Source organism: Pseudoxanthomonas sp. LH2527 (assembly GCF_022539275.1).
Lineage (GTDB): Bacteria > Pseudomonadota > Gammaproteobacteria > Xanthomonadales > Xanthomonadaceae > Pseudoxanthomonas_A.
In genome coordinates this window covers 1-55502 of sequence record NZ_JAKZBW010000008.1, presented here as the reverse complement: position 1 = coordinate 55502, position 55502 = coordinate 1, and the positions used below count along the sequence as shown (strand labels likewise).

At 67.7% G+C, this 55502-nt stretch carries 52 protein-coding genes; 26 read left to right on the top strand and 26 right to left on the bottom strand.

Going from position 1 to position 55502, the window contains the following annotated elements; translation table 11 throughout:
- Window positions 1-73: 73 nt before the first annotated feature.
- Window positions 74-1513 (bottom strand): Fe-S cluster assembly protein SufB, encoded by a 1440-nt coding sequence (sufB, locus tag MMG85_RS06470; RefSeq protein WP_241045294.1) that lies wholly within the window; start codon window positions 1511-1513, stop codon window positions 74-76.
- 15 nt (window positions 1514-1528) lie between these two features.
- Window positions 1529-1990 (bottom strand): SUF system Fe-S cluster assembly regulator, encoded by a 462-nt coding sequence (locus MMG85_RS06465; protein WP_241045293.1) that lies wholly within the window; start codon window positions 1988-1990, stop codon window positions 1529-1531.
- Between the two features lie 209 nt (window positions 1991-2199).
- On the opposite strand from MMG85_RS06465, the gene MMG85_RS06460 reads away from it, so the two are divergent.
- A complete protein-coding gene (locus MMG85_RS06460; protein ID WP_241045292.1) occupies window positions 2200-2406 on the top strand; it encodes a hypothetical protein in 207 nt (68 codons plus the stop codon).
- Between the two features lie 16 nt (window positions 2407-2422).
- On the opposite strand, the gene MMG85_RS06455 is transcribed toward MMG85_RS06460, so the two are convergent.
- Window positions 2423-2953: a cytochrome C gene (locus MMG85_RS06455; RefSeq protein ID WP_241045291.1), complete on the bottom strand. Its 531-nt coding sequence runs from the start codon at window positions 2951-2953 to the stop codon at window positions 2423-2425.
- Between the two features lie 151 nt (window positions 2954-3104).
- Here MMG85_RS06455 and MMG85_RS06450 point away from each other — a divergent pair, with 151 nt between their 5' ends.
- Window positions 3105-3578: an SET domain-containing protein-lysine N-methyltransferase gene (locus MMG85_RS06450; RefSeq protein WP_055936275.1), complete on the top strand. Its 474-nt coding sequence runs from the start codon at window positions 3105-3107 to the stop codon at window positions 3576-3578.
- A 121-nt stretch (window positions 3579-3699) separates the two neighbouring features.
- Window positions 3700-5910: a DUF5916 domain-containing protein gene (locus tag MMG85_RS06445; protein ID WP_241045290.1), complete on the top strand. Its 2211-nt coding sequence runs from the start codon at window positions 3700-3702 to the stop codon at window positions 5908-5910.
- Between the two features lie 45 nt (window positions 5911-5955).
- Here MMG85_RS06445 and MMG85_RS06440 read toward each other — a convergent pair whose 3' ends face one another.
- The 8 genes from MMG85_RS06440 to fusA all read right to left on the bottom strand — a co-directional run bounded on the left by MMG85_RS06440 (window position 5956) and on the right by fusA (window position 12067).
- The gene (locus tag MMG85_RS06440; RefSeq protein ID WP_241045289.1) at window positions 5956-6513 is read right to left on the bottom strand and encodes a DUF1439 domain-containing protein; all 558 of its coding nucleotides are present in this window, start codon (window positions 6511-6513) and stop codon (window positions 5956-5958) included.
- Window positions 6514-6522: 9 nt separating this feature from the next.
- On the bottom strand, window positions 6523-7092 hold the full coding sequence (locus MMG85_RS06435; protein WP_241045288.1) for a DUF1439 domain-containing protein: 570 nt from the start codon (window positions 7090-7092) through the stop codon (window positions 6523-6525).
- 53 nt (window positions 7093-7145) lie between these two features.
- Window positions 7146-7439, bottom strand: a complete 294-nt coding sequence (locus tag MMG85_RS06430) for a helix-hairpin-helix domain-containing protein (RefSeq protein WP_241045287.1) — start codon at window positions 7437-7439, stop codon at window positions 7146-7148.
- Between the two features lie 32 nt (window positions 7440-7471).
- Window positions 7472-7783 (bottom strand): DUF3861 domain-containing protein, encoded by a 312-nt coding sequence (locus tag MMG85_RS06425; protein WP_241045286.1) that lies wholly within the window; start codon window positions 7781-7783, stop codon window positions 7472-7474.
- A 110-nt stretch (window positions 7784-7893) separates the two neighbouring features.
- Complete coding sequence (locus tag MMG85_RS06420; RefSeq protein ID WP_241045285.1) at window positions 7894-8457, bottom strand: M23 family metallopeptidase; 564 nt, start codon at window positions 8455-8457, stop codon at window positions 7894-7896.
- Window positions 8458-8462: 5 nt separating this feature from the next.
- Window positions 8463-9104, bottom strand: a complete 642-nt coding sequence (locus MMG85_RS06415) for a tellurite resistance TerB family protein (RefSeq protein ID WP_241045284.1) — start codon at window positions 9102-9104, stop codon at window positions 8463-8465.
- Window positions 9105-9371: 267 nt separating this feature from the next.
- Window positions 9372-9770: an HU family DNA-binding protein gene (locus MMG85_RS06410; RefSeq protein WP_055936258.1), complete on the bottom strand. Its 399-nt coding sequence runs from the start codon at window positions 9768-9770 to the stop codon at window positions 9372-9374.
- Window positions 9771-10021: 251 nt separating this feature from the next.
- Window positions 10022-12067, bottom strand: a complete 2046-nt coding sequence (fusA, locus tag MMG85_RS06405; protein WP_241045283.1) for an elongation factor G — start codon at window positions 12065-12067, stop codon at window positions 10022-10024.
- Window positions 12068-12273: 206 nt separating this feature from the next.
- Between fusA and MMG85_RS06400 the strand changes: the two genes are divergently transcribed.
- From MMG85_RS06400 to MMG85_RS06385, 4 genes are all read left to right on the top strand, one after another.
- Entirely contained in the window at window positions 12274-12708 is a 435-nt protein-coding gene (locus tag MMG85_RS06400; protein ID WP_055936252.1) for an OsmC family protein, read from the top strand.
- A complete protein-coding gene (locus MMG85_RS06395; RefSeq protein ID WP_241045282.1) occupies window positions 12705-13400 on the top strand; it encodes an alpha/beta fold hydrolase in 696 nt (231 codons plus the stop codon). Before MMG85_RS06400 ends, MMG85_RS06395 begins: the two co-directional genes overlap by 4 nt.
- 69 nt (window positions 13401-13469) lie before the next feature.
- Window positions 13470-14174 carry a glycine zipper 2TM domain-containing protein gene (locus MMG85_RS06390; RefSeq protein WP_241045281.1) on the top strand — a complete coding sequence of 235 codons (705 nt, stop codon included), beginning with the start codon at window positions 13470-13472 and terminating at the stop codon, window positions 14172-14174.
- A 147-nt stretch (window positions 14175-14321) separates the two neighbouring features.
- Window positions 14322-15986, top strand: a complete 1665-nt coding sequence (locus MMG85_RS06385) for an amidohydrolase family protein (RefSeq protein WP_241045280.1) — start codon at window positions 14322-14324, stop codon at window positions 15984-15986.
- Window positions 15987-16103: 117 nt separating this feature from the next.
- Here the strand turns inward: MMG85_RS06385 and MMG85_RS06380 are convergent, their stop codons facing one another.
- A complete protein-coding gene (locus tag MMG85_RS06380) occupies window positions 16104-16982 on the bottom strand; it encodes a PhzF family phenazine biosynthesis protein (protein WP_241045279.1) in 879 nt (292 codons plus the stop codon).
- A gap of 31 nt (window positions 16983-17013) precedes the next feature.
- Window positions 17014-17892 carry a PhzF family phenazine biosynthesis protein gene (locus MMG85_RS06375; RefSeq protein ID WP_241045278.1) on the bottom strand — a complete coding sequence of 293 codons (879 nt, stop codon included), beginning with the start codon at window positions 17890-17892 and terminating at the stop codon, window positions 17014-17016.
- An 87-nt stretch (window positions 17893-17979) separates the two neighbouring features.
- Between MMG85_RS06375 and MMG85_RS06370 the strand changes: the two genes are divergently transcribed.
- The 5 genes from MMG85_RS06370 (at window position 17980) to MMG85_RS06350 (ending at window position 24674) form a co-directional block, all read left to right on the top strand.
- A complete protein-coding gene (locus MMG85_RS06370) occupies window positions 17980-20610 on the top strand; it encodes a bifunctional aspartate kinase/diaminopimelate decarboxylase (RefSeq protein WP_241045277.1) in 2631 nt (876 codons plus the stop codon).
- The gene (locus MMG85_RS06365) at window positions 20594-21088 is read left to right on the top strand and encodes a hypothetical protein (protein ID WP_241045276.1); all 495 of its coding nucleotides are present in this window, start codon (window positions 20594-20596) and stop codon (window positions 21086-21088) included. Before MMG85_RS06370 ends, MMG85_RS06365 begins: the two co-directional genes overlap by 17 nt.
- Window positions 21085-22440, top strand: a complete 1356-nt coding sequence (murL, locus tag MMG85_RS06360) for a UDP-N-acetyl-alpha-D-muramoyl-L-alanyl-L-glutamate epimerase (protein ID WP_241045275.1) — start codon at window positions 21085-21087, stop codon at window positions 22438-22440. Before MMG85_RS06365 ends, murL begins: the two co-directional genes overlap by 4 nt.
- Entirely contained in the window at window positions 22421-23824 is a 1404-nt protein-coding gene (gene murD, locus MMG85_RS06355; protein ID WP_241045274.1) for a UDP-N-acetylmuramoyl-L-alanine--D-glutamate ligase, read from the top strand. Before murL ends, murD begins: the two co-directional genes overlap by 20 nt.
- 70 nt (window positions 23825-23894) lie before the next feature.
- Window positions 23895-24674, top strand: a complete 780-nt coding sequence (locus tag MMG85_RS06350) for a dienelactone hydrolase family protein (RefSeq protein ID WP_241045273.1) — start codon at window positions 23895-23897, stop codon at window positions 24672-24674.
- A 13-nt stretch (window positions 24675-24687) separates the two neighbouring features.
- On the opposite strand, the gene MMG85_RS06345 is transcribed toward MMG85_RS06350, so the two are convergent.
- Window positions 24688-25686 carry a polyprenyl synthetase family protein gene (locus MMG85_RS06345; protein ID WP_241045272.1) on the bottom strand — a complete coding sequence of 333 codons (999 nt, stop codon included), beginning with the start codon at window positions 25684-25686 and terminating at the stop codon, window positions 24688-24690.
- Window positions 25687-25839: 153 nt separating this feature from the next.
- Between MMG85_RS06345 and MMG85_RS06340 the strand changes: the two genes are divergently transcribed.
- The 6 genes from MMG85_RS06340 to MMG85_RS06315 all read left to right on the top strand — a co-directional run bounded on the left by MMG85_RS06340 (window position 25840) and on the right by MMG85_RS06315 (window position 31873).
- Window positions 25840-26340, top strand: coding sequence for a single-stranded DNA-binding protein (locus MMG85_RS06340; protein ID WP_241045271.1), 501 nt, complete (start codon window positions 25840-25842; stop codon window positions 26338-26340).
- 63 nt (window positions 26341-26403) lie between these two features.
- Window positions 26404-27459, top strand: coding sequence for a dTDP-glucose 4,6-dehydratase (gene rfbB / locus MMG85_RS06335; RefSeq protein ID WP_241045270.1), 1056 nt, complete (start codon window positions 26404-26406; stop codon window positions 27457-27459).
- Window positions 27460-27472: 13 nt separating this feature from the next.
- Complete coding sequence (rfbA, locus tag MMG85_RS06330; protein ID WP_241045269.1) at window positions 27473-28360, top strand: glucose-1-phosphate thymidylyltransferase RfbA; 888 nt, start codon at window positions 27473-27475, stop codon at window positions 28358-28360.
- Entirely contained in the window at window positions 28357-28914 is a 558-nt protein-coding gene (gene rfbC / locus MMG85_RS06325) for a dTDP-4-dehydrorhamnose 3,5-epimerase (RefSeq protein ID WP_241045268.1), read from the top strand. The genes rfbA and rfbC overlap by 4 nt, the downstream gene beginning before the upstream one ends.
- A complete protein-coding gene (gene rfbD / locus MMG85_RS06320; RefSeq protein ID WP_241045267.1) occupies window positions 28911-29810 on the top strand; it encodes a dTDP-4-dehydrorhamnose reductase in 900 nt (299 codons plus the stop codon). The genes rfbC and rfbD overlap by 4 nt, the downstream gene beginning before the upstream one ends.
- Window positions 29811-29911: 101 nt before the next feature.
- Window positions 29912-31873, top strand: a complete 1962-nt coding sequence (locus MMG85_RS06315; protein WP_241045266.1) for a S9 family peptidase — start codon at window positions 29912-29914, stop codon at window positions 31871-31873.
- A gap of 52 nt (window positions 31874-31925) precedes the next feature.
- On the opposite strand, the gene MMG85_RS06310 is transcribed toward MMG85_RS06315, so the two are convergent.
- Entirely contained in the window at window positions 31926-33734 is a 1809-nt protein-coding gene (locus tag MMG85_RS06310; protein WP_241045265.1) for a peptide MFS transporter, read from the bottom strand.
- A gap of 124 nt (window positions 33735-33858) precedes the next feature.
- Here MMG85_RS06310 and MMG85_RS06305 point away from each other — a divergent pair, with 124 nt between their 5' ends.
- From MMG85_RS06305 to MMG85_RS06295, 3 genes are all read left to right on the top strand, one after another.
- Complete coding sequence (locus tag MMG85_RS06305; protein ID WP_241045264.1) at window positions 33859-35847, top strand: oligopeptide transporter, OPT family; 1989 nt, start codon at window positions 33859-33861, stop codon at window positions 35845-35847.
- Between the two features lie 93 nt (window positions 35848-35940).
- The gene (locus MMG85_RS06300; protein WP_241045263.1) at window positions 35941-38007 is read left to right on the top strand and encodes a S9 family peptidase; all 2067 of its coding nucleotides are present in this window, start codon (window positions 35941-35943) and stop codon (window positions 38005-38007) included.
- A gap of 68 nt (window positions 38008-38075) precedes the next feature.
- Complete coding sequence (locus MMG85_RS06295; RefSeq protein ID WP_241045262.1) at window positions 38076-39335, top strand: DUF819 family protein; 1260 nt, start codon at window positions 38076-38078, stop codon at window positions 39333-39335.
- Window positions 39336-39479: 144 nt separating this feature from the next.
- Here MMG85_RS06295 and MMG85_RS06290 read toward each other — a convergent pair whose 3' ends face one another.
- The 10 genes from MMG85_RS06290 to MMG85_RS06245 form a co-directional block, all read right to left on the bottom strand.
- Window positions 39480-39704, bottom strand: a complete 225-nt coding sequence (locus MMG85_RS06290) for a CstA-like transporter-associated (seleno)protein (protein ID WP_055936189.1) — start codon at window positions 39702-39704, stop codon at window positions 39480-39482.
- A gap of 4 nt (window positions 39705-39708) precedes the next feature.
- Complete coding sequence (locus tag MMG85_RS06285) at window positions 39709-41796, bottom strand: carbon starvation CstA family protein (protein ID WP_241045261.1); 2088 nt, start codon at window positions 41794-41796, stop codon at window positions 39709-39711.
- 108 nt (window positions 41797-41904) lie between these two features.
- Window positions 41905-42918, bottom strand: coding sequence for a magnesium/cobalt transporter CorA (gene corA / locus MMG85_RS06280; protein ID WP_241045260.1), 1014 nt, complete (start codon window positions 42916-42918; stop codon window positions 41905-41907).
- A gap of 136 nt (window positions 42919-43054) precedes the next feature.
- Window positions 43055-45082 (bottom strand): glycoside hydrolase family 97 protein, encoded by a 2028-nt coding sequence (locus MMG85_RS06275; RefSeq protein WP_241045259.1) that lies wholly within the window; start codon window positions 45080-45082, stop codon window positions 43055-43057.
- Between the two features lie 45 nt (window positions 45083-45127).
- A complete protein-coding gene (locus MMG85_RS06270) occupies window positions 45128-46306 on the bottom strand; it encodes a DUF4105 domain-containing protein (RefSeq protein ID WP_241045258.1) in 1179 nt (392 codons plus the stop codon).
- On the bottom strand, window positions 46299-47174 hold the full coding sequence (locus MMG85_RS06265) for a transporter associated domain-containing protein (protein ID WP_241045257.1): 876 nt from the start codon (window positions 47172-47174) through the stop codon (window positions 46299-46301). The genes MMG85_RS06270 and MMG85_RS06265 overlap by 8 nt, the downstream gene beginning before the upstream one ends.
- A 40-nt stretch (window positions 47175-47214) precedes the next feature.
- The gene (locus MMG85_RS06260) at window positions 47215-47787 is read right to left on the bottom strand and encodes a hypothetical protein (RefSeq protein ID WP_241045256.1); all 573 of its coding nucleotides are present in this window, start codon (window positions 47785-47787) and stop codon (window positions 47215-47217) included.
- Window positions 47788-47791: 4 nt separating this feature from the next.
- Window positions 47792-48280: an rRNA maturation RNase YbeY gene (gene ybeY, locus MMG85_RS06255; RefSeq protein WP_241045255.1), complete on the bottom strand. Its 489-nt coding sequence runs from the start codon at window positions 48278-48280 to the stop codon at window positions 47792-47794.
- Window positions 48281-48427: 147 nt separating this feature from the next.
- Window positions 48428-49414 (bottom strand): PhoH family protein, encoded by a 987-nt coding sequence (locus MMG85_RS06250; RefSeq protein ID WP_241045254.1) that lies wholly within the window; start codon window positions 49412-49414, stop codon window positions 48428-48430.
- A gap of 29 nt (window positions 49415-49443) precedes the next feature.
- Entirely contained in the window at window positions 49444-49788 is a 345-nt protein-coding gene (locus tag MMG85_RS06245; RefSeq protein WP_241045253.1) for a hypothetical protein, read from the bottom strand.
- Between the two features lie 100 nt (window positions 49789-49888).
- Here MMG85_RS06245 and MMG85_RS06240 point away from each other — a divergent pair, with 100 nt between their 5' ends.
- The 5 genes from MMG85_RS06240 to MMG85_RS06220 are packed head-to-tail and all read left to right on the top strand — an operon-like array spanning window position 49889 to window position 54035.
- Window positions 49889-50596: a TetR/AcrR family transcriptional regulator gene (locus MMG85_RS06240; protein WP_241045252.1), complete on the top strand. Its 708-nt coding sequence runs from the start codon at window positions 49889-49891 to the stop codon at window positions 50594-50596.
- Complete coding sequence (locus tag MMG85_RS06235; protein WP_241045251.1) at window positions 50586-51545, top strand: HlyD family efflux transporter periplasmic adaptor subunit; 960 nt, start codon at window positions 50586-50588, stop codon at window positions 51543-51545. The genes MMG85_RS06240 and MMG85_RS06235 overlap by 11 nt, the downstream gene beginning before the upstream one ends.
- A 13-nt stretch (window positions 51546-51558) precedes the next feature.
- Complete coding sequence (locus MMG85_RS06230; RefSeq protein WP_241045377.1) at window positions 51559-52485, top strand: ABC transporter ATP-binding protein; 927 nt, start codon at window positions 51559-51561, stop codon at window positions 52483-52485.
- Window positions 52482-53567, top strand: coding sequence for an ABC transporter permease (locus MMG85_RS06225; RefSeq protein WP_241045250.1), 1086 nt, complete (start codon window positions 52482-52484; stop codon window positions 53565-53567). The genes MMG85_RS06230 and MMG85_RS06225 overlap by 4 nt, the downstream gene beginning before the upstream one ends.
- A 36-nt stretch (window positions 53568-53603) precedes the next feature.
- On the top strand, window positions 53604-54035 hold the full coding sequence (locus MMG85_RS06220; protein ID WP_241045249.1) for a nuclear transport factor 2 family protein: 432 nt from the start codon (window positions 53604-53606) through the stop codon (window positions 54033-54035).
- A gap of 11 nt (window positions 54036-54046) precedes the next feature.
- Here the strand turns inward: MMG85_RS06220 and miaB are convergent, their stop codons facing one another.
- Complete coding sequence (miaB, locus tag MMG85_RS06215; protein WP_241045376.1) at window positions 54047-55453, bottom strand: tRNA (N6-isopentenyl adenosine(37)-C2)-methylthiotransferase MiaB; 1407 nt, start codon at window positions 55451-55453, stop codon at window positions 54047-54049.
- Window positions 55454-55502 lie beyond the last annotated feature (49 nt).

The following is a 55502-nucleotide window of genomic DNA, read 5'->3' as shown; positions in this document are numbered from 1 at the left end:
ACCATCCCGATTCCGCCGCACCCTCATCCGGCGCTTCGCGCCACCTTCTCCCGGCGGGAGAAGGGAAAGCCTGTTACCCGACGCTGCCTTCCAGCGACACTTCCAGCAGCTTCTTCGCTTCCACTGCGAACTCCATCGGCAGCTCGCGGAAGACTTGCTTGCAGAAGCCGTCGACGATCATCGATACCGCGTCTTCCTGGCTGATCCCGCGGGCGCGGCAGTAGAACATCTGGTCGTCGCTGATCTTGGAGGTGGTGGCCTCGTGCTCCAGCGTCGCCGTCGGGTTCTTCACCTCGATGTAGGGGAAGGTGTGCGCGCCACACTGCTTGCCGATCAGCAGGCTGTCGCACTGGGTGTGGTTGCGCGCGCCGTCGGCGTTGCGGTCCACTTTCACCAGGCCGCGGTAAGTGTTCTGGCCGCGGCCGGCGCTGATGCCCTTGCTGACGATCTTGGACTTGGTGCGCTTGCCCACGTGGATCATCTTGGTGCCGGTATCGGCCTGCTGGCGGTGATGGGTCAGCGCGACCGAGTGGAACTCGCCGGTCGAGTCGTCGCCCAGCAGCACGCAGCTCGGATACTTCCAGGTGATCGCCGAGCCGGTTTCCACCTGCGTCCACGTCACCTTGCTGCGGTCGCCGCGGCACTCGGCGCGCTTGGTGACGAAGTTGTAGATGCCGCCACGGCCTTCCTCGTCGCCCGGGTACCAGTTCTGCACCGTGCTGTACTTGATCTCGGCGTCTTCCAGCGCGACCAGTTCGACCACCGCCGCGTGCAGCTGGTTCTCGTCGCGCATCGGCGCGGTGCAGCCTTCCAGGTACGAGACGTAGGCCTTGTCCTCGCAGATGATCAGCGTGCGCTCGAACTGGCCGGTGTGGCCGGCGTTGATGCGGAAGTAAGTGCTCAGTTCCATCGGGCAGCGCACGCCCTTGGGGATGAACACGAAGCTGCCATCCGAGAACACCGCCGAGTTCAGCGCGGCGAAGTAGTTGTCGCCGACCGGCACCACGCTGCCCAGGTACTGCTTGACCAGTTCGGGATGTTCCTTGATGGCTTCGCTCATCGAGCAGAAGATCACGCCCTTCTCGGCCAGTTCCTTGCGGAACGTGGTGCCGACGGACACGGAGTCGAACACCGCGTCCACCGCCACACCGGCCAGCCTGGCGCGCTCGTGCAGCGGCACGCCCAGCTTGTCGTACGTGTCCAGCAGTTCCTGCGGCACGTCGTCGAGCGAGGCGTACTTGGCCTTCGGCGCGGAGTAATAGCTGATCGCCTGGAAGTCGATCGGCGCGATCTTCAGCTTGGCCCAATGCGGCACCGGCATGGTCAGCCAGTGGCGGTAGGCCGCCAGGCGCCATTCGGTCATCCATTCGGGCTCTTCCTTCTTCGCCGACAGGGCGCGCACGACGTCCTCGCCGAGGCCGGGCGGCAGCGAATCGGATTCGATGTCGGTGATGAAGCCGGCGTCGTAGCGACGTCCCAGCTGTTCCAGGATTTCAGCGTTTTCGGTGGCCATCGGGCTGCCTGCGGTTCAGCGGGTCGCGACCTGCACGGCGATGGGTCGCCTGCGCACGTCGTCGGAAGAGGAGGGGGGCGGCGCGATCATCTGGGCGAGGGTGAAGCCGCGCAGGGCGTCGGCCACCACGTCGTTGATCAGCCGCCAGTTAGCGCGCGCGCCGCATTTCTGGGCGATGCCGCACTGGCTTTCGCTCTGGCTGCATTCGGTCATGGCCAGCGGACCTTCCATGGCCTCGACGATCTCCACCAGGGTGATGTCGGCCGCGCCGCGGCTCAGGCGGTAGCCGCCATGCACCCCGCGCAGGCCTTCCACCAGGCCGGCCTGCGCCAGCGGCTTCAGCACCTTGCTGACGGTGGGCGTCTCCAGGCCGGAGTGTTCGGCCAGGTCGGACGCACTGAGCACCTCGCCCGGCCGGGCGGCGAGCACGGTCAGGACCACGGTGGCGTAGTCGGTGAGCTTGGTGACGCGGAGCATCGGGAAAGGAGGTCCAGAAAACGTACCGAAATTGTACGCTTTCGCGCCGCCGCGCTCAAACCCCGCGGTTTTCCCCGTTCATCCGCTCCGGTAGGGCCTGACTGATGTCACCCGCGATGGCTGACGGCTGCGACTGATGCAGGGGCGCCCGGGTCGGGAAGATGGGCCCCGTCCACTCCCGGACAGTCTCCTATCGAAGGATTCCCCTCATGAACACGATGCACGGCCACGCCGACACCGCCCCGTCCACCCGCGGCCTGGACCAGCGCTTCCTCTGGCGCGTGCTGCTGGCCATCGGCGGCATCTATCTGGCGGTGAAGCTGTTCCGTGGCATGGGCCAGCTGTTCTGGACCGTGTTCGGCCTGGCGATGGGGCTGGTCTGGATGTTCAACGGCCGCGTCTTCCCGTGGGCGTGAGGCGAACGCCGGTCGCTCACTTCGCGGCCGGCGCCTCCGCGGCGGGCGGCAACACCATGCCGATGTACGGTATCGGCGGCGTCTTGCCCGGCGGCAGAGCCTCGGGCGCGGCCTGGCCAGCCGCGCCCAGCGCATGCACGAAGCGGTAGATCGCGCGGCGGTCGTCCTCGCTCATCGCACGCACGGCGAAGTCGGGCATCATCGGGCGCGTGCGCAGGTTGGTGCTGTATTCCATCCATTGCGCTTCGGTCAGCTGCTGCATGCGCAGCCGCAGGTTGCTGGGATAGGTGGTGCCCCACGGGCCGTGGAAGCCCATCGGCGACCCGACCAGCCAGGTGTCCCGCGACACGGTGCCGCCGGACTCCGCATAGCCCGGCGTGTGGCAGTCGTTGCAGCCGGCGATCCGCACCAGGTATTCGCCGCGCGCAAGCAGGTCGGCATCGGATGCCTGCGGGGCGGGCAGCACCGCGACGGCGCGCGGCGACTCGGGCTGGCAGGCCGCCAGGGGCAGCGCCAGGGCGGGGAGCATCAGGAAACGGATCGGCATGATGGCAACGGTTGTGCAAGGGGAATGCGCCATCGAACGCGCCGTCCCGCGCGGACCGGCCATACGGTTGTCGGCCGCGATTCAGGCGCGGATTTGGGAATCCCGCACGCATGGGCGAGAATCGCGCCCTCACCTCTGCCCTGGACGCCGCATGCCCCGCAAGATCGAAGCCCGCCAATCCGACATCCACGGCAACGGCGTGTTCGCCATCGCCCCGATCGGCAAGGGCGAGCGCGTGGTGGAGTACAAGGGCAAGCGCCGCACGCATGACGAAGTGGACGCCGACGACACCGGCGACGTCGATTCCGGCCACACCTTCCTGTTCACGCTCAACGACGAATACGTCATCGACGCGAACCACAAGGGCAACAAGGCGCGCTGGATCAACCACAGCTGCGACCCGAACTGCGAAGCCGTGATCGAGGAGCACGACGGCAAGAACCGCAAGAAGGACAAGGTGTTCATCGAGGCGATCCGCGCGATCAAGCCGGGCGAGGAACTGACCTACAACTACGGCATCGTGCTGGCCGAACCGCACACTGCCCGCCTGAAGAAGGTCTGGGCCTGCCGTTGCGGCAGCAAGAAGTGCACCGGTACGATGCTGCAACCCAAGAAAGGCCGCTGACGGCGACGCACCTTCACAGGCACGGATGCCGCAGGAACGCCGAAGGTTGAAATGACCGAAGGCAGGTGTGGTCCGTGATTTCCGTCGCTACCTTGCGCGCACCGGACCACCACCCCCTGCCATGACCCTCTCCCGCCTCGCCTGCGCGCTCGCGCTGGCCATCCCCTGCAGTGCCGTCCAGGCCGTCGAGATCGACGGCCGCATCGATCCCGCCGAATGGCAGGGCGCGCGCCACGTCACCGACTTCCGCAAGACCCAGCCGCTGACCGGCGAGCCCGGCTCGCTGCCGACCGAGGCCTGGATCCTGGCCACCCCGGACGGCCTGGCCATCGCCTTCCACGCCACCCATCCGGCCAGCGTGCCGCGCACGCGGCAGAAGGTGCAGCGCGACTTCGACGCGCAGGTCGACCGCATCAACGCCTTCATCGACTTCGACGGCGACGGCCGCACCGGCTACGCCTTCACTGTCAGTTCCACCGGCGGCATCGCCGACGAGATCATCACCAATGAAAGCCAGTTCAGCAGCGACTGGGATGGCCAGTGGCGCCACGCGGTCAGCGAGGACGAAGAAGGCTGGTCGGTCGAGCTGCTCATTCCGTGGCATACCGCGCCGATGCGCGACGGCACCGATGGCCAGCGCACCCTGAAGGTGTTCCTGGCGCGCGTGATCGGCGCCACCGGCGAGCGCATGGCGTGGCCGCAGGCCAGCTTCGAGCGTGCGCGCTTCCTGTCGGATTTCGCCCCGGTCACGGTGCCGCGCTTCGACCAGTCGCTGCTCGCCATCACGCCGTTCGTGTCGGGCCTGTACGACAACGTCCGCAGCGGCGGCGACCTCAACGCTGGCGCCGACCTGTTCTGGAAGCCGAATGGCCGCTTCCAGCTGACCGCCACGCTGAAGCCGGACTTCGGCCAGGTCGAGGCCGACGACCTGGTCGTCAACTTCAGCGCCACCGAGACCTTCATCAGCGACAAGCGCCCGTTCTTCACCGAGAACCAGGGCATCTTCGAGCTGACCACGCCGTCGGACGACAGCCAGCAGCTGTATACCCGGCGCGTGGGCAGCACCGGCGACATCACCGCGGCGGTGAAGTTGAACGGCAGCCTGGGCAAGGCGAACTACGGCCTGTTCTCGGCCGATGAGGACGGGGCGACCGGACGCAGCTACCACGCGTTGCGGCTGGTGCGCGATTTCGAGAAGCAGAACCTCGGCGCGATGCTGACCCGCGTGGACGATCCCTGGCGCGACCGCGACGCCACCGTGCTGGGCGTGGACCACAACTGGCGGCCGACCGCGCGCTGGAACGTGCGCACCCGCCTGCTGGGCAGCCGCATCGTGCAGGCCGGCACCGACACCGACGACATCGGCGCGACGCTGTGGGCCGACTACGAGATGGACGACGGCTGGCGCCAGCAATGGATCGCCATGCACTTCGGCAACGACCTGCAGCTCAACGACTTCGGCTACCTGTCGCGCAACAGCACCAATTACCTGCACTGGGAAGTGCGCAAGCGCTTCACCGGCCTGCCGGAAGGCTCGCGTTATTCCTCCAAGGACTGGCGCTGGCGCGTCAGCAGCAGCCACAACAACCATGGCGACAAGCTCAACGACCAGTTCCGCATGAGCCGCGAAGGCCAGTTGCGCAACGGCAGCTACGAGTACGCCCAGATCAACGTCAACAGCGCCGGCCTGAACGACACGCTGCTGCGCGGCAACGGCGTGGTGACGATGCCGGCGAACTTCAACACCTACTTCGAGTACGAGCGGCCGCGCAAGGGCAACTGGGCGCACGAGACCGAGCTGGAGGCGTTCACCGGCGGCCTGGCGGGCAACCGCAAGGCGGGCGCGGGCCTGGGGTATACCGCCACGTATTTCGTCAGCGATGCCTTCAGTGTCTACGCCGGCGGCTACGCGATCTACACCCCGGACTGGCTGGTGTGGCAGCGCGAAGACCTGGTGGGAGGGTTCACCCGTCGCCAGGTCGATCTCAATGCCGGCCTGGACTGGGTGATCGATCCGCGCCACGAGCTGCGGGTGAAGATGCAGGCCATCGCGCTGGATGCGCGCGTGCACGATGCGTGGCGCTTCGATGCGCGCGGCCACGCCGTGGCGACGACCGAGGCCGTGGACGACTTCAGCGTGCGCAACCTGGGCTTCCAGATCCGCTACCGCTACGAACTGGCGCCGCTGTCCTACCTGTACGTGGTGTACGCCCGCGGCGGCTACGAACAGCGCACCGGCACCGAAGGCGTGGACGGCCTGCTGCAGGACAGCCTGCGCCTGCGCGACGACGAACAACTGGTGGTCAAGCTGAGTTACCGCTTCGAGATCTGAGCCCGTCGCCGTCGCGCATGGACGGCGCGTCGGTATCGCCCGGGGTCAGGGCGTGGTGCCCGGGGCGAGCCGCAGTTCCACATGGCCGTCATCGATCCGCAGCGACTCGGCCGACAGGGTGCCCGGCACCTGCGCCAGATCCTCGTCGGTCAGCCGGTACAGCGGCCGGGTGTTGGCGTACTCGCGGATCAACTGCTGCAGCGCTTCGCGTGAGCCGCCCGGCAGGCCGCGACCGGCCGCGCCGGTACCCACGTGCTCCAGCTGCGGATCCACCAGGTGCAGGCCGCGCGTGCCCGGGTCGTAGCGCAGGCCGCTGCTGACCACCACGTTGCCGTTTTCCAGGCGGTCGCCATTGGCCAGCATCACGTCGTAGTCCATCTGCAACTGCAGGCGCTCGCCCGGCACGGGAATGCGCACCTGCGGGTCGGTCAGGGTGAGGGACGCGAAGCCTTCCAGCAGCGCGTGCTCCACCGGAAAGCCGCTGCGCGCGGCGGCCTGCAGTTGGGTGGCATCGAAGCGCAGCACGCTGCCGCTGTCGGCCATGGCGACCGGCGGCAGCAGGAGTGCGGAAAGCAACGCGATGCGGGCGATCAGGGTCTTCATCGGACTACCTCATTGCAGGTGGATGACCACGCGGCCGTCTTCGATCAGCGTGCTGCCGATCCGCTTGCTGGCGGGCAGGCGCTGCAGGATGTCGTTGTCGATCCGGTAGACCGGCTCGCTGCGTGCGTATTCGGCCAGCACGGTGTTGACCAGCTGGCGGGTGCCGCCGGACATCAGCGAGCCGCTGCCGGGAACATCGACCGACAGGATCTCCGGGTTGTCCAGGTGCAGGCCGCGGGTGGCAGGGTCGTAGCGAAGGCGGCTGGCCAGCGCGAAGTGCCCCCGGCTGACGTCGCGCGCGCCCAGCGCACTGACGCCGATGTCGAAGTCCAGGCGCAGCCGGTCGTCGCCGGAGGGAATGCTCAACCGCGGATTGGTCAGCGTGGCCGACACTAGGCCGCCGAGCTTGTCGAACTCGCGGGGGAAACTCTGGTTGAGATAGCGCTGCAGCTGCGGCTGGGTGAAGTTGATCTGGTTGCCCAGCAGACCGGTGACGGTGTTGAGCGTTTCGCAGCCGGCGAGGGCGAGGGTGGCGGTGCCGGCGAGGGCGGCGACCAGGAAGCGTCGGCGTGTACGCATGGGAAGCTCCGTGACGGGTCGCCGCACCTTAGCCGGCGCTGCCTGTCCAAGGGCTAACCGGCAGGCTGCTGCAGGAAGTGTCGCTTGCGCTCGGCGGTGTAGTGCCACCAGGGCACCGGTCCGCTGCCTTCCATGAAGCGCACGGCGGCGATGAAGCAGTCGCAGAGGCAGGGATCGTGGCGCTGGCCGGTGGTCTCGTTCACGCGCCGGTAGAGCACGTACGGATCCTGGCCGCGCAGGTCCTGCGGGTGGGCGATGCCGATGCCACGCAGGTCGCCGGCGATGGACTGCCCGATGTTGGGAATGTCTTCGAGTGCACGGGCGTCGTCGGCGTGGCGGACTTTCATCGCCGACAGGCTGGCGTGCGCCCGTCGCGATGTCAGCCGGCGTCGCGGCCGCGCGCCTTCAGCGAGGCGATGAACTCGCCCATGTGCGGCCGCAACGGGGCGAACAGGTCGTCGGCGTCCTTGCGGTGGTCCAGCATCAGGCCACTGAGCAGCTTGGTGCCGACAACCAGCGCGGCGCGCTCGTCGCCGGTGAGGCCGCGCTGGCGCTGGACGTTCTCGAGGATGCGCATCCAGTCGTCGTGGCAGGCGTGTTCGAACTCGATGGTGCAGCGGCCTTGGCAGGGCTGGCCGTCGCGTTCGATCGGCGTTACGGTGATGCGGTAGCGGTGGGAATCATTGGGCATGGCGGCGGAGCAGGGCGCGGCGGGGACAGTTCCAAGATAGGCCCGTGCCCCAGGTGGAACGAGGGCCGCCACCGCGATGGACTGTTCCGTCGGGTGGCGCCGCGGTTCAGTCAGCGGGCGGCGGCGTGCGCCTTGAACAGCGGCAGCGGATCGTAGGCGCCCTGCACGCCGTAGATGCCGTAGTGCAGATGCGGCGGCGTGCCTTGCGCGTTGCCGGTGGTACCCACGTAACCCAGCACGTCGCCGGGATGCACCACCTGCCCGGTGGACAGGTCCGCCGCCCAGTCGTCCAGGTGGGCGTAGTAGTGACGCTCGCGGCCAGGGCCCAGCACCCACACCTGTTTCCCGCCCAGCCCGCCGTCGCGGACCGAGACCACGATGCCGCGCGTCGCGCTGGCGATGGGCGTGCCGCGCGCGGCGAAGATGTCCACGCCCTGGTGGGTGCGGTCGGTGCCACGGGGGGCGCCGAAGGTGTCGGCGATCTGCCGCGCCCGCACGCCCTGCACGGGCACCGGCAGTTCACGCGGCGGCGATGCGCGCGAGATGTCCCACAGCATGCGCGGGGACGCCATGAAGGGCTGGCCCCACGCCCAGGCGAGCAGCAGGGCCAGCACCGCCAGCGACAGCATCGTCCATGCGAGGCGCCGCAGGCGGCGCACGGCCGGTCGCCCCATGCGGATCAGGACGACGCAGGCGTCTGCATCTGCGCCAGCTGGCGTTCCAGCTGGGACTTCAGCGACGGATCCAGCTTCAACTGTTTGGCCAGTTCATCCAGGTAGGCGCGCTCCATGAAACTCTGCTCGTCGGCGACCATCAGGCTGGCGAGATACATTTCCGACGCGATCTCCGGCGTACTGCCGGCACGCGCGACCTCGGCCGGATCCAGCGGCTTCTCCAGTTCGGCATGCAGCCACTGTTGCAGCTCGCCATCGGTACCGACGCGGGCGAATTCGCCTTCGATCACCTCGCGCTCGCGCGCGTCGATGTGGCCATCGGCTTTCGCCGCCGCGACCAGCGCCGTCAGGATCGCCTGGCTGTGAAGTTCCACCTGCGGCGGCGGCAGGCGATCCACGGTCTGCGGCGTGGCGCCCGCGGCGAACCCGCCCTGTTGCTGCTTGTAGTCGCCGTAAGCGCGATACGCCATCACCCCGATCGCCGCCAGGCCGCCATACGTGGCCAGCTTGCGGGTGGTCTTGTTCTTGCCGAGCAGCAGGCCCAGCGCACCGCCGGAGATCGCGCCCTTGCCGAAGTCGGCGTTCAGCACGCTGCCATTGCCGCTGGAGGATTTCAGCAGATGGTCGAGGAAGCCCTGGATCTTCATGCGGTCGGTACCTTGCGTGGAGGGATGTCTCCCCGATCTGAGGGCTACCCGCCGTCAGGACAAGGGTGACGGATGGCAGGGGGATCGCCGTAGAGTCGAGCTTGCTCGACTGCTTTTGCTTTTTCGGCTTGCGTCCGCCAACAGGACCGGAAAGCAGCGGAGCAAGCTCCGCTCTACAAAAAGGGAACAACCACGGTCCGCATGACACGCGCAAAAAAGAAGGGACGGCCAGGCCGTCCCTTCGTGCACGCGATGGAAGCGCAGCGATCAGGCCGCGGCGTCCTTCAGCTTCTTCAGCGGACGGACCTTGACCTTCACCGAGGCGGGCTTGGCGGCGAACCACTGCTCTTCCTTGGTGAACGGGTTGATGCCCTTGCGCTTCGGCTTGGCCGGCACGTTGACGGCGCTGATCTTCAGCAGGCCCGGCAGGGTGAAGGAACCGGCGCCCTTCTTGTTGACGGAGGCGTGCACGGCGCTTTCCAGCGAAGCCAGCACGGCGCGGACGTCCTTGGCGGCCACGGAGGTAGCTTCGGCGATGTGGGCGACGAGGCCCGACTTGCTCAGCGCTTCCTTGATCGGCTTCGGCGCGGCCGGCTTGGCGGCGGCCTTCGGTGCAGCTTTCTTGGCGGCCTTCTTCGGCGCGGCCTTCTTGGTGCTCTTTGCCATGTGTCCTGTCTCTACTGTCGAGTGGTTGGGTAATCGGGCCGATCGCATCGGCAAGCGAAATGTAGGGCAAACAACTGGCGGCGCCAAGGGCAGGAAGGCCCTGAAATGCCTTTTTTTTCGCTTTTTCTGCAATTTCCCGTCGCCGCGCGTCGGAAATCGCCTGTCGGTACGACCGAATCACCTTTGGCGTGTGCGCCGCAAGCGGCATCCGTCGCGCTCCGCCGCGACCGGATGCCGCACCCCTGCGACGCTCAATCGTCGTCGTGCCGTGGCCTGTAGGCATCCACCAGTTTCTGCTGCACGCCGGGAGGAACGGGTTCGTAGTGGCTGAAATCCAGGCTGTAGCGGCCCTGGCCGGCGGTCATGGATTTGAGCTCCGCCGCGTAGCCTTCCAGTTCCGCCAGCGGCACCTGCGCCTTCACCACGATCTCGCCGCGCACCGCGTCAGTGCCGTTGATGCGGGCGCGCTTGCCCGCGAGGTTGCCGGTGATGTCGCCGACCTGCGCTTCGGGTACGGCCACTTCCAGGTCGACCACCGGCTCCAGCACCTGCGGCCGCGCCTTGGCGATGGCGTCGAGGAACGCCTTCTTGCCGGCGGCGACGAACGCGACCTCCTTGCTGTCCACCGCATGGTGCTTGCCGTCGTGCACGACCACCCGCAGGTCCTGCAGCGGATAGCCGGCGATCGCGCCGCTGCCCAGCACCTGGCGCACGCCTTTCTCCACCGCCGGCAGGAACTGGCCCGGAATGGTGCCGCCCTTCACTTCGTCGACGAATTCGAAGCCGCCCCCACGCGGCAGCGGTTCGATGCGCAGCGATACTTCACCGAACTGGCCGGCGCCGCCGGTCTGCTTCTTGTGGCGATGGTGGCCGTCCGCCTTCGCGCCGATGGTTTCGCGGTAGGCGATCCGCGGCGGCCGGGTCTTCACCTCGACGCCATGGCGTTCCTTCAGCCGTTCCAGCATCACCCGCAGGTGCAGGTCGGACAGGCCGCGGATGACGGTTTCGTTCAACTCAGGCTGATGCTCGACGACGAACGCCGGGTCCTCTTCGGCCAGCTTCTGCAGGGCGATGGACAGCTTCTGTTCCTGGCCCTTGCTGGCCGCCTCGATCGCCAGGCCGAACATCGGCCTGGGAAACGCGATCGGCGCCAGATGCAGGTGGTCCTCGTCGTGGCTGTCGTGCAGCACCGCGTCGAAATGCAGGTCGTCGACCTTAGCCACTGCCGCGATGTCGCCCGGGATGGCCTGGTCGACTTCAACGTGGTCCTTGCCCTTGAGCTTGAACAGGTGGCCGACCTTGAACGGCTTCTTGCCGTCATCGACGAACAACTGCGTGTCCTTCTTCAGCGTGCCCTGGTAGACGCGGAAGATGCCGAGCTTGCCGACGAACGGATCGTTGACGATCTTGAAGACGTCGGCGATGACATGCGCGCGCGGATCCGGCACGGCCTCGATCGGTTGAGGGCCGCTGCCGTTGAGTTTCACGAACGGCGGCGGGTTGGCTTCGGCGGGATTGGGGAACAGGCGCTCGGCCACGTCCAGCAGTTCCTTCACCCCGACGCCCGTGCGTGCCGAGGCGAAGCACACCGGGACCAGGTGCCCCTCGCGCAGGCACTGCTCGAAGGCGTCGTGCAGTTCCTCGCCGGAGAGGCCGCCTTCGCCCAGGTCCAGGTAGTGCTCCATCACCGTCTCGTTGACCTCCACCACCTGGTCGATGATCTTCTGGTGCCAGTCGGCCACCGGACCCAGGTCGGAGTCGCCCGCCGCCTGGCCGAAGCAGTCGACCACCGCCTTGCCGCCGTTCGCCGGCAGGTTGAGCGGCAGCACTTCCGGCCCGAATTCCTCGCGCAGCGCCGCCAGCACGCCGGCGCAGTCCGCGCCCTCATGGTCGATCTTGTTGATGACGATGGCGCGGCACAGGTTGCGCTCGCGCGCCCGCTCCATCAGCCGGCGCGTGCCGTGCGCGACGCCGGCATCGGCGTCGACGACAATCAGCGCGGTGTCCACCGCCGAGAAGGCCGACAGCGCCGGTCCGCGGAATTCGGGGTAACCGGGGGTGTCGATCAGGTTGACGTGCATGCCGCCGTGGTCGGTGCTGGCGATGGCGGTGTCGATGGAATGGCCGCGGGCCTTCTCGATCGGATCGTGGTCCGAGACGGTGGTGCCGCGTTCGATGGTGCCTGCCACCTGGAGGGCGCCGCCGGCATGCAGCAGGGCTTCGAACAAGGTTGTTTTGCCGGCGCCGGGGTGGCCCGCCAGGGCCACGTTGCGGATCTGTTGTGTGCTGTACGACATGAGGCCGTTCCTCCCGAAGGTTGGGGTCGAAGGGCCGTCATGGCTGTCCGGGCAGAGCGCATCCCGTGAGCGTGGCGCTCGGCGGGCGGTCATGGCGGACGGCCAGCATCGGCATGCCGACGGGCGGGGTCAAGCCGCACTGCGGTACATGCCGTGAACATCCACGGGTGTACCCTGCGCTCCCCTGACCACGATGGAGCACGACCATGGCTTTGAAGCGTTATGCCGATGCGGTGTGGAGCGGTGACCTGCAGGCCGGCAAGGGCACGCTGAGCACGCCACAGAGCGGCCTGTTCGAAGGACAGAACTATTCCTTCAAGACCCGCTTCGGCGACGAGAAGGGCACCAACCCGGAAGAGCTGCTGGCGGCCGCGCATGCCGGCTGCTTCACCATGGCGCTGTCGGCGGTGCTGGGCAAGGCCGGCTTCACGCCGGACAAGCTACAGACGCGCGCCGAGGCGACGATGGAGCCGGGCATGGACCCGGGCCCGACCGTCACCGGCATCAAGCTGACGGTCACGGCGAATGTGCCGGGCATCAGCGCGGCGCAGTTCGAGGAGATCGCCCAGCAGGCGAAGGCGGGATGCGTGATCTCGCGTGCGCTGTCGGTGCCGGTGTCGCTGGAGGCGACGCTGCTTTGACCGCAGTCCGGGCTGCGCTGCTGGTGCATGGCGCCGGTGGCGGAGGCTGGGAATGGAATGTGTGGCGCGGCGTGTGGGAGGCGGCGGGCATCGTCGTGTCCGCGCCGGATCTGCAGCCGGTGGCCGCGGGACTCGCGGCCACCGGCTTCGGCGATTACCTGCGCCAGGTGCGCGATGCGCTGGCGACCCTGCCGCGTCCACGCGCGGTGGTCGGCGCCAGCCTGGGTGGCATGCTCGCGCTTGGCGTGGCCGATGCCGCCGATGCCGCGGTCCTCGTGAACCCGTTGCCGCCTGCGCCATGGCAGCGGGAACTGCCGGCGCGCGCATGGCAGGACGTGGTGCCCTGGCAGCGCACTGCGCGACTGGCGGGCACCCGCCGCGCCTTGGGCGATGCCGACGAGGCGAGCGTCCTGTTCGCGTTCCGTCACTGGCGCGACGAGTCGGGTGCCGTGCTGCGCGAAGCCCATGCGGGCGTGGCGCTGTCGCGGCCCTCCTGTCCCACGCTGTTGATCGCGTCGCGCGAGGACGCCGACGTGCCGCCCGCGCTCAGCCGTTCGCTCGCCGGTGCGTGGGAGATGGACCTGCTGCAAACGCTTTCAGGCTCGCATGTCGGGCCGCTGCTGGGCCGCGAAGCGGCGGACATCGCCGTGCAAGCTGTCGAATGGCTAAACCGGCCCGTGCCGGACGGCTGAGTTCAGCCCGATTTCACCCGCGCGGGCCGAGCATGCGTCCACGCCACTCCGGCGTGGGGAGTTCCCGACATGAAGCGTCTTTCCGCCGCCGTGCTGGCTGCCGGCCTGCTTGCCACCGGCGTGGCGTCCGCCCAGTCCGTGCGCCACTACGGCACCACCGACCGCGACGAACCCTATTACGACTACGCACGCGTGGTACGCGTCGACCCCATCATCGACGGCGGCTACCGCGATACGCGTGGCGCGACGTCATCCCAGTGCTATTACCGCGACGCCGACGACGTGTACGCGCGCGACGGCTATCGCGACGACGTCTACGGCAACCGCGGCCCGGACGACGTCTACGACAATGGCGACTACCGCGACGTCTACGGGCAGGACGGCTACGGCGACCGGCGCTATCCCGCCGGTGGCACCGACGCCGGGCGCACGGTCGCCACGGTCATCGGTGGCATCGCCGGCGCGGTGCTGGGCAGCAAGGTCGGCGATGGCAGCGGCCGCTACGTCGGCACCGCTGTCGGTTCGATGGTCGGTGGCATGGCGGGGCGCTCCATCTACGACACTTCCCAGCGCAACCGCCAGGTGCAGCGCGGCCAGGTGCGTGTCTGCGACCCGGTGCCGGTGAATGACGGTCGTGGCGACGATTATTACGGCGACGGACGCGTCTCCGGTTATGACGTGACCTACGAATACGCCGGTCGCACCTACCAGACCCGCACCGGTTACCACCCCGGCGACCGCATGCGCGTGCGCGTCGACGTGCGGCCGGAGTGAGGCCGCCTGTCAGCGGGTACGCGGCGCAGCGCGCAGGGAAACACCATCACAAGGGGCCGCAATGCCCCTTTCTTGTTGCCTGCGAACGTTGCCGTCGCGCGCATCACCGCGCATAGTCCTGCGCTGGCTCAACAGCGGGAGTGCGGCATGCGGCGTCTGGCATGGGGAATGGGCAGTCTGGTGGTGTGGGCGGGTGCCGTGCAGGCGCAGGTGCAGGTCGTCACCGCCGCACGCGTGCATACCTCCGATCCGGCGCGGCCGGTGGCCGAAGCGATGGCCTGGGATGCGCAGGGCCGCATCCTGGCGGTCGGCAGCGCCCGCGAACTGCAGCAACGCTATCTCGATGCGAAGCGCGTCGATGCATCCGGGAAGACCGTCATCCCCGGCCTGATCGATGCCCATGGCCACGTCATGGGGCTGGGCTACGCGCTGATGCGTGCCGACCTAGTGGATGCGCGCGACAAGGACGAGGTGATCGCGCGCCTGCGCGCCTTCGAGAAGCAGTTGCCCCCGAATGCCTGGCTGCTCGGCGGTGGCTGGGACCAGAACGACTGGCCGGGGAAGACCTTTCCGTCTGCCGCCGATCTCGACGCTGCCTTCCCCGAACGCCCCGTCTGGCTCGAACGCGTGGACGGCCATGCCGGCTGGGCGAACAGCGCGGCGCTGCGCGCGGCGGCGGCAAAGGCGCCGCGTCCGCTGGATGGCGACTGGCAGCCCGAGGGCGGACGCATCGAGCGTGTCGATGGTCGGCCGAGCGGTGTCTTCATCGATGCCGCCATGGCGCTGGTCAATGCCGTGGTGCCGGCGCCCGACGCGACCTATCGCCGTCAGGCGCTGGAAAAGGCGACGCAGGCCGCCGTGCGCAACGGGCTGACCGGGGTGCACGACATGGGCGTGTCGCACGCGGACCTGGCGCTGATGAAGCAGTTCGCCGACGAGGGACGCCTGCCGCTGCGGATCGAAGCCTATGCCGATGGCGACAGCGACGCGCTGGACGATCTCTGTTCCACCGGCCTGTACCGTCATGCGGGCGGTCGCCTGCAGATGCGCGGGGTGAAGCTGTACGCGGACGGCGCGCTGGGCAGCCGCGGCGCGGCCCTGCTGGAAGACTACAGCGACGATCCCGGCAACCGTGGCCTGCTGGTGACCGAACCGGCGGCGCTGGAGTCGGCCATGCGCAAGGCGCGCGGCTGCGGCGTGCAGGTGGCGACGCACGCGATCGGCGACCGCGGCAACAGGCTGGTGCTGGACGCCTACCAGCGCGTGCTGGGCGATGCCGCGAAGACCGACCATCGCTGGCGCATCGAGCATGCGCAGGTGGTGGCGCCGGAGGAATTCCCGCGCTTCGCCGCACTCGGCGTCATCGCGTCCATGCAGCCGACGCACGCGACCTCGGACATGCCGTGGGCACAGGACCGGCTGGGCCCGGTGCGCATCACCGGTGCCTACGCCTGGCAGCGGTTGCAGGGCAGTGGCGTGAAACTGGCGCTGGGCTCGGATTTTCCGGTCGAATCGGTCGATCCGCGGCGCGGCCTGCACGCGGCGGTGACGCGACAGGATGCGCACGGCCATCCGGACGGTGGCTGGCGCGCCGAAGAGCGTCTCAGCGCCACCGAGGCACTGCGCGGCTTCACCGCCGATGCGGCCTGGGCGGCACACGACGAAGCGAGCGTCGGCCGGCTTGCGCCCGGGCTGCGCGCGGATTTCGTCATCCTCGATGAGGACCCGCTGGCGATTCCCGGCGAGCAGCTCGACGACTTGCACGTGCGCTCGACCTGGGTCGACGGCAAGGCGGTCTACGAGGCGGAGTAGGGTCCGCTGTTGTGGGAGCGACGTCAGTCGCGATCGCTCCCCGCCGCCTGTTGCCGCTGGCGTTGTCGAAGACCGCGCTTTCGCGACTCACGTCGCTCCCACAGGAAGCGGGTTCCGCTACCAGTCGATCTGGCCGCTGACGATGGTGCGCACGTGGCCGCCCGACCAGACGTTGCCGGCTTCGTCCACGCGCAGCTGCAGGCGTGCGTCGTAGCCGACTTCGCGCCCCTGGCTGACGGTGTAGCGGCCGTCGCGGCCGGGCAGCGCATCGCGCGAGGCCAGCCAGGCGGCGAGGGTGGCGTTGGCGGCACCGGAGGCGGCGTCCTCGAACGCGGCCGGCGCACCGACGAAGGCGCGTACCGCCAGGTCGTAGTCCTGGCCTGGCGTGCGCGCGTACGCGCAGACGCCCATGCTCTCGGTGGCGCGGGCGAGTGCGCCGATGGCGTCCCAGTCCGGCGTGGCGCCGCGCAGCGTGGCTTCGTCGCGGACGTCCGCCAGCCACCAGCGGCGACCACCGTCGACCAGCGCCGGCGGAAGATCGCCGGCGGGCAGGTTCGCGAGCGCGGCGCGCAAGGCGTCGTCCGTGGTGGGTTCGCCGACCCTCACCACCTGCGCGCGGGGCGTGCGCACGGCGATGGTGCGGGACGTGCCTGCGTCGTCCACCCGCAACGGCAGTACGCCCACCGCACCTTCCTGCATCAGCAGGCCATCGACCGGCGTGGCCAGTCCGGCGTCGAGCACGACATGCGCGGTACCCACGCTGGGATGGCCGGCAAACGGCACTTCGCGGCGTGGGCTGAACATGCGCACGGCATAGCTGGCGCCCGGCTGCGTGGGCGCGAACACGAAGGTGGTTTCCGGCAGGCGTGTCCAGCGGGCGATCGCCTGCATGGCGGCGTCATCCAGGCCGGCTGCGTCGAGGACGACGGCCAGCGGATTGCCGGCGCCGGGGCGGTCGGCGAATACGTCCAGCTGGACGTAGCGGCGGAGGGTCATGGGGGGCGTTGTCGCGTGGGGGTCGCGCAGCTTACCAAGTCACCCGGCCATCGATGACCAACTGGACATGACCGCCAATCCAGACCTCACCGTCCGCATCGACCTGCAGTGCCACGCGGCCATCGCGCCCGAGTTCACGGCCCTGGCTGGCGGTGTAGCGGTTCTCGCGTCCGGGCAAGGCATCGACGGCATGCAGCGCGGCGGCGATGCAGGCGTTGACGCTGCCGGTGACCGGGTCTTCCGGGATGTTGTCGGCCGGGCAGAAGGCTCGCACCGCGAGATCGTGGTCGCTGCCGGCCGGGGTGCGACCGAAGACCGCCAGACCGACCGCGTCGGTGGCCTGCGTCAGAGCGGCGATCGCGGCCAGGTCCGGCGTCAGTCGGCGCACGGCATCAGCGTCCTGCAGTTCCACCAGCCACCACGACGGTCCGTTGTTCCATAGCGCCGCCGCAAGGCCGGCGGTCGGCAGCGTGGCAAGGACGGCCTGCAACGGTTGGTCCGACGGCGCGGTGTCCCTCTGGCGCGCACGCGGTGCGCGCAGCTGGATGCTCCGCGCCGGTCCGTGGCCCTCGAGCTGTATTGGCAACAGGCCGGCAGCGCACTCCTGCACCAGTTTGGCCGTGTCCGCGACCAAGCCGGTCTCCAGTGCCACCCAGGCGGCCCCCACGCTGGGATGCCCGGCGAACGGCAGCTCCTGCCGCGGCGTGAAGATGCGGATGCGGTAGCTGGCCGCGGGCGTGGTCGGCGGCAGGAAGAAGATCGTTTCCGACAGATTGGTCCAGGCCGCGAAGGTCTGCATGCGGGCGGTGTCCCAGCCGGTCGCGTCCAGCACCACGCCCAGCGGATTGCCGGCGCCGGGACGGTCGGCGAACACGTCCACCTGCAGGTAGCGATGGGAAGGTCGTTGCATGCGGTACGGTCCGGTCGAAGGCGGGGGCTTGGGCTAGAATCGAGGGTTCACGCCCGAAGGGTTCGGGCATTCCTCCCCATTCTATCCATGCCCCCTGCCACCCCCGCGTCTGATCGTTGGATCGTCCTCAAGTTCGGCGGCACCTCGGTGTCGCGTCGCCATCGCTGGAACACGATCGGCACGCTGGCGAAAAAACGCGCGGACGAAAACGATGCGCGCATCCTGGTGGTGGTGTCGGCGCTGTCCGGGGTGACCAACGAACTGACCGCGATCGCCGACGGCGCCGCCGACAGTGCCGAGCGCGTGGCGAAGCTGGAGCAGCGGCACCGCGACTTCGTCGCCGAACTGGAACTCGATGCCGACGCCGTGCTGGGCGACCGCCTCGCGGCGCTACGCAACCTGCTGTCCGATCCGCGTGCCGCGGCGCGCACCCTGGATTGGCAGGCCGAGGTGCTGGGGCAGGGCGAACTGCTGTCGTCCACGCTGGGCGTGGCTTACCTGCGCGCGCAGGGCCTGGACTTCGGCTGGGTCGATGCGCGGCACTGGCTGCAGGCCAACTTCCTGCCCAACCAGAGCCCGTGGGCGCAACGGCTGTCGGTATCGTGCAATACCGCGCCCGACCAGGACTGGCGGCGCGCCTTCGCCGGGCAGTCCAGCCGCATGCTGCTGACCCAGGGCTTCATTTCGCGGCATGCCGATGGCGGCACCGCCATCCTCGGACGCGGCGGCTCGGACACCTCGGCGGCCTACTTCGGCGCGCTGCTCGGTGCGCAGCGCGTGGAGATCTGGACCGACGTGCCCGGCATGTTCAGCGCCAACCCGCGCGAAGTGCCGGACGCACGCCTGCTGACGCGCCTCGACTATTACGAAGCGCAGGAAATCGCGACCACCGGCGCCAAGGTGCTGCATCCGCGCTCGATCAAGCCCTGCCGCGACGCCGGCGTGGCGATGGCCATCCTGGATACCGAACGTCCCGAACTGCCCGGCACCACCATCGACGGCAACGCGGTGACCGTGCCGGGCGTGAAGGCGGTCAGCCGCCGCAACGGCATCGTGCTGGTGTCGATGGAAGGCATCGGCATGTGGCAGCAGGTCGGCTTCCTGGCCGACGTGTTCGCGCGCTTCAAGAAGCACGGCCTGTCGGTGGACCTGATCGGTTCGTCGGAGACCAACGTCACCGTGTCGCTGGATCCCAGCGAAAACCTGGTCAACACCGACGTGCTGGCCGCGCTGTCGGCCGACCTCGCGGAGATCTGCCGGGTCAAGGTGATCGCGCCGTGCACGGCCATCACCCTGGTCGGCCGCGGCATGCGTTCGCTGCTGCACAAGCTGTCGGATGTGTGGGCGATGTTCGGCCGCGAGCGCGTGCACCTGATTTCGCAGTCGTCGAACGACCTCAACCTGACCTTCGTGATCGACGAAGCCGACGCCGAGGGCATGCTGCCGCTGCTGCACGAGGCGCTGATCGACAGCGGTGCGATGCCGGCCGACGAGGCCAGCGTGTTCGGTCCCAGCTGGCGCGAGATCAATGGCGCCCTGCGTCCGCGCGGCGTGCGCTGGTGGAGTGCGCCGGCCGCGCGTGCACGACTGCTGTCGCTCGCGCAGGGCGACACCCCGCGCTACGTCTACAACCTGGATGTGGTGCGCGCGCGTGCCCGTGCGCTGGCCGCGGTCACCGCGGTGGACCACCGCTTCTTCGCCATCAAGGCCAATTCGCACCCCGCCATCCTGCGCGCACTGGTGGAAGAGGGCTTCGGCCTGGAGTGCGTGTCGCGCGGCGAGCTGGAGCGCGTGTTCGAGGTGGCGCCGTCGCTGCCGATGGAGCGCGTGCTGTTCACGCCGAGTTTCGCACCGCGCGCCGAGTACGCGTTCGCGCTGGACCGTGGCATCAACGTCACGCTCGACAATGTCGAAGCGCTGCAGCAGTGGCCGGATGTGTTCCGCGGTCGCCGGCTGTGGCTGCGCGTGGACCTGGGCCGCGGCGACGGCCACCACGACAAGGTCAAGACGGGCGGCAAGAGTTCCAAGTTCGGCCTGCCGCTGGTCAAGCTGGAGGAATTCCTTGCCGCCGCGCGCGCGCTGGATGCGCGCATCGTCGGCCTGCATGCCCACCTGGGCAGCGGCGTGGACAGCCCGCAGCACTGGAACCAGATCGCCGACGAACTGGGCGGCTTGGCCGACCAGATCGGCACCATCGAGACCATCGATATCGGCGGTGGCCTGCCGATCCCGTATGCCGATGGCGACGAGCCGTTCGACCTGGCGGCCTGGGGCGAAGGCCTGGCGGCGATCAAGGCCGCGTATCCGGGCTACCAACTGGTGATCGAACCGGGCCGCTACCTGGTGGCCGAGTCCGGCGTACTGCTCGCGCAGGTGACCCAGGTCGTCGAGAAGCTGGGCATCCGCCGGGTGGGCAGCGATGCGGGCATGCACACCTTGATCCGTCCGGCGCTGTACGACGCCTGGCACGACGTGGCCAACCTCTCGCGCCTGGACGACTCGGAGCAGGAACCGTTCGATGTGGTGGGCCCGATCTGCGAGTCCAGCGACATCTTCGGCAAGCGCCGCAAGCTGTCGTCGGCGACCGCCGAGGGCGACGTGCTGCTGTTCTCCGATGCCGGTGCCTACGGGTTCGTGATGGCCAGCCACTACAACCTGCGCGGCCTGCCTGCCGAAGACGTGATCGAAGGAGTGCCCGGCGATGTCGCCGCGGACTGAGTTCGTCCTGTCCAGCCTGTTGGCCGCCGCGTTGCTGAGCATTGCGGTCGTGGTGCTGATGGATGCGGATCGCCGCGCGCCGGGCGTCGCCGAATTCGCGGCTGCGTTGCGCTTTGCACCTGCCGCGTTGCTGGCCGTCGGGCTGGGCGCCTGGTTCGCCACCCGGTGGCATGCGCGTGCGCACCGTGCGGGCCGACACTGGAAGACGGGTGGTATGACGTTGCGCCTGCTGCTGGTGGTGCTCCTGCTGTTCCCGCTGTCGCTGGCTGTCTGGGCGGTGACGGCTACCGCGATCGACCAGGTGGCGGCCAGCCGTCCGGGCGGATTCGGCGAGGCCCTGGCCTGGTTGCCGGTCGTCGTCTTTTACGGCTCGCTGGTCGCGGTGTTGTTCGGCGCCGCGCCGCTGTTCGCTATCGAATACTTCGCCTGCCGCCGCTACCTGCGTCGGCAGGCCGCACTTTCCACGGATCCCGCATGACGAATTTCGACAAATCCAGCATCCGCACGTTCCGCTTCGTCCGCTGTTCCTTCGACGCGGACAGTGGCGTGGCGAGGCTGGTCTATGCTTTCGACGACGGCCCGGAGCTGACCGAGACGGTGACGGTCCCGGGCGCGCCGTTCACGCTGGACGCGACACGCGCACAGGCGGTCGAGCAGGCGGTGCGGCTGCTGCACCTGATCACCGGCGTCAGCTACTACAAGGCGGCGGTGCCCAACGAGATCCGCATCGACGGCTACGCGATCGACGCGGCGACGGCGGTGTTGCTGGAACAGGTCTACGTGCACGGCCTGGGCGAGTTCGCCTACCGCAACGGACTGAGCCTGCACGGCCGCGTCCGCTTTCCGGTCGCGGCGCAGGCTGCGGCGGCAGCGCCCTCGGCCGGGCTGCGCCAGCACGCGCTGGTCGCCATCGGCGGCGGCAAGGATTCGCTGGTCAGCATTGAAGCGCTGCGCGGTGCCGGCATCGACCAGACGGTGACCTGGATCGGCGGCTCGCAGCTGATCGCGGCCTGCGCCGCGCGCACCGGCCTGCCCACCCTCAACATCGGCCGCGCGTTGGCGCCGGAGCTGTTCGACTACAACCGCCAGGGCGCGTGGAACGGGCACATCCCGGTCACCGCGATCAACTCGGCCATCATGGTGCTGGCTGCGCTGCTGCAGGGCGTGGACCAGGTGGTGTTCTCCAACGAGCGCTCGGCCAGCTACGGCAGCATGATCCCCGGCACCGGCGAGGTGAACCACCAGTGGTCGAAGGGCTGGGCGTTCGAGCAGGCCTTCGGCGATTACGTGCAGTCGCACGTGGCGGCCGACCTGCATTACTACTCGTTGCTGCGCCCGCTCTCGGAACTGGCGGTGGCGCGGCAGTTCGCGCGTACCGATCATTACGACGCGCATTTTTCCAGCTGCAACCGCAATTTCCACCTGCTCGGCGAGCGCCCGACCAACCGCTGGTGCGGCGTGTGCCCGAAGTGCCACTTCGTGTTCCTGGCGCTGGCGCCGTTCATGCCGAAGCCGCGGCTGGTCGGCATCTTCGGCCGCAACCTGCTGGATGACGTGAACCAGACGGGTGGCTTCGACGCGCTGCTGGAGTACCAGGACCACAAGCCGTTCGAGTGCGTCGGCGAAGGCCAGGAGTCGCGTGCCGCGATGGCCGCGCTGGGCGACCGGCCGGAATGGCGCGAAGACGCCATCGTCGCGCGCTTCAACCACGAAATCCGCCCGCAGCTCGATGCGGCGGAACTGGCGGTGGCGCCGCTGCTCGAGATCGGTGGCGAATACCGTATTCCCGCCGCGCTGTGGGAGCGCCTGCGTGCGAATTTCGCAGCTTGAGGGCAGGCGGGTCGCGTTGTGGGGCTGGGGCCGGGAAGGCCGTGCCGCGCATCACGCCGTACGTTCGCGCCTGCCAGCGCTGCCGCTGACGCTGTTATGCAGCGACGCGGAAGCGGCCGAAGCCGCCGCGCTGGGTGATGCGCTTCTCTCCATCGACACGCAGGCGACAGCCGAGCGGCTGCAGGCGTTCGAGATTGTCATCAAGTCGCCGGGCATCAGTCCCAACGGTCCCGCGGCGCAGTCGGCCGCGGCAGCGGGCACGCGCTTCATTGGCGGCACCGGCCTGTGGTTCGCCGAACATGCGGGCGACGATGGCGTCGTCCCGCAGACGTTCTGCGTCACCGGCACCAAGGGCAAGAGCACGACGACCTCGCTGCTGGCGCATCTGCTGCGCGCCTCGGGTCGTCGTACCGCGCTGGTGGGCAACATCGGCGTGCCACTGCTGGAGGTGCTGGATCCGCAGCCTTCACCGGATACCTGGGCCATCGAACTGTCGAGCTACCAGACCGGCGATGTCGCGGCCAGCGGTGCGCATCCCGACATCGCGGTGGTATTGAACCTGTTCCCGGAACACCTGGACTGGCATGGCAGCGAGGCGCGCTACATCGAGGACAAGCTGAAGCTCGTCACCGGCGCGCGCCCGCGTGTCGCCGTGCTGAATGCGGCGGACCCGCGTCTTGCGCCCCTGTCACTGCCGGGCAGCGAGATCCGCTGGTTCAACCGCGCTGAGGGCTGGCACCTGCGCGAGGATGATCTGTATCGCGGCGACGTGTTCGTCATGGACACGCGGCCGCTGCCGCTGCCCGGCCGCCATAACCGCAGCAACCTGTGCGCGGTCCTGACCGCGTTGGAAGCGGCCGGCCTGGACGCGTTGCCGCTGGCCGCACACGCAGCATCGTTCCGTCCGCTGCCGAACCGCCTGCAGGCGATGGGCACGCGGGACGGCATCACCTGGGTCAACGATTCCATCAGCACCACGCCGCATGCCACGCTGGCGGCGCTGGAGTGCTTCGCGGGCCGGCGCATCGCGTTGCTGGTCGGCGGCCATGATCGTGGGGTGGACTGGTCGGATTTCGCCGCGCACATGCGCCATGGCGCGCCCGCGACGATCATCACGATGGGGGCCAACGGCCCGCGCATCCACGCATTGCTTGCGCCGCTGGCGCAGGAGGCGGGTTTAGGGCTGGTCGCCGCCGAGACCTTGCCGGAGGCCGTCGCCGCCGCACGCGCCGCGCTGGGCGGTGAGGGTGTCGTGCTGCTGTCGCCCGGCGCCCCCAGCTTCGGCCAGTACAGGGATTATGTGGCGCGTGGCCGCCATTTCGCGGAACTGGCGGGCTTCGATCCCGAGACCATCACGGCGATTCCCGGCCTCGGCATCGCCTGATACCCCGGACGTCGACGCCGGTCTACGCGTCGCACCGTACACTGCGCCGGTCGCCCACGAGGAGTCCGCCATGCGTCGTCTGCTGCTGCCCTGCCTGCTGTCCCTGCTGTGGTCGCCCGCACTGCTTGCGGCGCCCGTCGCCGAACCGGTCGAGTGGAAGATCGGCAGCGATACGTTCTCCGGATACCTGGTTTACGACGACAGCATCACCACGCCGCGTCCCGGCCTGGTGATGGTGCCCAACTGGAAAGGCGTCAACGACTCCGCGATCGAGAAGGCGCATCTCGTCGCCGGCGACGACTACGTCGTGCTGGTCGCCGATGTCTATGGCAAGGGCATCCGCCCGAAGACCGATGCCGAGGCCGGCCCGGTCGCGACCGCGATGCGCGCTGATCGGCCCAAGCTGCGGGCACGCGTGCAGAAAGCGGTCGAGGTGCTGAAGCAGCAGCGTGCCACGCTGGTCGACCACGCGCGCATCGGCGCCTTCGGATACTGCTTTGGCGGCAGCACGGTGCTGGAGCTGGTGCGTGCCGGCGATGCGCTGTCAGGGGTGGTGAGCCTGCACGGGGGACTGGCAACCGACCTGCCGGCGACGGGTACGGTGAAGACGCCGGTGCTGGTACTCAACGGCGGCGACGACACCTACGTGTCGGCCGCGGAGATCACCGCATTCCAGGACGAAATGCGCAAGGCCGGTGCGGATTGGCAGTTCGTGAACTTCAGCGGCGCGGTGCACTGCTTCGCCGAGTCGGATGCGCAGAATCCCCCGGGCTGCGTGTACCACGAGCGTTCGGCCAGGCGCGCCTACCGGATGATGGCGGACTTCTTCGCCGAGGTGTTCGCCAGGTGACGTGCCGCGCGGGTCAGTGCCCGCGTTCCACCGCGTAGCGCGCCAGGCCGCGCAGGGCGGCCAGCGCATCGGATTCGGGCAGCCCCTCGATGGCCTGTTCGGCCATCGTGGCGTAGTGATACGCGCGCTCGCGGCTGTAGTCCAGTCCACCGGTCGCGCGGATCGCCGCCAGCACCTCGGGCATGGCGCCGGCATCGCCTTCCTGCACGATGGCGCGCAGGCGGTCCGCGGTGGCGGTGTCGGAATGGCGGATGGCGTGGATCAGCGGCAGCGTGGCCTTGCCTTCGGCCAGGTCGTCGCCCAGGTTCTTGCCCAGCGCCTCGGCGTCCGCGGTGTAGTCGAGCACGTCATCGGCGATCTGGAAGGCGTAGCCCAGCGCCATGCCGTAGTCGTAGAGCTTGCGCTGGGTGTCCGCGTCCGCGCCGGAGGCCATCGCGCCCAGTTGGGTGCCGGCGGCGAACAGGACGGCCGTCTTGCGTTCGATCACGCGCAGGTAGGCGGCTTCGTCGGTATCCGGGTTGTGGACGTGCAGCAGCTGCAGCACTTCGCCTTCGGCGATGCGGTTGGTGGTGTCGGCCAGCAGGCGCATCACGTCCATGCGGTCCAGTTCCACCATCAGCTGGAAGCTGCGCGAATACAGGAAGTCGCCGACCAGCACGCTGGGCGCGTTGCCCCACAGCGCATTGGCGGTGCTGCGGCCGCGGCGCAGGTCGGACTCGTCCACCACGTCGTCGTGCAGCAGGGTGGAGGTGTGGATGAACTCGATGATCGCCGCAAGCTGGTGGTGATCAGGGGTGGTCGGGCCACAGGCCTGCCCTGCAAGGACGACCAGCATGGGCCGCAGGCGCTTGCCGCCGGCGGAGATGATGTGGTCGGCGATCTGGTTGATGAGGACGACGTCCGAGGCCAGCCGGGCACGGATCAGGGTGTCGACGGCGGCCATGTCGGCCTGGGCGAGCGACTGGACGGCGGGCAGGGCCAGGGCGGTGCGGGGGGAGTCGACGACGGGCATGGGAAAACGGGCCGGAAAGTCACAGAATTATAGGGGCTGGCGTGCGGCAATGCCCTACATGTGAGCCAGCCGAAGTCCGATGGAAGGGGTCCGGCAGGTATACTCCACTGGTCTTTGCCCGCGCTTGGCGGGCATCCCTGAACGGATATCGATATGGCCCGCGGCATCAACAAAGTCATCCTGGTCGGCAACCTCGGCAACGACCCCGAAACCCGCTACACCCAGGGTGGCATGGCGATCACCCGGATCAGCCTGGCCACCACCAGCGTGCGCAAGGACAAGGACGGCAACCAGCAGGAACGCACCGAATGGCACCGCGTGGTGTTCTTCGGCAAGCTCGGCGAGATCGCCGGCGAGTACCTGCGCAAGGGCAGCTCGGTGTACGTCGAAGGCTCGATCCGCTACGACAAGTACACTGGCCAGGACGGGCAGGAGAAGTACTCCACCGACATCATCGCCGATGAGATGCAGATGCTCGGCGGCCGCGAAGGCGGTGGCGGTGGTGGTGCGGGCGGCGGCGACCGCCCGGCCCGTGCGCCTCGCCAGGACTACGGCAACCAGGGTGGTGGTGGTGGCCAGCGTCGTCCCGCACCCGCCCCCGCGTCGCAGCCGGCCCCGATGGACGATTTTGCGGATGACGATATTCCGTTCTGATCGCGGCAATGCCTGATCCATCAATTCACGACAGCACTTTCATCTGATCTCAAGGAGCAGTACATGCCGACATGGCTTGTTACCGGTGGCGCGGGCTTTATTGGCGGAAACTTTGTTCTCCGCGCTGTCGCGCAGGGCGTCAAGATAGTCAATCTGGACGCGCTGACTTACGCGGGTAATCTGGATACGCTCGCATCCGTGCAGGACAACCCGTTGCACGTATTCGTGCAGGGCGACATCGGTGACCGCGATCTGGTCGCGCGACTGCTCGCCGACCACCAGCCCGACGCGGTCGTCAACTTCGCTGCCGAAAGCCATGTTGACCGGTCCATCGATGGGCCTGGTGCCTTCATCCAGACCAATGTTGTGGGCACGTTGGGTCTGCTGGAGGCGACCCGCGACTATTGGAAGGCACTGGAAGGCGACAGTCGCGAGCAGTTCCGCTTCCTGCACGTTTCGACTGACGAGGTCTATGGCTCGCTGGGAGACACCGGCAAGTTCACCGAAACGACGCCGTATGCGCCCAACTCCCCCTATTCGGCATCCAAGGCCGCGTCCGATCACCTGGTGCGCGCGTTCCACCACACCTACGGCCTGCCGGTCCTCACGACCAACTGTTCCAACAACTACGGTCCGTATCACTTTCCCGAGAAGCTGATCCCGCTGATCATCGCGCGCGCGCTCGCAGGCGAGCCGTTGCCGGTCTATGGCGACGGCAAGAACGTCCGCGACTGGCTGTTCGTCGGCGACCACTGCAGTGCGATCCGCACAGTGCTCGAGAAGGGTCGTGTCGGCGAAACCTACAACGTCGGCGGCAATGCCGAGAAGCAGAACATCGAAGTGGTGCACACGGTCTGTGCGCTGCTGGACGCTCGTGCCCCACGCGAGGATGGGCAGCCGCGCAGCAGCCAGATCACCTTCGTTGCCGACCGTCCCGGGCACGACCGGCGTTATGCGATCGATGCCTCCAAGCTCAGGGACGAACTGGGCTGGGAGCCGGCGTATACCTTCGAGCAGGGCATCGCCGAAACGGTTGACTGGTACCTCTCCAACCAGGATTGGGTGAAGCGCGTCCTGGACGGCAGCTACCGTCTGGAACGCATCGGTACGGCAGCGTAAGGGAGAAGAGGGCATGACGACACGCAAGGGCATCATCCTCGCCGGCGGCTCCGGTACCCGCCTCTATCCGCTGACTCAAGCCATCAGCAAGCAGTTGCTGCCGGTCTATGACAAGCCGATGATCTACTACCCGCTCAGCGTGCTGATGTTGGCGGGGATCCGTGAAGTGCTGGTGATCAACACACCGCACGAACAAGCATTGTTCAAGGCGCTGCTCGGCGATGGGTCGCAGTGGGGCATGGATATCCAGTACGCCGTGCAGCCCAGTCCCGATGGCTTGGCGCAGGCGTATCTGATCGGCCGCGACTTCGTGGATGGCAAGCCTAGTTGCCTGGTGTTGGGCGACAACATTTTTTATGGGCATGGCTTCACCGAGCAGCTGAGGCGCGCCGACGCACGAGCCGACGGGGCAACCGTGTTCGGTTACTGGGTCAACGATCCGGAGCGCTACGGCGTGGCCGAGTTCGATCGGGATGGAAGGGTGGTTGGCATCGAGGAAAAGCCGGCCAAGCCGCGCTCGAACTACGCCGTCACAGGGCTCTATTTCTACGATGGGCAGGCGAGCGACTACGCAGCCGCGCTTAAGCCGTCGCCGCGGGGCGAGCTGGAAATCACCGATCTGAACCGCTGCTATCTCGAGGCCGGCAACCTGCACCTTGAGCAACTCGGCCGCGGGCACGCGTGGCTCGACACCGGTACGCACCAGTCTCTTCTCGAGGCATCGAATTTCATCGAAACCATCGAGGCGAGGCAGGGCCTGCGAGTCTGTTGTCCGGAGGAAATCGCTTTCGGCAACGGCTGGATCAATGCCGGACAGGTCGAGAAGCTGGCGGGGCCACTTTCCAAAAATGGCTATGGTCAGTATTTGTTGTCGCTTGCTGCACGAGGTGTCGTTCGATGAAGGTGGTTGAAACCAAGTTGCCCGGTTGTGTTGTCATTGAGCCAGCCGTTTTTGGCGATGAGCGCGGCTTCTTCTTCGAGACGTGGAATGCAGACCGTTTCGGTCAGCTTGGATTGCCCGCGAAGTTCGTACAGAGCAACGTATCCTCGTCCTCCCACGGCGTATTGCGTGGCCTGCATTACCAGTGGCCGAACCCGCAGGGCAAGCTGGTCAGCGTGCTGGAAGGCGAGGTCTACGACGTGGCAGTCGATATCCGGCGTGGTTCGCCCACGTTCGGGCAGTGGGAGGCAGTGATCCTGAGCGCCGATAACAAGCGCCAGTTCTGGATACCCGAGGGCTTTGCGCACGGCTTTGCCGTAGTGTCCGAGCGTGCCGTTTTCAGCTACCTGTGCACGGCGGTGTACGACAAGGCGATGGATGCTGGGGTCCGCTGGAATGATCCGGCGATCGGAGTCGACTGGCCGATCAGCGCGCCTCAGTTGTCTGGGAAGGATGAGGCCGCTCCGTTGCTGGCCGACATCGCGCCGGAGCGACTGCCGATTTTCGCGTCATGACCCTGCTGCTGCTGGGTGCCAACGGGCAGGTGGGGCATGAGCTGCGGCGCAGCCTGGCGCCGCTCGGCGAGATCGTGGCGACGACGCGATCCGGTGAGCTGCCGGATGGTGCTCGCTGTGAGATCGCGGACTTCGATCGGCCCGAGACGCTCGCCGACCTGGTTCGGCGTGTCGCACCCGTTGCGGTCGTCAACGCCGCCGCGTATACCGCGGTGGACAAAGCCGAAGACGACGAAGCCGCTGCGTTACGCGCCAATGTGGAGGCGCCGGGAATCCTTTCGCGTGCCTGTGCGGAGCGCGGCATCCCGTTCGTGCATTACTCCACCGATTACGTGTTCGATGGGCAGGGTTCACGTCCGTATCGTGAAGACGATCCCACCACGCCCCTGGGTGTGTATGGAGCTAGTAAAGTTGCTGGTGAGCAAGCCGTACGCGAAGCCAACGGTAACTACTTGATCCTAAGAACCGCATGGGCTTATGGCTCGCACGGTAACAACTTCCTGCGCACCATGCTGCGGCTGGGTGCCGAGCGCGACGAACTGCGCGTGGTGGCGGATCAGCAGGGCACGCCGACACCGGCCTACCTGATCGCGGATACGACGGCACGGCTTCTGGCCATGCGCGAGCCGGTGCGGGGAACCCTGCACCTGACCGCCGGCGGCGGCACCACGTGGCACGGGTTCGCCGAGGCCATCATCGCCGGGGCCCATGCGCGAGGGTTGTTGGCGCGTGCGCCGCGGGTGTTGCCCATCACGACGGCCGACTTTCCGACGCGGGCGCAACGGCCTGCCTATTCCCGCATGGACGTTGCGAAACTCGAGTCCGTGCTGGGCGAGCCGATGCCTGACTGGCAGGCAGGGCTGGATCACGTCCTGGACCAGATGGTGCCGCGATAGTGTCCGCCCGATGAGGCTGTCGCGCCCCGGCGGATGATTGCACCTCCACGTGCCTCCCGTTATCGTCCCGCGCAGTAGGGACGGTCTCAAGGGGAAGGAAGATGAGGAAGTGGATCCTGGCTGCGCTCGCGGCCGGTCTGGTATTGGCTTCGCAGGTCGCGGCGGCGCAAGTGGATGTTCAGCGGTTCATCCGCAAGGACAAGTTCGACACCATCAAGATCTCGCCAGGCGGCGACTATCTGGCAGCTACCGTTCCGTTGGAGGACCGCACGGTACTGGCCATCATGCGGCGGTCGGACAGCAAGTTGACCGGTACGTTTGCGCTGGACAAGAACTCGCATGTTTCGCGCTTCTGGTGGGTCAATCCGGATCGCGTGGTCGTTTCGATCGCCGAGAAGTTCGGCCAGCTGGACCAGCCGCTCGGGACAGGCGAATTGTTCGCGGTGGATGCAGACGGCGGCAAAGCCACCGTCCTGGTGGGTTTCCGGATAGGCACCCAGCAGGTCGGCAGCAACATCCAGCAGAAAAAGCCCGAACAGGTCCATGCGTTCCTCGTGGATTCCCTGCCTGCCGACGACAAGGGTGTGGTGGTCTCGATCTGGCCCTGGGGCGATGATCCCTTCACGCGTGCGGAGCGGCTGGATGTCTACTCCGGTCGCCGCACGCCTATCGCACGCGCCCCGGTCCGCAATGCCGACTTCACCACGGACAACCAGGGGCAGGTCCGTTTCGCCGATGGCTCGGGCGTCGACAACGCACGCAAGCTCTATTACCGCGATGGCAAGGGAAGCGACTGGCAATTGATCAACGACGAGGCGGTCACTCGTCGAATCGAGTATCCACTGGGCTTCAATCGCGACCAGACCATCGCTTACCTGCAGGTCGAACAGCCTGCGGGGCCGGATGCGATCGTCGCCTGGAACATCGCGACCGGCGAGCGCAAGGAAGTGCTGCGCAATGCAAACGTGGACCCGGACGATATCGTGTATTCGCAGGACAGCGACATGGTGCCTGTCGGTGCTGTGTTCGCCGACGGCAAGCCGGCAGTGCGTTTCTTCTCCGACGATGTTCCGGAGGCCAGGCTTTACCGCAGCCTGGAGGCCGCATTCCCCGGCGAAACGGTTGAGGTCACCTCGCGCACGGCCGACGGCAAGCTGGCGCTGGTGCAGGTGAGTTCCGATCGCAATCCCGGCGATTTCTATCTGTTCAACGTCGACGCGAAGAAGCTGGACTATGTACTGAGCCGGCGGGACTGGCTGGATCCGGAGGCGATGGGCTCGGTCCAGCCCGTCCGCCTGCGCGCGCGAGACGGCACCGATCTGCACGGGTACCTGACCCTGCCCAAGGGCGGGTCGGGCAAGCAGATGCCGATGATCGTCATGCCCCACGGTGGGCCGTTCGGCATCCGCGACTACTGGGGTTTCGACCCGGGAACGCAGCTGCTGGCCAGCGCCGGTTACGCGGTGTTGCAGGTGAACTTCCGTGGCTCCGGGGGCTATGGACGCGCCTTCCAGGGAGCAGGCGCGCGGCAGTGGGGACAGTCCATGCAGGACGATGTCACCGATGCGACACGCTGGGCCATCCAGGAGGGCATCGCCGATCCTCGCCGCATCTGCATCTATGGTGCGAGCTATGGCGCGTACGCATCGCTGACGGGCGTGGCGAGGGAGCCGGATCTTTATCGGTGCGCCGCCGGTTACGTGGGCGTCTACGACCTGCCCATGATGCATACGCGCGGCGACATCCAGCGGCGCGGTTCCGGCGAGACCTATCTCAATGAATGGATCGGCCCACGCAACGCGCTGGCCAGCGTGTCGCCCGTCAACATGGCCGACCGCATCAAGGTGCCTGTCTTCCTGGCCGCTGGTGGCGAAGACGAACGCGCACCGGTCGAACACACCGAGCTCATGGAGCGCCGCCTCAAAGCGGCGGGCGTACCGGTCGAAACGCTTTACAAGAAGACCGAAGGCCACGGTTTCTACAAGCCGGAAAACCAGCAGGAGTACTACACCAGACTGCTCGCGTTCTTCAATAAGCATCTCGGAGGCGCAACGGCGAAGTAGATCCCGCGTTCGCGGCAACGCACTCAACGGCGCCCCTGGGCGCCGTTGTTTTTCAAGCGCGTCGCATCATCCGCTTCAGCAGCGGCGAGACCAGCAGCGCCAGTGCGCCGCAGCCCAGGCCGATCCACATCATCAGCCAGAACAGGTCGGCATAGCCGGAAGCGGCTTGCGCCAGCTCCCATGCCTCGCCTTCCGGAACCTCCAGCGCGGCCAGCTTGCCGAACTGCGCGGCCAGCGTTTCCGAGAACGCGGTGGCGAGCAGCCACATGCCCATCATCAGGCCGACCACGCGCGGCACCGACAGCTCGGTGACCGCCGCCAGGCTGACCGGCGCCAGGCACATCTCGCCGATCTCCAGCAACAGGTAGGCCAGCACCAGCCACCACACACTGGCCATCACGCCCGTTTCGCCGACCTGTTGCGCGGCAAGCGCCAGCGGTACGAACGACAGGCCGCCGAACACGAGGCCCAGCGCACCCTTGAACGGTTTGGACGGGTCGCGCCCATGCCGGCCCAGCATCGCCCACAGCCAGGCGAAGACCGGCGCCAGCACCACCAGGAACAGCGCGCCCAGGTAGGTCAGCGAGCCCGCCGTCTGCGGCAGGACGATCGAATCCCGCAGCACCAGCAACACCATCACCGCGGCCGTCGCCAGGAAGATCGCGCGCGGCAGCCGCGGACTGGCGCCACGCTCGGTGGTCCGCACGGCAACGACGAAGGCGATGGGCATCGCCAGCAAGCCCCACGTCGACCAAGGCGCCGTGCCCACAAACAGGCCCACGTTCGCCGCCAGGCTGTCCGACCACACCAGCACGCCGGGCGCATGCACCAGCGACGGAAACAGGTCCTTGGTCAGCAGCCGGTCGGTGAACATCACCCATGAGCCATAGGTCTGCTCGTACAGGGTGAAGAACACCAGGCACATGCAGATCATCGCCATCAGCGCGAGCATCTGCCGCCGCTGCGGTGCCGTGCATTGCGTGGTGACGAACCAGGTGAACCAGCCCAGCACCACCAGCAACACCACCAGCATCAGTACGAGTGCCAGCGACAGTTCGCCGCCCAGCGCGAAGGCGCCGTTGGCCGCCGCCCACATCAGCCATGCCAGCGGCAGCACGCCCGACAGCGCGCCCAGGTAGATCATCCACTCGCGCCGCACGCCGAGCACGGACGCGCGCAACGCCGTCGATGACGGCGGTTCGGCGTGACCCTGCAGGTAGCGCTGGCCCCACAGGAACATCGCCAGCCCCAGCAGCATGCCGATGCCGGCCGCGCCGAAGCCGTATTTCCAGCCCAGCGTTTCGCCCAGGTAACCACACACCAGCGAGGCCAGTAGGGCGCCCAGATTGATGCCCGCATAGAACAGGCTGAAGCCACCATCCCGACGCGGATCGCCCACCGGATACAGCCGGCCGACGATGCCGGTGATGTTCGGCTTCAAGAAGCCCACGCCCATGACGATCAGCGCCAGCGACAGGTACATCGTGCGCAGCGCGCCCTCGTCGCGCGTCACCACGCCGCCGTCCGAGACCGCCGCCACGCCTTCCACCGCCATGCCCGCGTGGCCCGCGACCAGCAACAATCCACCGAACACCACCGCCTTGCGCATGCCCAGCCAGCGGTCGGCCAGCAGGCCGCCGATCACCGGGATGCAGTAGACCAGGCCGCCGTAGGCGCCGATCAGGTCGTAGCCGGCGCCGTCGGCGAACAGGTGGTACTTGGTCAGGTACAGCAGCAGCAGCGCCTTCATTCCGTAGAACGAGAAGCGCTCCCACATCTCGGTGAAGAAGCAGACGTAGACCCCCTTGGGGTGGCCCAGGAAGTCGTCGCGGCCGGGGATGGCGGGGGAAAGAACGCTCAAGCATCGCTCCGGGCAGGGAAAAACCGCCGCGAGTATAGCGAGCGCCCCGGGATGCACCGCTCCGGCTGGACTTGCCGCGCAGCGAAGGCTAGCGTGTCGGCTTTCCGCCTTTCGGGAACACGCAATGACTCCGCCGGGGACCCCGCAACTCACTTTCCGCGCCGTCGTGCTGGCCATCGTGCTGGCCGTCGTGCTGTCGGCCGCCAACGCCTACCTGGGCCTGTTCGCCGGCCTGACCGTGGCCACCGCCATCCCGGCGGCCGTCGTCTCGATGGGCGTGCTGCGCCTGCTGGGCGGCGGCACGATCCTGGAGAACAACATCGTGCAGACCGGCGCGTCGGCCGGCTCGTCGATCGCGGCAGGCGTCATCTTCACCATCCCCGCGCTGATCATCCTGGGCTACTGGCAGGACTTCCAGTATTCCTGGGTGTTGGCCATCGCCGGTCTCGGCGGCCTGCTGGGCGTGCTGTTCTCGGTGCCGCTGCGCCGCTCGATGATCGTCGAAGACCCGCTGCCGTTCCCCGAAGGCAAGGCCGCTGCCGAAGTGCTGAAGGCCGGCGAGAATCCCGGCCCCGGCCTGAAGATCCTCGCGTTTTCCGCCGCCATCGGCGCCGTGCTGAAGGTCGCCGCGCACAGCGGCATGCGGCTGATCCCCGATACCGCGGCGGGTGCGGGCTTCTTCGGCAAGTACCTCGGCTACATGGGCACGAACCTGTCGCCGGCCCTGCTCGGCGTGGGCTACATCGTCGGCCTGAACATCGGCATCGTGGTGCTTTCGGGCAGCATCCTGTCCTGGCACATCGCCATTCCGCTGTACCACATGGCCTTCCTCGGCACCGATCCGGCGCTGGCGCAGAGCATCGCCGGTGCGGGTGCGGAAGACGTGGCCGGCGCCATCTGGTCGGCCAAGATCCGCTACCTGGGCGTGGGCGCCATGCTGATCGGTGGCGTGTGGACGCTGTTCTCGCTGCGCAAGTCGCTGCTGTCGGGCGTGAAGAGCGGCATCGCCGCCGCGCGTGCCGGCTCCGGCGGCGCCGAGGTCGCCGAGACCGACCGCGACCTGCCGATGAAGTGGATGCTGGTGGCGCTGGTGGTGTTCGTGCTGCCGCTGCTGCTGCTGTACCAGGCCATCGTGGGCATGTGGCACGTCAGCATCCCGATGGCGATCATCATGATCGTGGCCGGCTTCCTGTTCGTCTCGGTGTCGGCCTACCTCGCCGGCCTGGTCGGTTCGTCCAACAATCCGGTGTCGGGCATCACCATCGCCACCATCCTGTTCGCCTCGGTGGTGCTGTTGCTGCTGCTGGGCGAAAGCGGACGCATGGCGGTCGGCGCCGGTGGCGCGCCGCTGGGCGCGGTGGCCGCGATCATGATCGGCGCGGTGGTGTGCTGCGCCGCGGCGGTGGGCGGCGACAACCTGCAGGATCTCAAGGCGGGTTACATCGTCGGTGCCACGCCGTGGAAGCAGCAGCTGATGCTGGGCATCGGCGCGTTCTCCTGCGCGCTGATCATGGCGCCGGTGCTGAACATCCTGTCCGAGGCCTACGGCATCGGCGCACCGACGGCCGAGCATCCCAATCCGCTGTCCGCCCCGCAGGCCACGCTGATGGCGTCGGTGGCCAAGGGCCTGTTCGGTGGCGAGCTGCCGTGGGGCATCATCGGCATCGGTGCGGTGATCGGCGCGATCATCATCGCGATCGACGAGACGTTGAAGGCCAAGGGCAGCAGCTTCCGCGTGCCCGTGCTGGCCGCGGCCATCGGCATCTACCTGCCGCTGGAACTGATGGTGCCGATCTTCCTGGGCGGCCTGCTGGCCTACCTGGTCGAGAAGCGCCACGGCATGGTCGGCACGAAGGACGAGGAGGCGCGCGACCGTCTGCACCGCCCGGGCACGCTGTTCGCCGCCGGCCTGATCACCGGCGAAGCCCTGATGGGCATCGCGGTGGGCGTGGCCATCTACGCCACCAAGGACCGCGACGTGCTGGTGCTGCCGGAGATCTTCCAGCAGGGCGAGATTGTCGGGCTGGTGGTGCTGGCCATCGTCGGCTGGCTGCTCTACCGCACCGGGGCCAAGGCGAAGGCCCTGGGCGACGTGGAGCCCGGCCCGCGCTGAACCGGCAGAGGGCGCAAAGGCGTGACCTGACGCCTTTGCGCCGCGGCGCGCTTAGCGCCTACCATCGGGGTTTCCCTGTTGCCGGAGCCCCGGATGAAGCTGAAATCCGCCCTGTTGCCCCTCTGCCTGCTGGCGGCGCTGCCGTCGCTGGCCCACGCGCGTGGCCTGGACGTGCGCGACCTGCAGAAGCTGGACCGCGTGTCCTCGCCGGTGCTGTCGCCGGATGGCGGCACGGTCGTGTTCGCCAAGCGCATCGTCGATGCGGACGTGGTCAAGGCCAGCAGCAGCCTGTGGATCCGCAACCTGCGGACCCGCGACATGGCGCCGCCGAAGCGGTTGACGCCGGAAGGCTGGAGCGTCAACTCGCCGGCGTTCTCGCCGGACGGCAGCACGGTCTACTTCCTCAGCGCCAAGTCCGGCACGCAGCAGCTGTATGCGCAGCCGGTCGCCGGCGGCACGCCGCGCCAGCTGACCGATTTCGCGCTGGACGTGGCCAGCTACAAGCTGTCGCCGGACGGCACCCGTGTGCTGTTCAGCACCGACACCTTCGCCGACTGCAAGGCCGACTTCGCTTGCACGAAGAAGAAGCTCGACGACACCGCCGCGAAGAAGAGCACCGGCGTGATCTACGACGGCCTGTTCGTGCGCCACTGGGACACTTGGGCCGACGGCCGCCGCAGCCGCCTGTTCGTGGCCGCGCTGCCGGAAGGCAAGGGCAAGCCGGTCGCCACGGCAACGTCGCTGACGGACACGATTGACGGTGATGCGCCATCCAAGCCGTTCGGCGGCGCGGACGAGTACACGTGGTCGCCGGATGGCGGTGCGGTCGTCGCCGCGATCCGCGTGGCGGGCAAGGGCGAGGCGTGGTCGACCAACTTCGACCTTTACAAGATCGCCGCGGATGGCAGCGGTGCGCCGGTCAACCTGACGGCCGCCAATCCCGCCTGGGACACCGGGCCGGTGTTCAGCGCCGACGGCAAGACGCTGTACTACCGGGCGATGAAGCGCCCGGGTTTCGAAGCGGATCGCCTGGGTTTGATGGCGATGGATCTGGCCACGCAGCAGGTGCGCGAGATCGCACCGTCGTGGGATCGTTCTGCCGACGGCATCGTGCTGTCGGAGGACGGCGGCACCATCTACACCAGCGCGCAGGACGTCGGCCAGCATCCGCTGTTCGCCGTCGATGTCGTCAGCGGTGCGGTGAAGCAGGTGGTGGGCGAGGGCAGCATCTCGGCGTTCGACCTGGCCGGCGACACGCTGGCCTTCACCCGCAACTCGCTGAAGAGCGGCGACCAGTTGTTCACCACCACGGTGGCCGGCGCGCCGCTGCGCGCCATCACGCCAAGCGCCGGTGAGGTGCTGAGGGACGTGTCGTTCGGCGATTTCGAACAGTTCACCTTCACCGGCTGGAACAACGAGACCGTGCACGGTTACGTGGTCAAGCCGCACGACTACGTGGAAGGACAGAAGTATCCGGTCGCGTTCCTGATCCACGGCGGTCCGCAGGGCAGCTTCGGCAACGGCTGGAGCTATCGCTGGAATCCGCAGACCTATGCCGGCCAAGGCTACGCGGTGGTGATGATCGACTTCCACGGCTCCACCGGCTACGGCCAGGCCTTCACCGATGCGATCAGCCAGCACTGGGGCGACCGTCCGCTGGAAGACCTGCAGAAGGGCTGGGCGGCAGCGCAGCAGAAGTACACGTTCCTCGACGGCGACAAGGCCTGCGCGCTGGGCGCCAGCTACGGCGGCTACATGGTCAACTGGATCGCCGGCAACTGGAACGAGCCGTGGAAGTGCCTGGTCAACCACGATGGCGTGTTCGACACCCGTTCGATGGGCTACGTCACCGAAGAGCTGTGGTTCACCGAATGGGAGAACGGCGGCACGCCGTTCGACAAGCCGCAGAACTATGAAAAGTTCAATCCGGTGAATCATGTCGCCAACTGGCGCGTGCCGATGCTGGTGGTGCAGGGCGAGAAGGACTACCGCGTGCCGGTCGACCAGGGCCTGTCCACGTTCACCGCGCTGCAGCGCAAGGGCATCGATTCCAAGCTGCTGTACTTCCCGGACGAGAACCACTGGGTGCTCAAGCCGCAGAACAGCATCCTGTGGCACGACACCGTCAACGCCTGGCTGAAGCAGCATATCGGCCGCTGAGCGTTATCCGATGGCCGGCCGTGCGCCGGCCATCGTCTTTTCCGAAGTTCGCAGGGGAGTCCTGATCGATGGCGATCGAAGCCACCGCACCATCCACCGCGCTGATCCAGAACGACGCCGTCGTGATGGGCCTGCTCGCTGCCACACTGGCGTTCGTGTTCTGGGGCGCCTCGCGCCCGGCCGGCGCCTGGAAGAAGTTTTACGCCGTCGTGCCGGCGCTGCTGATGTGCTATCTGCTGCCGGCGATCTACAACAGCGTCGGCCTGATCGATGGCAATGCGTCCGGCCTGTACGCGATGGCGCGCGACTACATGCTACCCAGTTCGCTGGCGCTGTTCTGCATCGCCATCGACCTGGTCGCCATCCTGCGGCTGGGACCGAAGGCGATCATCATGTTCCTGACGGGTACCGTGGGCGTGATGTTGGGTGCGGTAGTGTCGTTCCTCGCGTTGGGCATCATCCATCCGGAGACCGTGGGCGGTGATACCTGGAGCGGCATGGCCACGCTCGCCGGCAGCTGGATCGGCGGCGGCGCCAACCAGGCGGCGATGAAGGAAGTGTTCGCGGTCGATTCCACCTTGTTCGGCCAGTTCGTCGCAGTCGACATTCTGGTTGCGAACGTGTGGATGGCCTTCCTGCTGTTCCTGATCCCGCGCGCCGCCAAGATCGACCGCTGGATGGGGGCCGACACCACCGTCATCGACGACCTGCGCCAGCGCATGGAGAGCTACCACGCGCAGCACGCACGCAATCCCACGTTGACCGACCTGATGATCATCCTGGGCATCGGCCTGGGTACGACCGGCCTGGCGCACTTCCTGGCCACGCCGCTGGTCGAGTGGATCAAGACCCTGCCGGCGGAATGGCGGCTGGAAGACTTCAGCCTGACCTCCACGTTCTTCTGGATGGTGGTGATCGCCACCACGGTCGGATTGCTGCTCAGCTTCACCCGTGCCCGGCAGATGGAGGGCGCCGGTGCATCGAAGGTCGGCACCGCCATGCTGTACGTGCTGATCGCCACCATCGGCATGCACATGGACCTGAAGGCGCTGGTCGACAAACCGTGGCTGTTCCTGCTGGGCGCGATCTGGATCCTGACGCACGGCCTGCTGCTCTTCATCGTGGCCAAGCTGATCAAGGCGCCGCTGTTCTTCGCTGCCGTGGGATCGCAGGCCAACATCGGCGCGGCGGCATCGGCGCCGGTGGTCGCCAGTGCATTCCACCCGTCGCTTGCGCCGGTGGCGGTGCTGCTGGCGGTGTTCGGCTATGCACTGGGTACGTACTGCGCGTACATCACCGGCATCGTGCTGCGCGGCATGGCGGGGTAGGGCTGGCGCACGTTTTTCTGTAGGAGCGACGTCAGTCGCGACCGGAAACCTCAACGTCGCGACTCACGTCGCTCCTACAAGGGCCCAATAAAAAAGGGCGAAGCCGATGGCTTCGCCCTTTTTCGTTCCGGATTCCCTGATTGCTCAGCAGCAGCGGAACCCGCTCCTGCCGCCGAACCGTGCTTCCTGCCGTTCGCGGAAGAAGGTCTTGTAGTCCATCGGTTCGCGGTCGGGATGCTTCTCCAGCACGTGCCGGACGTAGTTGTCGTAGTCCGGCACGCCGCAGCACAGCCGTGCCGTCTGCACCAGCCTTCGCCACACACGCTTGTGTGCGGCGAAGTGCGAGAGCGGGACGAGGTCGGTACCCATGGCCTTACAGCCAGACCTTCTGCTGTTCCTCGCTCAACGCCACGTACGGCGTCTCGCGATCCGTGCGCGCGCTGCTGGCGCGCGCCTTGGCGATCGCACGCACGGCGTAGAACAGCACGCTGAACACCACGAACAGGAACAGCACCGTCAGCGCGGTGTTGACGTAACTGTTCACCACCACCTGGTGCATCTGGCCCATGCTCTTGGCGGCGCCGAGCAGCTGGCCGTCGGCGATGGCGGCCTGGTACTTCTTCGCCTGCGCCACGAAGCCGACCGCCGGGTTGCTGTCGAAGATCTTGATCAGACCGGCGTAGGTGGTGCAGATGAGCAGCCACACGGCGGGCACGATGGTGACCCACGCATAGCGGTCTCGCTTCATCTTGAACAGCACCACCGTGCACAACATCAGCGCAATGCCGGCCAGCATCTGGTTGGCGATGCCGAACAGCGGCCACAGCGTGTTGATGCCGCCCAGCGGATCCACCACGCCCTGGTACAGGAAGTAGCCCCACAGCGCGACGCAGCCGGCCGTGCCGATGACGTTCGCACCCCAGGAATCGGTCTTGCGCAGCGGCGGAATGAAGTTGCCCAGCAGGTCCTGCAGCATGAAGCGGCCGGCGCGCGTGCCGGCATCCACCGCGGTCAGGATGAACAGCGCCTCGAACAGGATGGCGAAGTGGTACCAGAACGCCATCATCGCGTCGCCACCGGGCAGGGCGTCGTGCAGGATCACCGCGATGCCGACCGCCAGTGTCGGTGCGCCACCGGCGCGCGAGATGATGCTGTGCTCGCCGATCTGCTGCGCCTTCAGTTCCAGCGCCTCCGGCGTGATCACGAAGCCCATGTTGCTGACCGCCGCCGCCGCGCTCTGCACGTCGGTGCCGAGTACCGCGGCCGGGCTGTTCATCGCGAAGTAGATGCCCGGGTCCAGGATCGACGCGGCCACCAGCGCCATGATCGCCACGAACGACTCCATCAGCATGCCGCCGTAACCGATGTAGCGGATGTGCGTTTCGTTGGCCAGCAGCTTGGGCGTGGTGCCCGAGCTGATCAGCGCGTGGAAGCCCGATACCGCGCCGCAGGCGATGGTGATGAACAGGAACGGGAACAGCCCGCCCTTCCAGACCGGGCCGTCGCCGCTCGCGGCGAACTCGGTGAAGGCCGGCATCTTCAGCGAGGTCACTTCCGGGCTGGCGATGACGATGCCGATCGCCAGCGCAACGATCACACCGATCTTGAGGAAGGTGGACAGGTAGTCGCGCGGTGCCAGCAGCAGCCACACCGGCAGCACCGCCGCGACGAAGCCGTAGCCGATCAGCATCCAGGTGATCTGCGTGCCGGTGAAGGTGAAGGCCGGGCCCCAGGTGGGATGCGCGCCGACCTTGCCGCCGAACCAGATGGCCAGCAGCAGCAGGACGATGCCGACCACCGAGATCTCGCCGATCTTGCCGGGCCGGATGTAGCGCATGTAGACGCCCATCAGGATGGCGATGGGCATGGTGGCGATCACGGTGAACATGCCCCACGGGCTTTCGGCCAGCGCCTTCACCACGATCATCGCCAGCACCGCCAGGATGATGATCATGATCAGGAACGCGCCGAACAGCGCGATGGTGCCGGCCACCTGGCCCATTTCCTCGCGGACCAGGTCACCGAGCGAACGGCCGTTGCGGCGGCTGGAGATGAACAGGACCATGAAGTCCTGCACCGCGCCCGCCAGCACCACGCCCACGATCAGCCACAGCATGCCGGGCAGGTAACCCATCTGCGCGGCGAGCACGGGCCCGACCAGCGGGCCGGCGCCGGCGATGGCGGCGAAGTGGTGGCCGAACAGCACGTGCTTGTTGGTGGGCACGTAATCCAGGCCATCGTTGTTGATGTGCGCCGGCGTGGCCCGGGTCGGGTCCAGCCCCATCACGTTCTTCGCGATGTACAGGCTGTAGTAGCGGTAGGCGACCAGGTAGATGGACACCGCCGCCACGACGATCCACAACGCACTGATCTGTTCGCCCTGGCGCAACGCCACCACGCCCAGGCATACCGCGCCGAGCAGCGCGAGCGCCGCCCAGCCGATCTTGGAAAAACCGTTCATTCGGTAACCCTCCGACAAGTCGCCACAAGGGTCCCCCCATGCGGGTAGCCGGTCAATCCGTAATGCTGGATTCGGCCTTCGACTTTGGTCGCAGTCCGGTGCGGAGGCTCAGAGCCAGCGCGAGCGCTTGAACAGCCGATACAGCCCGAAACAGGCCAGCGCCACGCCGGCGATGAGGATGGGGTAGGCGAAGCGTCCGTCGAGCTCCGGCATGTGCTCGAAGTTCATGCCGTACCAACTGGTGATGAGGGTGGGCGCGGCGAGCAGGGCGGCCCAGGCGCCCAGCCGCTTGACGATCTCGCCCTGCGCCAGCGTCACCAGCGACAGGTTCACGCTGAGCGCGGTGGTCAGCATCTCGCGCAGGGTGTCGGTGTATTCGTTGACGCGCAGCACATGGTCCTGCACGTCGCGGAAGTACAGCCGCACTTCTTCCGGAATCAGCACGCTCTGCGAGCGCGTCAGCTGCGCCAGCACGTCCTGTAGCGGCGCCACCGCCAGCCGCATCTGGGTCAGTTCGCGCTTCAGTTCGTACAGCTTCACCACCGTCACCCGCCGGTAGGTGTCGGCGAAGATGTCCTTCTCCAGCGCGTCCAGCGTCTGCTTGTACTGGTCGATGATGGGCCGGTAGTTGTCCACGACATAGTCCAGCACCGCGTACAGGCCATATGACGGACCGAGCGCCAGTAGCTCGGCTTCGCGCTGCACGCGTTCGCGCACCGGCGCGTACGACAGCGAGGCGCCGTGGCGCACCGTCACCAGATAGCGCGGGCCGAGGAAGGCATGGGTCTCGCCGAAGCGGATGCGGTCATCCACCACCTGCGCCGTGTGCACGGCCAGGAACAACGAATTGCCGTAGGCCTCCAGTTTCGGCCGCTGGTGCGCGTTCTGGGCGTCTTCCACGGCCAGATCATGCAGGCAGAATTCTTCCTGCAGCTTGTCCAGGATCGTGTCGGCCGGTTCGTACAGGCCCACCCAGATGAAGCTGCCGTCGTCGACGGCGAGGACGTCGCTGATCTCGTCCAGCCCGATGTCGCGCCGCTTGCCGCCCTGGTCGTAGACCACGCAGTTGATGACGCACGTGGGCAGGGCGGGTTTGCTATCGATGGCGGCGAGGTCATTCATGGCGTGGATCGTGCGCCAGAAGACCCGTATCCGACAAGTCGGATGCAGGTGTGGGAGCGACGTCAGTCGCGATGGCGCGCCTTGGACGCGTCACCATCTGTTCGCGACTTACGTCGCTCCCACAACCAGATTCACATCACTGCGCCACGAAACGGATCGCCTGTCCGCCGCCCGGTGCCAGCTTCAGCGTCAGCGTGTCGCCGCGGCTCACCGCGCGCTCCTCGATCACGATGTCCTGCGGCGCGGTCTTCCAGTTCGCCTTGTCGCCGTCGCGGTAGATCTGGGCGGTGTAGCGGCGGCCCTCGTCGAGGAACGACAGCGGCACCTCCAGCGTGCGGCCCTCCTCGTCGGTCAGCGCGCCGAGGTACCAGTTGGCGCCACCGCGCTCCTTGCGCGCGATGGTCACGTAGTCGCCGACTTCGCCGTTCAGCACGCGGGTGTCGTCCCAGTCCACCGGCACGTCCTTGATGAACTGGAACGGCGCGGGGTTCTTCTCGTAGTTCTCCAGCAGGTCGGCCGCCATCTGCAGCGGGCTGTAGATCACCACGTACAGCGACAACTGCTTGGCCCAGGTAGTGGCGATGCCGTCGGTGGAGCGCGTCTTCATGCCGAAGATGCCGGGCGTGTAGTCCATCGGGCCGGCCAGCAGGCGGGTGAACACCAGGTTGGCCTCATGCTCCGGCGGATTGCCGGGCTGGCCCCAGGCGCTGAACTCCATGCCTCGCGCGCCCTCGCGGGTGATCCAGTTCGGATAGGTGCGGCGCAGGCCGCTGTCCTTGATCGGCTCGTGCGGATTGACCGAGATGCGGCGCTTCGCCGCTTCCGTCACCACCTTCAGGTGATGGCGCGCCATGTCCTGGCCTTCGTGCCAGGCGTAGTGACGCTTGCCGTCGGTGCCGGTGACCTTGGCCTGGCTGGCATCGGCCACGTAGCCGGTCTTCACGGCCGGCACGCCGACGCGCTGGTACAGGTCGAAGGCATCGCCCAGCTGCGTCTCGTAGTGCGCGGCGTTGCCGGAGGTCTCGTGATGGCCGATCAGCGCCACACCCTTCGATTTCGCATAGGCCGCCAGCGCGGGCAGATCGAAATCCGGATACGACGTCGTGAAGCTGAAGTCCTCGCCGTTGCCGAACCAGTCGCCGTCCCAGCCCACGTTCCAGCCTTCCACCAGCACCCCGCCGAAGCCGTGCTTGGCGGCGAAGTCGATGTGCTTGCGGACGTTCTCGTTGGTGGCGCCGTGCTTGGGGCCTGATGCCCAGCTCTTCAGCTCCAGATGCATTTCCCACCACACGCCGACGTACTTCATCGGCTTCACCCACGACACGTCGCCGAGGGCGTTCGGTTCGTTGAGGTTGAGTGTCAGCGAAGACATCGCCAGGCCGGCGGCATCGTCGCTCAGCAGCAGCGTGCGCCACGGCGTGTCGAACGGCGCGGCGCGGACCACCTTGCCTTCGCCAATGCCCGGCGTCAGATCGGCCTTCAGCTTGCGGTCTTCCACCCGGGTCAGGTTCATGCCGCTGTAATCGACCAGCGCGGCCTCATGGATCGACAGGTGGGTGCCGTCGTCGAACTTGAAGGTGATCGGCGTCTGCGCGTCGCCGACCTGCTGCACCGGCGTGCGGTGGTACAGGTATTCCTCGCGGTTCCATTCGCCGGCGGGAATCCACCACGCGGTGGCATCACGCGCCAGCGAGAACTCGGTCAGCTCCTCGCTGATCTTCACCTGCTCCAGGCCGGCCTGCTGCGGGAAGCGGTAGCGGAAACCGACGCCGTCGTCGAACACGCGGAACACCACGTCGAAGCGGCGGAACGGCTTGGCCTTCTCCTTCAGCGTGACGGTCAGTTCGTTGTAATGGTTGCGGATGAAGCGGCGTTCGCCCCAGGGCTGTTCCCACGTCTCGTCGAACGTGCGCGTGCGCGGCTGTACGATCTCGAGGTTGCGCTCGAACTTGGGCGCGTCCAGCAGCAGGAAGCCGAGCCGCGACGGTGTGATGACCGGCTGGCCCTTGCGCGAGACCGCGTAGGCGGGCCGGCCGTCGTTGTCGGTGGACAATTCCACCACGATGGTGCCATCGGGCGATGCGACGCGTGGTCCCGGAGCGGCATGCGCGAGGTCCGTGCCGACGGTGAGCAGGACGATGAGCGTGAAGAGATGACGGAGCATGCGACCCTCGCGGTGAGCAGAGGGCCGCATCGTGCGTGGCGGGGCTCAGCGCGACAAGCGTCGCGGCATGAATACGTATGCAAGCGCGAGGTGTACCGGCAGCAGCAACGCGATCCATGTCTGGTTGTATTGCAGGCGCAACGGCAGCCAGTGCAGGAACCACGCAAGCAGGGCACCGCCCGCAACCGCAGCGATCAGCCAGCCGAACCAGGCCGGCGGCGTGCGGCGGCGCAGCACGGAAATTGCGCCGGGTATCAGCAGCACGCAGAGCGGATTCAGCAGCAGCAGGTTGCGGTTGGCCCAGGCCGCCCAGTGCTCGGTGAAGCCCCACAGGTAGACCAGCACGCCACCGGCGACGAAGCACAGCAGCCAGAACGGCAACGCCGCGGCGGCGATCGCGCGCGGCCAGCGACGGCCGGCAAAGCCGATCAGCAGCGCCGCGACGGCGCCGGCACCGAGCCAGGGCAGCCATCGGCGCGGCGTTTCCGCCGGTTCGGCAGCGATGCGGTGCGGCAGCAGCTGCATCTCCGACTGCACCAGCGGGCGACCCGCGGCGTTCTTCGCCTCGCGCAGGCTGTCGGCCAGCCGCATCGGCACGTACGCCTCTTCCCAGCGCGACATCGGCTTGTCCGCGCTCGGGCCGAGGCCCAGATCGAACCCCAGCCACATCCAGGTCGCCGGCGAGGCCAGCCGCACGGCCTCGCTGCGGAACGTGTTGCCGCGCGAACGGCCCGCGAGCTGCGACTTCAGCCGGCCGCCGAGCGCGGCATCCAGCGCGTCGCGCACCTGGGTGGAGCAGTTGGAGGTGAAATAGTCGTAGCGGTAGCGTGCATTCTCCGGCTTCGCCCGCTCGGCCAGCGCATCGGCCAGCGCCTGCGCCTGCGCCGGTGCCAGGTCCAGCCATTGCAGCGACACGCCGCGCCCGCTGTCGCGGTACTGCATCAGGTCCTGCTCGAACGGCAGCGCGACCAGGTAATACATCATGTGGCCGCGGGCGAAGTTGCCGACGAAATCGGCTTCGCCGGGATCGAAGAAGCCGAAGTTGTACGAGATGGCATCGCCCGTGGCGGGATCGACCACGACGATCGCGTTGTGGCCGAAGCGCTCGAAGAACACCTCGCCCGGCGCCATCGTCGCCACGCCGATCCGCGGCGCCGCCCACGCGCTGCCCGCCAGCAGCCACAACGCGCCCAGCAGCGCCAGGCGCGCGGCCACGTTACGCATCGGCCAGCACCCCGACATGGAAGGCGTGCACACGGCGCGCATCGGCGCGCGCGACGCGGAACATGAAGCGCCCCAGCGTCAGTTCCTCGCCGGTTTCCGGCAAGTGGCCGATGGCCGCGGTGATCAGCCCGCCGACGGTGTCGTATTCGTCGTCGAGGAAGTCGGCGCCGAAGCGCTCGTTGAAGTCGGCGATGGGCGTCAGCGCGTCCACCACGAACTGGCCGTCGGCCTGCGCCGCGATCAACGCGGCGCCGTCTTCGGCTTCGTCATGCTCGTCGTCGATCTCGCCGACGATCTGCTCCAGCACGTCTTCGATGGTGACCAGGCCGGCCACGCCGCCGTATTCGTCCACCACGATCGCCATGTGGTTGCGCGACAGGCGGAATTCCTTCAGCAGTACGTTGAGCTTCTTCGATTCGGGGATCAGCACCGCCGGGCGCAGCAACTCGCGCACGCTGCCGGGGCCGTTGTCGGCCACCACGCCGCGCAGCAGGTCCTTGGCCAGCAGGATGCCGAGGATCTCGTCCTTGTCCTCGCCATGCACCGGGAAGCGGGAGTGGCCCGACTCCACGACGTCCTTCATCAGATCGAGGAAGCGCGCTTCCACCGGCAGCGACACCATCTGCGCGCGCGGCACCATGACATCGCCCACGGTCAGGTCGGCGACCGCAATGGCGCCTTCCATCATCTTCAGGGTGTCGCCGGCAATCAGGCCGTCGGACTGCGCGTCGCGCAGGATGGCTACCAGGTCGTCGCGTGTGCTGGGTTCGCCGGAGAACGCCGAACTGAGGCGGTCCAGCCAGGTGCGCCGTTTCTCCGACGGTTTGTCGGAGCCTTCCGGCGCGAGGGTACTGTCGTCTTCGGACATCTCGGGAGCGTGGTCGCCCGTACCGGGCGGTGTGTTCAGTCTAACCCGGTTGGACGACCGGCGCAGGCGTCGGCGCGTCGCCCTCCGGGCCTTCCTCGGGCACGTCCTGGCTGTAGCTGCAGCCCACCAGCGTCTTGCCGGGATGGGACGACACATTGCTGACGTTGAGCACGGCCGAGTCGATCCAGACCTTGCCCGACACCGGGTCGCGGACGTCCTCGCTGCGGACTTCCTTGCCGAACATCGCCTTGGCCGGCGTGTCGATGGCGGTTTCCAGCGCCAGCTCTTTGGCCAGCGGCCGTGGGTCGGGCAGGTCGAGCAGGGCGACGACGCCGCCGCCGGAGAAGGCGATGTGGTCCGTGTCCTGCCCGAAGACGCGGATCGGCGTGGCCAGGCGGTACTCGGTCATGAACATGTTCGCCTGCGGCAACGGTTGCCAGCCCAGCGCCACCGCCTTCAGCGGATCCTCCAGCGCGGGCGCCAGCGCAGCGAGCTGCGCCAGGTCGCCGCGGCATTCGATCAGGCCGGCGAGATCGGGGCGCGCCTCCTGCGCGGCAGCGGGCAGCGGGAGGCACAGCGCCAGCAGCGGCGCGAAGGTCAGGACACGCAGCATGCCGTCAGTCTTCCGCATAGGGGTCGGCGATGCCGAGTTCGGCCAGGATCTCGCGTTCGAGCTGCTCCATGCACTCGGCCTCCTTGTCGTCCTCGTGGTCCCAGCCCAGCAGGTGCAGCGCGCCGTGCACGGTCATGTGCGCGTAGTGCGCGGCCAGCGGCTTTTTCTGTTCCTTCGCCTCGCGCGCGACCACCGGCGCGCAGATCACCAGATCGCCGAGCAGCGGCATCTTCACGCCCTTGGGCAGCTTGACGCCCTCGGCCATCTCGGCCGGAAAGCTGAGCACGTTGGTCGCGTAATCGCGGCCACGGTAGTGCCGGTTGAGCGCGCGGCCTTCCTTGCTGTCGACGATGCGGATGGCCAGGTCCGCCTCGCGGATGCGGCCCGCCAGCGCCGCCGCCACCCACTTGCGAAAACTCACCGCCGACGGAATGCCGGCGCGCGGCAGCGCGTAGCTGACGGCGACTTCGAGACGGACGGGGCCTTGGGTCATCTTCTTTGCTCGTCATTCCGGCCGGTGCCGGGTTTTCACCAGCCGCATGGCCGGTTATCCATTCTGCCGTTGCTTGGTGATGAGCGGCGCGCGACAGGGTAATCAACATGGATCCCGGCGTGCGCCGGGATGACGGCGGAGGAGAATCTACGCCGTCGGGCCAGTCTCGGCATCCTTGCCATCGCGTGCATCGTAAGCCCGCACGATCTTCGCCACCAGCGGATGACGCACCACGTCGCGGCTGGTGAAGAAGTTGAACGAAATGCCATCCACGCCGCGCAGCACCTCCAGCGCGTCCTTCAGGCCGGATTTCTGGTGCTTGGGCAGGTCGATCTGGGTCAGGTCGCCGGTGACCACGGCGGTGCTGCCGTAGCCGATGCGGGTGAGGAACATCTTCATCTGTTCGATGGTGGTGTTCTGCGCCTCGTCGAGGATCACGAACGCGTCGTTGAGCGTGCGGCCGCGCATGTAGGCCAGCGGCGCGATCTCGATGACGTTCTTCTCCAGCAGCTTGACCACCTTTTCCACGCCGAGCATTTCGTACAGCGCGTCGTACAGCGGGCGCAGGTAGGGGTCGACCTTCTGGCTCAGGTCGCCGGGCAGGAAGCCCAGCTTCTCGCCGGCCTCCACCGCCGGGCGCACCAGGATCAGCCGCTGCACGCGCGACTCGTTCAGCGCTTCGACCGCGCTGGCCACGGCCAGGAAGGTCTTGCCGGTGCCGGCCGGGCCGATGCCGAAGTTGATGTCGTGGGTGGCGATGGCATGCAGGTACTTGGCCTGGTTGGCGCCACGGCCGCGCACGGTGCCGCGCTTGACCTTGATGGCCACGTCCTGCGGGGCGTAGTCGGCCTCGGCGACGTGGTCGATGTTGGCCGCATTCAGGCGCAGGTGGATGGCCTCGCTGTCGAAGGTCTCGCTGGCGGATTCCTCGTACAGCGCGTGCAGCAGTTTCTCGGCGGCGGCGGCGGACTTCTCCGGCCCGGTGATGCGGAAGATGGCGCCGCGGTTGGCGATCTCCACGCCCAGGCGCAGTTCGATCTGGCGCAGGTGCGCATCGAACGGCCCGGCCAGGTTGGCGAGGCGCTCGACGTTCTCGGGCTGCAGGGTGAATTCGTGTGTGCTGGGGGCAGTCATGGGTGGGGCGGATGTCTCATGGCGTGGGGTCAGTGGCGCGTCTGCTCGTCCGCGTCGTCCACCGGCCATTGGTGGAAGACATAGACCTCGTCATCGACCAGCGCCTGGTCGAAGTGTTCGCCCTCGGGCGCGTCGTGGCGCTCGATCTGCAGCGGCTCGTCCTCCACCGAGATCACCTCCCATCCCTGCTCGCGGACGAAGGCGATGGCACGGCGCATCGGGTCCGGCGCGAAACCCGGCCGCAGGTAGCAGGTCACGAAGGCCCCGCCGGCCTCGACGAAGTCGGGGCTGTCAGGCAGGGGTCGGGCTTCCAGGGTGAACACCCACAGGCGCGGGCTATCGGAAGAAATGGCGGCGATTCCTGACGAACTCAAGGCGGGCGGGAAGCGTAACCCGTGGCCCTGACGCGAGCCATCACGCACCGCTCGTCGGAGCGGTATTGAAATTTAATTAATCAGTAAATTAAATGGTCCCATGAAGACCTCCAGACCTTTTTCGACCGAAGCGCCCGCCAGGAAACCGGCGTCCACCCCCCCGCGCAAGCGCGCCCGCGGCCGGCGACCCACCGCCGAGTCGGCCGACCTCCGCGCCACGCTGCTCGACGCCGCCCTGGCCTGCTTCGTCAGAAAGGGCATCGCCGGCAGTTCGCTGCGCGACATCGCCAGCGAAGCCAACGTGACGCCGGCACTGGTGCACTACTACTTCGGCGACAAGGCGCAGCTGCAGCAGGCGGTGGTGGCCGAGCGACTGCTGCCGGTGGTGGCGCAGATGCGCGAGCCAGTGATTCAGGCCGGCGAGGGCGACGTGGCCGCGCTGGTGGCGGGTTTCGTGCATGGCATCGGCGGCGTGGTCGAGCGGCATCCGTGGCTGCCCACGCTGTGGGTGCGCGAGATCCTCTGCGAGGGCGGCGCATTGCGCGACACGATGATCCACCAGGTCGGCCCGATGCTGCCGAAGATGATGGCGGGTCGGTTCGCCGCCGCGCAGCAGGCGGGGCAGCTCAACCCCGACCTGGACCCGCGCCTGCTGATGGTGTCGCTGATCGGGCTGACCATGTTCCCGATGGCGAGCGCGCCGATCTGGCGCCAGCTGTTCGGTGCGGACGACATCGACTTCAACGACCTGCGCCGGCACACGCTGGTGCTGCTGGACCGCGGACTGGAGCTGGACCATGCGAAGTGAACTGCAACGCGCCGCGCTGGCGGCGGTGATCCTCATGCTGGCAGGGTGCACGCCGGACGCGCCGCAGGCACTGGGTACGCTCGAGTGGGACCGGGTGACGCTGCCGTCACCGGTAGCCGAGAGGATCGTCCGCATCGACGTGCGCGAAGGGCAGCAGGTGGCGGCCGGTACACCACTGCTGCAACTGGAACTGACGCGCACGCAGTCGCAACTGGCCGCGACGCAGGCGCAGGCCACGCAGAGCCGCGAAGCGCTGGCGGAGCTGCGCGCCGGACCGCGCAGCGAGGATATCGCGCAGGCGCGGGCCAGCCTCGCCGCCGTGCAGGCACAGGCGCGCGATGCCGATGCCTACTACGCGCGCCTGCAGCCGCTCGGGCGGCGGCAGCTGGTCGCGGCGTCCGAGGTGGATCGCGCACGCGCCGCGTCGCACAGCGCGCAAGCGCAGGTGCGGCTGGCCCAAGCGGCGTTGTTGGAACGGGAACGCGGCACACGCAGTGAACAGGTCGCGCAGGGTGCGGCGGCATGGGTGGCTGCCGAAGCGCTGGCCAGCGTGCAAGCCGTGACGCTGGACAAGCTCAACGTGGTTGCGCCACGCGCGGGTCGCATCGACAGCCTGCCGTACAAGCTCGGCGATCAGCCCGGAGTCGGCGCACCCTTGGCGGTCATGTTGGTCGGCGAAGCACCTTATGCGCGCGTCTACCTGCCGCAGGCGCTACGCAACCGGCTCAAGGTCGACGACGCGGTGCGAGTACGGCTGGAAGGCCAGGACAAGACGTACGGCGGCCGCGTGCGGATGATCCGGAGCGAACCCAGCTTCACCCCGTACTTCGCGCTGACCGGCCAGGACGCGGCGAGGCTCAGCTACCTGGCCGAAATCAGCCTGGGCAAGGAGGCGGCCGACCTGCCGGTCGGTGCGCCAGTGCAGGTGGTGTCCGATGGCGACCAGTGACGGGAGCCTCGCGATCCGCGTCCGTGGACTGACCAAGCGCTTCGGCGCACTGGTGGCGGTGAACGACGTCGATCTCGACGTGCCGCGACGCAATGTCTACGGCTTCCTTGGTCCGAACGGCTCCGGCAAGTCCACCACCATCCGCATGCTGTGCGGCCTGCTGACCCCGAGCGCCGGCGACATCGAGGTGCTGGGCTTGCGCATTCCCGAGCAGGCCGACCCGTTGCGCACCCGCATCGGCTACATGACGCAGAAGTTCTCGCTGTTCGAGGACCTGACGGTGCGAGAGAACCTCGAGTTTCTCGCCGCGGTGCAGGACATCCCGCGCGCGCAGGCGCGTCGGCGCATCGACGCGCTGGTCGAGCAGTACCACTTCCAGGACCGGCAGAAGCAACTCGCAGGCACGATGAGCGGTGGACAGAAGCAGCGCCTTGCACTGGCGGGCGCGGTGATCCACGAACCGGAACTGCTGTTCCTGGACGAACCCACCAGCGCGGTCGATCCGGAGTCGCGCCGCGACTTCTGGGAGAAGCTGTTCGAGCTGGCCGATGCAGGCACCACGCTGCTGGTGTCCACGCACTACATGGATGAGGCCGAGCGCTGCCACCGCATCGCCATCCTCGACCGCGGCGTGCTGGTCGCGGACGGCACCCCGGAGGCACTGACCGGGGAGCTGGCCGGGCGCACGCTGATCGTCGAGGCCGCACAGCCGCGGCAAGCGCAGAAGGTGCTGATCGGCCTGCCGGGCGTGATCAGCGTGGCCCAGATCGGCAACGTGCTGCGCGTACTGCTGGCCGAGAACGGCGATGCCGCCGCGCGCATCGCGCAGGGTCTGCGGAGCGCGGGCATCGAAGCGGGGGTGTCGGCGTCGCCGGCCAACCTGGAGGACGTCTTTGTCTCCGCCACGCGCGGCCAGCCGGCGCGCGAGGAGGCCGCATGAACCTGCGCCGCCTGATGGCTGTGATGGTGAAGGAGGTCCGCCAGATGCGTCGCGACCGCATCACCCTGGCGATGATCGTCGGCATCCCGGTGATGCAACTGCTACTGTTCGGCTACGCGATCAACACCAACCTGCGCGACCTGTCCGCGGGCATCGCCGACCAGGCCCGCACCTCGGCGTCGCGCGCGCTGGTCGCGGACATCGTCGCCACCGGCGTGGTCGCGCCAACGCGGGAGGCGGCCACGCCTCAGCAGCTGGTGGATGCGATGCGCCGCGGCGAAATCAGCATCGGCATCGTCATTCCGCCGGACTACGAACGCCGTCGCGCGGAAGGTCGCGAGGCCGTGCAGATCTTCGTCGACGGCAGCGACAACGCCGTGCAGAGCGCTGCCGCCCAGCTTGCGCAGATGCCGCTGGACGGCAGCAGTGGTCCGCTGGCGACGCGCGCGATCAGCGTGGTCGGCTTCTACAACCCGCAGCGGCGCTCGGCGGTGAACATCGTGCCCGGGCTGATCGGGGTGATCCTGACCATGACCATGGTGCTGTTCACCGCCGTGGCCATCGTGCGCGAGCGCGAGCGCGGCAACATGGAGCTGCTGATCGCCACGCCGGTCAGCAGCGCCGAACTGATGATCGGCAAGGTGTTGCCGTACGTGGCCATCGGCCTGGTGCAGACGACGGTGGTGCTGGCGTTGGGCACATGGCTGTTCCAGGTGCCGCTGGGTGGCAGCCTGCTGCATGTCTACATCGCCGCCTGCCTGCTGATCGTGGCCAACCTGACGCTGGGCCTGCTGATCTCCACCCGCGCGCAGTCGCAGTTCCAGGCCATGCAGATGACGTTCTTCATCTTCCTGCCTTCGATCCTGCTGTCCGGCTTCATGTTTCCGTTCGCGGGCATGCCGAAGGTGGTGCAATGGATCGCCGAAGCGCTGCCGCTGACGCACTTCCTGCGCCTGATCCGCGGCGTGATGCTGCGTGGCGCCAGCCTGTGGGAGCTGTGGGCGGACGTACTGGCATTGCTGGCCTTCACCGCGGTGATGATGTCGGCGGCGATCCTGCGGTTCCGCAAGCGGCTGGACTGATAGGCTGGCGCTTCATCCCGACCCTGGAGTGCGGCAATGGACGAAGCGTCGATTGGTGCGGTGGTGGACGCCATGTACGCCATGATCTCGGGACCCGCCGGTCCCCGCGACTGGTCCACGCAGGCGGCGGTCTTCCATCCCGACTGCCGGCAGATCCGCACCGGTGTGGATGCGCAGGGGAAGCCGTGGCGGCAGTCGTTCTCGCTGGCGGAATACCGCGCCAATGCCGACGCGCTGCTGGCGCAGATGGATTTCTTTGAAGTCGAGACCGGGCGGGAAGTGCGCGTGTTCGGCAACATCGCGCAGGTCTGGAGCGCGTACGAAGCGCGCCACGCGCCCGGCGACGCCGTGCCTGAGCGGCGCGGCATCAACAGCATCCAGCTCTACAAGGGCGAGGACGGCTGGAAGATCATCCACATGATCTGGGACAACGAGCGCGACGGCGTGCCCTTGCCCGCCGTCGGCTAGCGTTGCTTGGCTCAGTCGGTGCCGACGATGCGGCCGCGCAGCGAGTTGGACAGCGCCTCGGTGATCAGCACATCGACGAACTGGCCGATCAACCGCGGAGGCGCGGGGAAGTTCACCGAGCGCATGTTCTCGGTCTTGCCGGTCAGCTCGTTCGGGTTCTTCTTCGACGGACCTTCCACAAGCACCGACTGCACCGTGCCGACCATCCGCTGCGAGATGCCGGCCGCATGAGCGTTGATGTGCTGCTGCAGGCGATCCAGGCGCGCATGTTTCACCGCGTCAGAGGTGTCGTCTTCCAGGTCGGCAGCCGGGGTGCCGGGCCGGCGCGAATAGATGAAGCTGAAGCTCTGGTCGAAGCCGACGTCCTCGATCAGCTTCATGGTCTTCTCGAAATCCGCCTCGGTCTCGCCGGGGAAGCCGACGATGAAGTCCGAGCTGATCGAGATGTCCGGGCGTACCGCGCGCAGCTTGCGGATCTTCTGCTTGAACTCCAGCGCGGTGTAGCCGCGCTTCATCGCCGACAGCACGCGGTCGCTGCCGGCCTGCACGGGCAGGTGCAGGAAGTTGGCCAGCTGCGGCACGTCGCGGTAGGCATCGACCAGGGAGTCGCTGAATTCGAGCGGGTGCGAGGTGGTGAAGCGGATGCGGCCGATGCCGTCGATCTCGGCGATGGTGCGGATCAGCAGGCCGAGGTCGGCGACTTCGCCGTCGCCCCCGCTTTCATCAGACGCGTAGCGGCCGCGATAGGCATTGACGTTCTGCCCGAGCAGGTTGATTTCGCGCACGCCCTGCGCGGCCAGCTGCGCCACTTCCACCAGCACGTCCTCGAACGGACGGCTGACCTCGGTGCCGCGGGTGTAGGGCACCACGCAGAACGAGCAGTACTTGGAGCAGCCTTCCATGATCGACACGAACGCCGACGGGCCCTCGGCGCGCGGCTCGGGCAGGCGGTCGAACTTCTCGATCTCGGGGAAGCTGATGTCGACCTGCGGCTTGTTCTGCTCGCGGCGGGCGCGGATCAGTTCCGGCAGGCGGTGCAGGGTCTGCGGGCCGAACACCAGGTCAACGTACGGTGCGCGCTTGACGATGGCCTCGCCTTCCTGCGACGCCACGCAACCGCCCACGCCGATGATGACGTCGCGGCCGCCGGCCTTCAGCGCCTTCCACCGGCCGAGCTGGCTGAACACCTTCTCCTGCGCCTTCTCGCGGATGGAACAGGTGTTGACCAGCACCACGTCGGCTTCTTCGGGGTTGTCGGTCAGCTCCAGCCCGTCGGAGGCGGCGAGCACGTCGGCCATCTTGGCCGAGTCGTACTCGTTCATCTGGCACCCGTGGGTCTTGATGTAGAGCTTTCCGCGCACCTGCTCGGGCGCGCGCGGGCGTCCGATGGGCAGGGGAACGAGGGCGGGGTCGGTCATGGCAGGGCCGGCCGTGGTCGGCAGTTCGGGGGCTTGCGTCCCGGTCATG

What these genes read in the sequence shown, in the direction of transcription:
- MMG85_RS06465 (WP_241045293.1), bottom strand. Translation starts at nt 1,990, where the DNA reads ATGCTCCGCGTCACCAAGCTCACCGACTACGCCACCGTGGTCCTGACC.
- ybeY (WP_241045255.1), bottom strand. Translation starts at nt 48,280, where the DNA reads ATGACCCAAGGCCCCGTCCGTCTCGAAGTCGCCGTCAGCTACGCGCTG.
- MMG85_RS06270 (WP_241045258.1), bottom strand. Translation starts at nt 46,306, where the DNA reads ATGCGTAACGTGGCCGCGCGCCTGGCGCTGCTGGGCGCGTTGTGGCTG.
- MMG85_RS06365 (WP_241045276.1), top strand. Translation starts at nt 20,594, where the DNA reads ATGTCGCCGCGGACTGAGTTCGTCCTGTCCAGCCTGTTGGCCGCCGCG.
- MMG85_RS06430 (WP_241045287.1), bottom strand. Translation starts at nt 7,439, where the DNA reads ATGAAAGTCCGCCACGCCGACGACGCCCGTGCACTCGAAGACATTCCC.
- MMG85_RS06340 (WP_241045271.1), top strand. Translation starts at nt 25,840, where the DNA reads ATGGCCCGCGGCATCAACAAAGTCATCCTGGTCGGCAACCTCGGCAAC.
- fusA (WP_241045283.1), bottom strand. Translation starts at nt 12,067, where the DNA reads ATGTCGTACAGCACACAACAGATCCGCAACGTGGCCCTGGCGGGCCAC.
- murL (WP_241045275.1), top strand. Translation starts at nt 21,085, where the DNA reads ATGACGAATTTCGACAAATCCAGCATCCGCACGTTCCGCTTCGTCCGC.
- MMG85_RS06460 (WP_241045292.1), top strand. Translation starts at nt 2,200, where the DNA reads ATGAACACGATGCACGGCCACGCCGACACCGCCCCGTCCACCCGCGGC.
- MMG85_RS06455 (WP_241045291.1), bottom strand. Translation starts at nt 2,953, where the DNA reads ATGCCGATCCGTTTCCTGATGCTCCCCGCCCTGGCGCTGCCCCTGGCG.
- MMG85_RS06380 (WP_241045279.1), bottom strand. Translation starts at nt 16,982, where the DNA reads ATGACCCTCCGCCGCTACGTCCAGCTGGACGTATTCGCCGACCGCCCC.
- MMG85_RS06410 (WP_055936258.1), bottom strand. Translation starts at nt 9,770, where the DNA reads ATGGCAAAGAGCACCAAGAAGGCCGCGCCGAAGAAGGCCGCCAAGAAA.
- rfbA (WP_241045269.1), top strand. Translation starts at nt 27,473, where the DNA reads ATGACGACACGCAAGGGCATCATCCTCGCCGGCGGCTCCGGTACCCGC.
- MMG85_RS06285 (WP_241045261.1), bottom strand. Translation starts at nt 41,796, where the DNA reads ATGAACGGTTTTTCCAAGATCGGCTGGGCGGCGCTCGCGCTGCTCGGC.
- MMG85_RS06375 (WP_241045278.1), bottom strand. Translation starts at nt 17,892, where the DNA reads ATGCAACGACCTTCCCATCGCTACCTGCAGGTGGACGTGTTCGCCGAC.
- MMG85_RS06240 (WP_241045252.1), top strand. Translation starts at nt 49,889, where the DNA reads ATGAAGACCTCCAGACCTTTTTCGACCGAAGCGCCCGCCAGGAAACCG.
- MMG85_RS06440 (WP_241045289.1), bottom strand. Translation starts at nt 6,513, where the DNA reads ATGAAGACCCTGATCGCCCGCATCGCGTTGCTTTCCGCACTCCTGCTG.
- MMG85_RS06300 (WP_241045263.1), top strand. Translation starts at nt 35,941, where the DNA reads ATGAAGCTGAAATCCGCCCTGTTGCCCCTCTGCCTGCTGGCGGCGCTG.
- MMG85_RS06450 (WP_055936275.1), top strand. Translation starts at nt 3,105, where the DNA reads ATGCCCCGCAAGATCGAAGCCCGCCAATCCGACATCCACGGCAACGGC.
- MMG85_RS06385 (WP_241045280.1), top strand. Translation starts at nt 14,322, where the DNA reads ATGCGGCGTCTGGCATGGGGAATGGGCAGTCTGGTGGTGTGGGCGGGT.
- MMG85_RS06295 (WP_241045262.1), top strand. Translation starts at nt 38,076, where the DNA reads ATGGCGATCGAAGCCACCGCACCATCCACCGCGCTGATCCAGAACGAC.
- MMG85_RS06390 (WP_241045281.1), top strand. Translation starts at nt 13,470, where the DNA reads ATGAAGCGTCTTTCCGCCGCCGTGCTGGCTGCCGGCCTGCTTGCCACC.
- rfbB (WP_241045270.1), top strand. Translation starts at nt 26,404, where the DNA reads ATGCCGACATGGCTTGTTACCGGTGGCGCGGGCTTTATTGGCGGAAAC.
- MMG85_RS06435 (WP_241045288.1), bottom strand. Translation starts at nt 7,092, where the DNA reads ATGCGTACACGCCGACGCTTCCTGGTCGCCGCCCTCGCCGGCACCGCC.
- MMG85_RS06225 (WP_241045250.1), top strand. Translation starts at nt 52,482, where the DNA reads ATGAACCTGCGCCGCCTGATGGCTGTGATGGTGAAGGAGGTCCGCCAG.
- MMG85_RS06265 (WP_241045257.1), bottom strand. Translation starts at nt 47,174, where the DNA reads ATGTCCGAAGACGACAGTACCCTCGCGCCGGAAGGCTCCGACAAACCG.
- rfbD (WP_241045267.1), top strand. Translation starts at nt 28,911, where the DNA reads ATGACCCTGCTGCTGCTGGGTGCCAACGGGCAGGTGGGGCATGAGCTG.
- miaB (WP_241045376.1), bottom strand. Translation starts at nt 55,453, where the DNA reads ATGACCGACCCCGCCCTCGTTCCCCTGCCCATCGGACGCCCGCGCGCG.
- MMG85_RS06315 (WP_241045266.1), top strand. Translation starts at nt 29,912, where the DNA reads ATGAGGAAGTGGATCCTGGCTGCGCTCGCGGCCGGTCTGGTATTGGCT.
- MMG85_RS06345 (WP_241045272.1), bottom strand. Translation starts at nt 25,686, where the DNA reads ATGCCCGTCGTCGACTCCCCCCGCACCGCCCTGGCCCTGCCCGCCGTC.
- MMG85_RS06400 (WP_055936252.1), top strand. Translation starts at nt 12,274, where the DNA reads ATGGCTTTGAAGCGTTATGCCGATGCGGTGTGGAGCGGTGACCTGCAG.
- MMG85_RS06420 (WP_241045285.1), bottom strand. Translation starts at nt 8,457, where the DNA reads ATGGGGCGACCGGCCGTGCGCCGCCTGCGGCGCCTCGCATGGACGATG.
- corA (WP_241045260.1), bottom strand. Translation starts at nt 42,918, where the DNA reads ATGAATGACCTCGCCGCCATCGATAGCAAACCCGCCCTGCCCACGTGC.
- MMG85_RS06260 (WP_241045256.1), bottom strand. Translation starts at nt 47,787, where the DNA reads ATGCTGCGTGTCCTGACCTTCGCGCCGCTGCTGGCGCTGTGCCTCCCG.
- MMG85_RS06370 (WP_241045277.1), top strand. Translation starts at nt 17,980, where the DNA reads ATGCCCCCTGCCACCCCCGCGTCTGATCGTTGGATCGTCCTCAAGTTC.
- MMG85_RS06220 (WP_241045249.1), top strand. Translation starts at nt 53,604, where the DNA reads ATGGACGAAGCGTCGATTGGTGCGGTGGTGGACGCCATGTACGCCATG.
- rfbC (WP_241045268.1), top strand. Translation starts at nt 28,357, where the DNA reads ATGAAGGTGGTTGAAACCAAGTTGCCCGGTTGTGTTGTCATTGAGCCA.
- MMG85_RS06415 (WP_241045284.1), bottom strand. Translation starts at nt 9,104, where the DNA reads ATGAAGATCCAGGGCTTCCTCGACCATCTGCTGAAATCCTCCAGCGGC.
- MMG85_RS06305 (WP_241045264.1), top strand. Translation starts at nt 33,859, where the DNA reads ATGACTCCGCCGGGGACCCCGCAACTCACTTTCCGCGCCGTCGTGCTG.
- sufB (WP_241045294.1), bottom strand. Translation starts at nt 1,513, where the DNA reads ATGGCCACCGAAAACGCTGAAATCCTGGAACAGCTGGGACGTCGCTAC.
- MMG85_RS06290 (WP_055936189.1), bottom strand. Translation starts at nt 39,704, where the DNA reads ATGGGTACCGACCTCGTCCCGCTCTCGCACTTCGCCGCACACAAGCGT.
- MMG85_RS06275 (WP_241045259.1), bottom strand. Translation starts at nt 45,082, where the DNA reads ATGCTCCGTCATCTCTTCACGCTCATCGTCCTGCTCACCGTCGGCACG.
- MMG85_RS06425 (WP_241045286.1), bottom strand. Translation starts at nt 7,783, where the DNA reads ATGCCCAATGATTCCCACCGCTACCGCATCACCGTAACGCCGATCGAA.
- MMG85_RS06250 (WP_241045254.1), bottom strand. Translation starts at nt 49,414, where the DNA reads ATGACTGCCCCCAGCACACACGAATTCACCCTGCAGCCCGAGAACGTC.
- MMG85_RS06235 (WP_241045251.1), top strand. Translation starts at nt 50,586, where the DNA reads ATGCGAAGTGAACTGCAACGCGCCGCGCTGGCGGCGGTGATCCTCATG.
- MMG85_RS06445 (WP_241045290.1), top strand. Translation starts at nt 3,700, where the DNA reads ATGACCCTCTCCCGCCTCGCCTGCGCGCTCGCGCTGGCCATCCCCTGC.
- MMG85_RS06350 (WP_241045273.1), top strand. Translation starts at nt 23,895, where the DNA reads ATGCGTCGTCTGCTGCTGCCCTGCCTGCTGTCCCTGCTGTGGTCGCCC.